This window comes from Microcoleus sp. POL10_C6, assembly GCF_036701585.1.
Lineage (GTDB): Bacteria > Cyanobacteriota > Cyanobacteriia > Cyanobacteriales > Microcoleaceae > Microcoleus.
Map to the genome: position 1 here is coordinate 1 of NZ_JAUBRB010000057.1, position 46,617 is coordinate 46,617.

The 46,617-nt window shown below is 46.3% G+C and carries 41 protein-coding genes, 1 tRNA gene and 1 pseudogene; 22 read left to right on the forward strand and 21 right to left on the reverse strand.

All coding sequences use genetic code 11. The annotated features are described in order from the left end of the window. Positions 1-49: 49 nt before the first annotated feature. A complete protein-coding gene (locus QUA34_RS24385; RefSeq protein ID WP_333389655.1) occupies positions 50-220 on the forward strand; it encodes a chemotaxis protein CheW in 171 nt (56 codons plus the stop codon). Positions 221-292: 72 nt separating this feature from the next. Here the strand turns inward: QUA34_RS24385 and QUA34_RS24390 are convergent, their stop codons facing one another. The 7 genes from QUA34_RS24390 to purC form a co-directional block, all read right to left on the reverse strand. After that, complete coding sequence (locus tag QUA34_RS24390; RefSeq protein WP_333326628.1) at positions 293-1,555, reverse strand: DNA cytosine methyltransferase; 1,263 nt, start codon at positions 1,553-1,555, stop codon at positions 293-295. A gap of 136 nt (positions 1,556-1,691) precedes the next feature. Then, entirely contained in the window at positions 1,692-2,864 is a 1,173-nt protein-coding gene (gene lpxB, locus QUA34_RS24395; RefSeq protein ID WP_333389656.1) for a lipid-A-disaccharide synthase, read from the reverse strand. Between the two features lie 193 nt (positions 2,865-3,057). After that, a complete protein-coding gene (gene lpxA / locus QUA34_RS24400) occupies positions 3,058-3,852 on the reverse strand; it encodes an acyl-ACP--UDP-N-acetylglucosamine O-acyltransferase (RefSeq protein WP_333326625.1) in 795 nt (264 codons plus the stop codon). A gap of 93 nt (positions 3,853-3,945) precedes the next feature. After that, the gene (fabZ, locus tag QUA34_RS24405) at positions 3,946-4,467 is read right to left on the reverse strand and encodes a 3-hydroxyacyl-ACP dehydratase FabZ (protein WP_333163518.1); all 522 of its coding nucleotides are present in this window, start codon (positions 4,465-4,467) and stop codon (positions 3,946-3,948) included. Between the two features lie 86 nt (positions 4,468-4,553). After that, on the reverse strand, positions 4,554-5,411 hold the full coding sequence (lpxC, locus tag QUA34_RS24410) for a UDP-3-O-acyl-N-acetylglucosamine deacetylase (protein ID WP_333082566.1): 858 nt from the start codon (positions 5,409-5,411) through the stop codon (positions 4,554-4,556). 189 nt (positions 5,412-5,600) lie between these two features. After that, positions 5,601-7,982: a BamA/TamA family outer membrane protein gene (locus QUA34_RS24415; protein ID WP_333389658.1), complete on the reverse strand. Its 2,382-nt coding sequence runs from the start codon at positions 7,980-7,982 to the stop codon at positions 5,601-5,603. A 185-nt stretch (positions 7,983-8,167) separates the two neighbouring features. Then, complete coding sequence (gene purC / locus QUA34_RS24420) at positions 8,168-8,896, reverse strand: phosphoribosylaminoimidazolesuccinocarboxamide synthase (protein ID WP_333326617.1); 729 nt, start codon at positions 8,894-8,896, stop codon at positions 8,168-8,170. A 399-nt stretch (positions 8,897-9,295) separates the two neighbouring features. Here purC and QUA34_RS24425 point away from each other — a divergent pair, with 399 nt between their 5' ends. The 5 genes from QUA34_RS24425 (at position 9,296) to QUA34_RS24445 (ending at position 16,480) form a co-directional block, all read left to right on the forward strand. Then, positions 9,296-9,727: a response regulator gene (locus QUA34_RS24425; protein WP_333326615.1), complete on the forward strand. Its 432-nt coding sequence runs from the start codon at positions 9,296-9,298 to the stop codon at positions 9,725-9,727. A 118-nt stretch (positions 9,728-9,845) separates the two neighbouring features. Further along, positions 9,846-13,262 carry a response regulator gene (locus tag QUA34_RS24430; protein WP_333389661.1) on the forward strand — a complete coding sequence of 1,139 codons (3,417 nt, stop codon included), beginning with the start codon at positions 9,846-9,848 and terminating at the stop codon, positions 13,260-13,262. Positions 13,263-13,473: 211 nt separating this feature from the next. After that, positions 13,474-15,789 (forward strand): DNA phosphorothioation-associated putative methyltransferase, encoded by a 2,316-nt coding sequence (locus QUA34_RS24435; RefSeq protein WP_333389663.1) that lies wholly within the window; start codon positions 13,474-13,476, stop codon positions 15,787-15,789. Between the two features lie 111 nt (positions 15,790-15,900). After that, on the forward strand, positions 15,901-16,197 hold the full coding sequence (locus QUA34_RS24440; protein WP_333326609.1) for a BrnT family toxin: 297 nt from the start codon (positions 15,901-15,903) through the stop codon (positions 16,195-16,197). After that, entirely contained in the window at positions 16,187-16,480 is a 294-nt protein-coding gene (locus QUA34_RS24445) for a hypothetical protein (RefSeq protein ID WP_333326607.1), read from the forward strand. Before QUA34_RS24440 ends, QUA34_RS24445 begins: the two co-directional genes overlap by 11 nt. A gap of 123 nt (positions 16,481-16,603) precedes the next feature. Here QUA34_RS24445 and QUA34_RS24450 read toward each other — a convergent pair whose 3' ends face one another. Continuing rightward, a complete protein-coding gene (locus tag QUA34_RS24450) occupies positions 16,604-17,776 on the reverse strand; it encodes a TRC40/GET3/ArsA family transport-energizing ATPase (protein ID WP_172188640.1) in 1,173 nt (390 codons plus the stop codon). 299 nt (positions 17,777-18,075) lie between these two features. Next, entirely contained in the window at positions 18,076-18,468 is a 393-nt protein-coding gene (locus QUA34_RS24455) for a DUF2358 domain-containing protein (protein WP_333326605.1), read from the reverse strand. A 137-nt stretch (positions 18,469-18,605) separates the two neighbouring features. Here QUA34_RS24455 and QUA34_RS24460 point away from each other — a divergent pair, with 137 nt between their 5' ends. Then, on the forward strand, positions 18,606-19,214 hold the full coding sequence (locus tag QUA34_RS24460; RefSeq protein ID WP_333326603.1) for a glutathione S-transferase N-terminal domain-containing protein: 609 nt from the start codon (positions 18,606-18,608) through the stop codon (positions 19,212-19,214). A 185-nt stretch (positions 19,215-19,399) separates the two neighbouring features. Here QUA34_RS24460 and QUA34_RS24465 read toward each other — a convergent pair whose 3' ends face one another. The 3 genes from QUA34_RS24465 to ahcY all read right to left on the reverse strand — a co-directional run bounded on the left by QUA34_RS24465 (position 19,400) and on the right by ahcY (position 23,056). Then, positions 19,400-20,824 carry an NADP-dependent isocitrate dehydrogenase gene (locus QUA34_RS24465; protein WP_333326601.1) on the reverse strand — a complete coding sequence of 475 codons (1,425 nt, stop codon included), beginning with the start codon at positions 20,822-20,824 and terminating at the stop codon, positions 19,400-19,402. A 176-nt stretch (positions 20,825-21,000) separates the two neighbouring features. Next, positions 21,001-21,603, reverse strand: coding sequence for a DedA family protein (locus tag QUA34_RS24470; protein ID WP_333326599.1), 603 nt, complete (start codon positions 21,601-21,603; stop codon positions 21,001-21,003). A gap of 175 nt (positions 21,604-21,778) precedes the next feature. Beyond that, complete coding sequence (ahcY, locus tag QUA34_RS24475; RefSeq protein ID WP_333082580.1) at positions 21,779-23,056, reverse strand: adenosylhomocysteinase; 1,278 nt, start codon at positions 23,054-23,056, stop codon at positions 21,779-21,781. Positions 23,057-23,329: 273 nt separating this feature from the next. Here ahcY and QUA34_RS24480 point away from each other — a divergent pair, with 273 nt between their 5' ends. Continuing rightward, positions 23,330-23,599: a mechanosensitive ion channel domain-containing protein gene (locus QUA34_RS24480; RefSeq protein ID WP_333326597.1), complete on the forward strand. Its 270-nt coding sequence runs from the start codon at positions 23,330-23,332 to the stop codon at positions 23,597-23,599. On the opposite strand, the gene QUA34_RS30270 is transcribed toward QUA34_RS24480, so the two are convergent. Both QUA34_RS30270 and QUA34_RS24490 read right to left on the reverse strand, forming a co-directional pair. Continuing rightward, positions 23,568-23,831 (reverse strand): transposase, encoded by a 264-nt coding sequence (locus QUA34_RS30270; protein ID WP_445242843.1) that lies wholly within the window; start codon positions 23,829-23,831, stop codon positions 23,568-23,570. The genes QUA34_RS24480 and QUA34_RS30270 overlap by 32 nt on opposite strands. Before the next feature lie 21 nt (positions 23,832-23,852). Next, positions 23,853-24,866 (reverse strand): annotated as a pseudogene (locus QUA34_RS24490) (transposase); the annotation flags it as partial. A gap of 271 nt (positions 24,867-25,137) precedes the next feature. On the opposite strand from QUA34_RS24490, the gene QUA34_RS24495 reads away from it, so the two are divergent. After that, on the forward strand, positions 25,138-25,425 hold the full coding sequence (locus tag QUA34_RS24495) for a hypothetical protein (RefSeq protein ID WP_333326595.1): 288 nt from the start codon (positions 25,138-25,140) through the stop codon (positions 25,423-25,425). A 227-nt stretch (positions 25,426-25,652) separates the two neighbouring features. Then, the gene (locus QUA34_RS24500; RefSeq protein ID WP_333326652.1) at positions 25,653-25,847 is read left to right on the forward strand and encodes a transposase; all 195 of its coding nucleotides are present in this window, start codon (positions 25,653-25,655) and stop codon (positions 25,845-25,847) included. A 251-nt stretch (positions 25,848-26,098) separates the two neighbouring features. Here the strand turns inward: QUA34_RS24500 and QUA34_RS24505 are convergent. The 5 genes from QUA34_RS24505 to QUA34_RS24525 form a co-directional block, all read right to left on the reverse strand. Then, positions 26,099-26,180: transfer RNA gene (locus tag QUA34_RS24505), tRNA-Leu, on the reverse strand. A gap of 223 nt (positions 26,181-26,403) precedes the next feature. Then, the gene (locus tag QUA34_RS24510) at positions 26,404-27,114 is read right to left on the reverse strand and encodes a peptidoglycan-binding protein (protein ID WP_333326593.1); all 711 of its coding nucleotides are present in this window, start codon (positions 27,112-27,114) and stop codon (positions 26,404-26,406) included. Between the two features lie 612 nt (positions 27,115-27,726). Next, a complete protein-coding gene (locus QUA34_RS24515) occupies positions 27,727-30,147 on the reverse strand; it encodes a sucrose synthase (RefSeq protein WP_333389667.1) in 2,421 nt (806 codons plus the stop codon). A 133-nt stretch (positions 30,148-30,280) separates the two neighbouring features. Further along, complete coding sequence (locus tag QUA34_RS24520) at positions 30,281-31,804, reverse strand: carboxypeptidase M32 (protein WP_333389669.1); 1,524 nt, start codon at positions 31,802-31,804, stop codon at positions 30,281-30,283. An 80-nt stretch (positions 31,805-31,884) separates the two neighbouring features. Further along, complete coding sequence (locus tag QUA34_RS24525) at positions 31,885-33,087, reverse strand: tetratricopeptide repeat protein (RefSeq protein ID WP_333326587.1); 1,203 nt, start codon at positions 33,085-33,087, stop codon at positions 31,885-31,887. A 460-nt stretch (positions 33,088-33,547) separates the two neighbouring features. On the opposite strand from QUA34_RS24525, the gene QUA34_RS24530 reads away from it, so the two are divergent. Continuing rightward, positions 33,548-34,816 carry a transposase gene (locus QUA34_RS24530; RefSeq protein ID WP_333326585.1) on the forward strand — a complete coding sequence of 423 codons (1,269 nt, stop codon included), beginning with the start codon at positions 33,548-33,550 and terminating at the stop codon, positions 34,814-34,816. 161 nt (positions 34,817-34,977) lie between these two features. Here the strand turns inward: QUA34_RS24530 and QUA34_RS24535 are convergent, their stop codons facing one another. Together QUA34_RS24535 and QUA34_RS30275 are read right to left on the reverse strand one after the other, a co-directional pair. Then, entirely contained in the window at positions 34,978-35,658 is a 681-nt protein-coding gene (locus QUA34_RS24535) for a Uma2 family endonuclease (RefSeq protein WP_333389672.1), read from the reverse strand. 255 nt (positions 35,659-35,913) lie between these two features. Beyond that, on the reverse strand, positions 35,914-36,012 hold the full coding sequence (locus tag QUA34_RS30275) for a TPR end-of-group domain-containing protein (protein ID WP_445242844.1): 99 nt from the start codon (positions 36,010-36,012) through the stop codon (positions 35,914-35,916). 100 nt (positions 36,013-36,112) lie between these two features. Here QUA34_RS30275 and QUA34_RS24540 point away from each other — a divergent pair, with 100 nt between their 5' ends. From QUA34_RS24540 to QUA34_RS24590, 11 genes are all read left to right on the forward strand, one after another. After that, positions 36,113-36,295 (forward strand): transposase, encoded by a 183-nt coding sequence (locus QUA34_RS24540; protein WP_445242845.1) that lies wholly within the window; start codon positions 36,113-36,115, stop codon positions 36,293-36,295. Between the two features lie 512 nt (positions 36,296-36,807). Further along, positions 36,808-37,362 carry a bidirectional hydrogenase complex protein HoxE gene (hoxE, locus tag QUA34_RS24545; protein ID WP_333326579.1) on the forward strand — a complete coding sequence of 185 codons (555 nt, stop codon included), beginning with the start codon at positions 36,808-36,810 and terminating at the stop codon, positions 37,360-37,362. A gap of 85 nt (positions 37,363-37,447) precedes the next feature. Continuing rightward, positions 37,448-39,076 (forward strand): NADH-quinone oxidoreductase subunit NuoF, encoded by a 1,629-nt coding sequence (gene nuoF, locus QUA34_RS24550; protein ID WP_333326577.1) that lies wholly within the window; start codon positions 37,448-37,450, stop codon positions 39,074-39,076. Between the two features lie 7 nt (positions 39,077-39,083). Next, positions 39,084-39,800, forward strand: coding sequence for a bidirectional hydrogenase complex protein HoxU (gene hoxU / locus QUA34_RS24555; protein WP_333326575.1), 717 nt, complete (start codon positions 39,084-39,086; stop codon positions 39,798-39,800). Further along, positions 39,788-40,336, forward strand: coding sequence for an oxidoreductase (locus tag QUA34_RS24560; protein WP_333326573.1), 549 nt, complete (start codon positions 39,788-39,790; stop codon positions 40,334-40,336). The genes hoxU and QUA34_RS24560 overlap by 13 nt, the downstream gene beginning before the upstream one ends. Positions 40,337-40,399: 63 nt before the next feature. Beyond that, complete coding sequence (locus QUA34_RS24565; RefSeq protein ID WP_333389675.1) at positions 40,400-41,836, forward strand: Ni/Fe hydrogenase subunit alpha; 1,437 nt, start codon at positions 40,400-40,402, stop codon at positions 41,834-41,836. A gap of 105 nt (positions 41,837-41,941) precedes the next feature. Beyond that, entirely contained in the window at positions 41,942-42,433 is a 492-nt protein-coding gene (locus QUA34_RS24570) for a hydrogenase maturation protease (RefSeq protein WP_333389677.1), read from the forward strand. Positions 42,434-42,523: 90 nt separating this feature from the next. After that, complete coding sequence (gene hypA / locus QUA34_RS24575) at positions 42,524-42,865, forward strand: hydrogenase maturation nickel metallochaperone HypA (RefSeq protein WP_333326566.1); 342 nt, start codon at positions 42,524-42,526, stop codon at positions 42,863-42,865. 1 nt (position 42,866) lies between these two features. Continuing rightward, on the forward strand, positions 42,867-43,763 hold the full coding sequence (gene hypB, locus QUA34_RS24580; RefSeq protein WP_333389678.1) for a hydrogenase nickel incorporation protein HypB: 897 nt from the start codon (positions 42,867-42,869) through the stop codon (positions 43,761-43,763). After that, entirely contained in the window at positions 43,757-46,228 is a 2,472-nt protein-coding gene (gene hypF, locus QUA34_RS24585) for a carbamoyltransferase HypF (RefSeq protein ID WP_333389680.1), read from the forward strand. The genes hypB and hypF overlap by 7 nt, the downstream gene beginning before the upstream one ends. After that, a complete protein-coding gene (locus QUA34_RS24590; RefSeq protein WP_333389682.1) occupies positions 46,206-46,451 on the forward strand; it encodes a HypC/HybG/HupF family hydrogenase formation chaperone in 246 nt (81 codons plus the stop codon). The genes hypF and QUA34_RS24590 overlap by 23 nt, the downstream gene beginning before the upstream one ends. Positions 46,452-46,617 lie beyond the last annotated feature (166 nt).

Sequence of the window (46,617 nt, forward strand, 5' to 3'; positions counted from 1 at the left end):
AACTTATATTTAACTCTGCTTGAATATATCGTGAGCTCCTGTTCTTAGTTTGCGATCGATTATTCAGCAAACCCTATGTATAGGACGCTACGCCTTGGATTGCAGGCCAGTAGTCGAAATAGTTGCCACTTTTACCTTGAAAAAACTTCACAGCGCCCCGGAATACATTCCCGGTTTGTTTAACTACCGGGGACATCTCGTGCGGGTAATCGAAGTGTGATCACTGATACAGGGGACGCTAAACCCGCGCTTAATTGGGGGTAGCCCTGGATATACGCTGTCAATCTAATTCTTAACTTTTTAGATAATATTGTTCTGCTTCCGACCAATTGAGTTTAAGCAACGAATCATCTCCCCATGTCAGTTTGAGACTGGGCTTAAACGCTGTCACCCCTAAAGCGCTAATAATTTGCGCTGCGACAGCTTTCGCCAATAGCGGTGGTACAGAATTTCCGACTTGGCGAAAACCGTGCCATTTGGTGACATGAAATCTAAACCAGTCAGGATAGGAATGCAGTCGCGCAGCTTCTCTGACTGTAATGCACCGAGGGGCGATCGGGTGAATCGGTCTCGGCGAAGTATAAGCCCCCCTCGCCCTGTCGGTTCCGGCCCTGAGTGTGTTGCAAACTCCGTCAGGGTGAAGCTTGTAAAAACGGCTGATCGGCTCTTTTTCGCCGTGTTTGGCCGCCTGAAACCTTTCTATACATTCCTGAGAATGTTTAGTTCGCAAACTACCAGAGAGGATTTGTCGATCGTACTCGCGATCGTAGGAATAATCATCATCCAAAGCATCAATTCCGCGCATTATACTCCCATAAGTGCTGCACTTTCCGTACTCCGCCATCACCCAATCTCGATGCAGCAACTCGCTGTACTTTTCCACTTCCGGCAAATCTCCAATCGCATCCCAAACTGTCGGGACAGCAGGCAAATTAATTTTTTTATAGCGTTTAGGAATTTTAATTTTCGGCAGTATAGTAGTTTGCTGAGGGTATTTGGGTAGCTCATAACCTTCTTTGCACCCCATCAAAAACAATCGTTTGCGAGCTTGCGGTACTCCATAGTTAACAGCGTTGAGAACTTGATATTTTTCTTCTACTTTATAGCCACATTTCAGAAAAGAGCTAATTAAAACATTCAGGAGTTCTTTGTGTTCTCCTGATGCAATTCCTGGCACATTTTCCATTACAAAGAACTTGGGTTTTAGCTCCAAAACTAAGCGCTGAAAGTGAAAAATTAGAGAATTTCGCGGGTCGTCCACATCGCGCTTGCCCATCATGGAGAATCCTTGACAGGGCGAACCGCTGATTACTACGTCTATCTCGCGCCGCCCGATCGCCGATTTTTTCCGAATTTCTGAACCCGTAAGCTGTGTGACATCTTTGCAAAGAATAGAACACAGCGGGAAATTAAACTCGTGTGTGGCGCAGTGAATAGGGTCGATTTCGACTGAGGCAAGTACATCAAACCCTGCTTGTTCAAAGCCCAGGGTCATGCCGCCCGCGCCTGCAAATAAATCAACAGCGATCGGTCGCTTTTTCCGATTGCTTGGCATAACATTTCAATAACAAAGTTGCTTTAATAGAAATTAAGGAAATCAACCGCGTTTCTGGTAATAAATCGTGGGTTTGTCCACGAGCCAGCCACAAAGGAACCGGGTTTCTACATAACCTTTCAATACCAAAATTGCTTTAAGAAGCTGTATTTAATTTAACATTTTTCATGATTTCTGCAGCGGCCCGATCGCACACGCCCACATCTCCGAGACTTTCGCGCATTTCCCGATAACCTGCCAAAGTTTGCTGGCGTCGATCGGCATTTTGCAGCAATTCCAGTGCGTGATTCACTATATTTTCCGCAGTCGCCTCGTCTTGCAGCAACTCCGGGACGATCGGCTTCATTTGCACCAAATTGGGCGGAGACATAAAAGGAATCGAAAATTTCAGGACGTGGCGAGCAATAATCGCCGTAATCGGACTGACGCGGTAGGCGACAACTTGCGGAACGTCGAGCAAAGCTAGCTCCAGATTAACAGTACCAGATTTAGCGATCGCCAGATCGGCAGCGGCTAATATTTCCAGAGTTTGATTTTCTAACAAAGTAGCCCGCAAACCGTAATTCTCAATCGCCTGTTCAATTTTGCTGCGGAAAGCTTTGTTAGCAAGCGGAATCCAAAAATGAACTTCCGGCAATTTAGCTTGAATAATTTGAGCTGCCTCAAATATAACCGGCATCAGGTACTTGAGCTCTTGGTGTCTGGAAGCGGGAATTAGGGCGATCGACACCTGTTCCGGCACAATTCCCAAAGTTTTGCGGGCAACTTCCCGGCTGGGCGCAGATTGCATTCTATCCACCAAAGGATGACCAACCCAACTCACTTGAGCTCCTTTTTTTTGATAATAACGAGCTTCCTCTGGGAAAATTGCCAAAAGTTGGTCGCAAATATTGACAATCAGATCAGTATTGCGAGGAGAAATCGACCAAACCCATTCTTGAGGTGCGATGTACCAAACCACCGGCAAATCAGGCAAACAGCGGCGGATGTAGCTGCCAATACCGAGATTTGGAGTCAAATAATCAATCAATACAACAGCATCGGGGCGGAAGTTTTTGAGATAATGTTTAGCTTTTTGCTGAACTTTGATTGTGGGCCAAATGTACGGCACTGATTCTATAAGGCCCATAGAACCAATGCCCAAAGTATCGCCTAAAATAGTAGCACCTGCTTCCGCCATACGAGGGCCGCCCAATCCGGTTATTTCTAACTCCAAACCAGCGGCGACAGCGTAACGTTTTAAGGCTGCAACTAACAAAGCTCCTTGCAAATCGCCCGAAACCTCACCAGTGCTGATAAAAATTTTCATAAAATCCTCGATATCATCAGTAAGGTGCCCCGGAGCAAAACTTTTTTAGCTGGGTTAAGGCTTGAAATTGACACACCCTACAGCTAACTGATCATAGGTTTGTAGTGAGGACTTCAGCCCTCTCTGACGCGAATTTTAGCTGCTAATAAGGACTAAAGTCCTTACTACAAACAATAGGTTTATTCTACCTCATTTACTTTTTGCCAGGAATCAAACCGCGCCGCCCTTTTGTTACAGACTGCTGCATAAATCTCTGCAGGTGCTGCAAGTGGGCATTTTCTGGCAACAAATCCAACTGTTCCAAAGCTTGATTGAGAGTGTAGCCAGAATGGTATAAAATACGAAAAGTTTTCTTCAAAACTAGCAAATCTTCTGGGGTAAAACCGGCGCGTTCGAGGCCTATTTTGTTGATTGCTCGCACTCTCGAAGGATTCCCCTCGACTAGCATATAAGGAGGTACGTCTCGATCGATCCTGCTCAAGCCGCCCACCATAGATAAGCGGCCGATGTGGACAAACTGGTGAACCCCCAAAACACCGCTCAAGCGGGCTTGAGACTCGATTTTAACGTGTCCGGCTAAGGCTACAGCATTGGCGATAATTACTCGATCGGCGATCGCGCAATTGTGTCCCACATGAACATAAGCCATCAATAGATTATGATTGCCAATAGTCGTGCTTTCTCCGGCTCCAGTAGCGCGGTTAATTGTCACGTATTCCCGAATGAGATTGTTGTCGCCAATTTTCACCCTAGTCAGAGAACCCTCGTATTTCAAATCTTGAGGTTCCAAACCAATCGCCGCACCGGGGAAAATTTGATTGCGAGCGCCTATTTCTGTTAGCCCGTCGATAATTGCATGAGCGCCAATCTTAGTCTCCGGCCCGATTTTCACTCTTTCCCCAATTACAGCATAAGCTCCCACTTCTACAGTCGGGTGAAGTTCAGCGCGGGGATGAATCACAGCAGTTGGGTGAATCAAAGTAAGCATTTTTCAGTTGTCAGTTGTCAGTTGGCTGTTGTCCGTTGTCTGTTGACTGTTCTTAGTTATAAATTACCAATTACCAGTTACCAATTCCCCAATTTAATCTACCATCGAAAACGTCAATTCCCCTTCACACACTTTTTGTCCGTCTACTTCAGCCAGAGCCTGCATTTTTGCGAAGCGACGGCGTTTTACCCACAGCAATTCTACAGTCATCAGCAACTGATCGCCCGGTACAACCTGACGACGGAACTTGACTTGATCAATTCCGGTAAACATCCACAATCCTTGCTTGATGTCGGGCAACTGAGCCAGAACAATACCGCCAACTTGAGCCATCGCTTCGACAATTAATACTCCAGGCATAATCGGCCGTCCGGGGAAATGCCCTTGAAAATGTGGTTCGTTGAAAGTCACATTTTTAATTCCTACAGCCTTCTCGGACGGCACGTAATCAACAATCTTGTCAACCAGTGCAAAAGGATAGCGATGAGGCAATAATTTCTGAACTTCTTCGAGAGTAAAAGTAGATTTAACCGCTGGAGAATCTTCACCGTTTTTGGTGGAGACGGATTCAGAATTAGCAGTATTGAGGGTGTTAACTTCAGTCAGCGTAGACATTTCTTGAAGAATTTTGAGTGTGGTATGGCAGAAGGCAGAAGTCAGAAGGAAGATGCAATCTTAACAGAAGATCACCTTGTTTTTTCCTAACTTTTATCTAGGGTAGCTAGAGCTTCCGATTTCAGGGCTTGGGCGAGTTGGACGTGCAGGTTGTGACTGGCTTTGTAAGCCAAGTAGTGAGCTTTTGGCCAAGTTCCGAGCAGACTGAGGTCGCCTGCTAGGTCTAGGATTTTATGGCGCACGGGTTCGTTGGCAAATCTCAAAGGCGGGTTGAGCCAGCCGGATCGATCGCAAACTAGGGCGTTCTCTAGGGTACCACCTTTGATCAAACCTGCTTGTCGCAATTGGTCAACTTGGCGAGCAAGTCCAAAAGTGCGGGCTGGGGCGATCGCCGTCGCAAAACTTTCTGCCTCTGGCGACCAACTGTACCATTGATTGCCGATCGCCTGTTCCTCAAAATCAATTCCGTAACTAAACCGAGTTTCGGCTGACGGTAAAGCCGCTGCAAAAGCATCCCCGTAGCGCACCCAAATTGGCTCACTAACGACAAAGGAGGAAGTGGGGTCTTGCTTCGATTCTTGAGGAACTAAGCCAGTATGGGCGATCGCCTCTACCCAAACCTGAGCCGAACCGTCCAGCAGAGGCACTTCCGGCCCATCAACCTCAATTCGAGCATTATCCGCTCCCATCCCCGCCAAAGCGGCTAATAGATGCTCTACAGTGCGAATGTGAGCATCGATACCTGCCAGTTCTGTTGAAAGTGCAGTCTGGCAAACCGCCTCAATTTTTGCAGGAATTATCGGAGCACCGGGCAAGTCAATTCTGACAAAATAGCGGCCTTCCTCAACCTCCGCAGGCAAAACTCGGACGCGAGTTTGTTCGCCGCTGTGCAAACCGATTCCCGACAGTTCAAATTCAGATTTTAAGGTACGTTGAATAGTCATTAGTTATGGGAATGGGGCATTGGGCATTGGGCATTGGGCATTGGGCATTAGTTAGTAGTCAGTAGTCAGTAGTTAGTAGTTAGTAGTCAACTGCCAATTGCCAACTGCCAACTGCCAACTGTCAACTGTCAACTGCCAACTGCCAACTGCCAACTGCCAACTGCCAACTGCCAACTGTCAACTGTCAACTTAGAATCGCTCACCAATTCCAAAGTGAATTTGATTGTCGCCCGTGTCGTTGATACCGTAATCGATGCGGATCGGCCCTAAAGGAGATTGAACCCGCACGCCGAGGCCGTAACCGTAACCGCTACCGGGCTTTTCGCGGATACCGGCCGGGTCGCCCGGCACATCTTTGCCCGTGCCCAAGTCAGTGCCAGCATCCAAAAATAGCGCTCCGCCGATAAACGAAATAATCGGGAAACGGTACTCAACGCTGGCTTCTAGGAAACTGCGGCCGGCTCCCATGTCGCCTTCGTCGTATCCGCGCACCGAGTTGGCGCCCCCCAAGGCAAAGGCTTCGTAGGGAGGCAAATCTCCGAATACGGTGCCGCCTCTAAAACTGAATGCCAGGGTTTGAGGGCCGGGGGTAAAGTTAGTGTACTTGACTGGTAGGTACAAGCTGTAGCTGGCCCGCAGGCGGTTTAACAGGATGCTGCCGGAACCTACAGGAATCGATTGTTCCATCCCAAACCGGAGCAGGGAACCGCTAGTGGGGCGGAGGGGGTCGTTGCGCCGATCGCGCACAACACCTGCTTGCAAAGTTGTCAAGTCATCCGAGCCCGAATCGCTAAAACTCAACAGGTTGCCGAGTTCGTCCTCGGACTCGCGCCTGCCTTTGCGATCGGTAATTGAGACTCGCTGGTACTGCAAGCCGACTGAAGCTGTCCACTCAGAATCCGCAAAAGGATTCCGATCCAGGGGACGGGTGAAATTGATACCGGCACCGGTGCGGACGACGCGGGGTCGATCGTCGTTGGGCAATCTAACTTCCCGTTCGCCACCGTCAAAAATCACGCTGATCGATCGTCTTCTAAACGCATTAATCGTATAAGAAGTCCGGTAAGGATCGCCCGCAATCCAGGGGTCGGTAAAACTCAGGTCAAACAGGGTTTGGCGTTCCCCGATTTGTACTTCAGCCCCCAATTTCTGGTTCCTACCTCTCAAGTTTTGCTGCTGGTAACTCAGCGTACCGAACAAACCCGTCGCGGAACTCAAACCCGCACCAGCCGCCAGAGAACCGGTATTTTTCTCAATGACGTTGACAATTACTCTTGCCTTGCGGGGGTCAGTCGTTCCCGGTTCCAAGGCAAGTCGCACGTCTTCAAAAATTCCCAAACCAAACACCCGTCTCAAATCCCTTTCCGCCTTAGTGCGGTTAAAGATGTCTCCGGGCTTGAGTTCTACTTCGCGGGTGATGACAAACTGACGGGTGTTGCCTCCGATCGGCTGACCCGTGGCATCTGTTGCCTCTCCCTCCTTGTTCAGGAAGCGGACATCAACGGATTCGATCTGGCCTTCTGCCACTACCAGGGTGACAGTGCCGTCGTCTGCTACTTGCGGGGCATCAGTGATTTGGCCCAAAACATAGCCGTTCTCTTGATACCACGCATTAATTTTTTTCACTCCCTCTTCAAAGCGGCGAAGGTTGAGAATTTTGCCGTATTGATCGCGGAAGCTTTCGTCAATTACGCTTTGGGGCAGCACTTGCTGACCGGTGATTGTCACTCCCCGCAGCACCGGATTTGGCTGCACAATAAAAGTTACCCGGACGCCCAACGGGGTGTCTTCCGGTACTGCCCGCACGTTTCTGAAAAAGCCTGTGGCAAAAATGGCGTTGATGTCTTGTTGCAGTTGGCTGCGGTTGGTCGTGCGTCCCGGTTGGGTGCTGATGACTCGGTAAATTTCGCTTTCCAGGTCGTCCGTCGCCCCGGTGACTGTCACTTCTGCAACTAGCACTTGCGGTTCTGCCGCCCCGGCGGGTGCGGGGGTTTGTCTCGGCTGCGGTGCTGGGCTAGGTGGCAATGGGGGAACGGTGTTAGCGGGCGGCCTGGTCGGGGCCGGTATTGTCGGAACTTGGGCGTTTTGAGCGATCGTCCCTGGTTCCTCTGGTTTCCCTAGCTCTGCTGCGATCCAGGCGGGCGTTACAGCCGATGCCTCGGGGGGGAGCGAACTGTCCTGTTGCGCGTCTGGCAGGGCGTTTTGGCTGCTAGAGGCGGGGGAGGGGTTGGATGCTAGCTCGGGTTTGAGTTGAACGATCAGAGGTGAAACCGGCGAAGGCGGTTCTGTGACTCGATCTGGGGGTTGGTCGTTGGGTTCTCCTCTGGCAGGGGCCTGAGCTATTTTTAGGGCTTCCCCTTTGCCGGTTTTAGCGGCTTTGCGGTTTTGAGGAGGGTTTTGGGTTAATTCTGGAATGGGGCGATCGGGTAATTCGATCGACGGGGCGGGCCGGGCGGCAGCCAAAGCTTCCTCTGCTGATTCAGAGTAGGATGTTTGGCCGGAAGCAGAATTTGATAACCCGAATGTTGCTGAGGCAGTAAAAACTGCCACCAATACAGCAGATAAACGCATTTTTGTTCACTTTTTTGGGCAATCCACACACCACATTAGTCATTAGTCATTAGTCATTAGTCATTAGTTATATAAGTCGGTGGAATTTCGCGCTGACCGCTAATTGATGACTGTTGACCGCTGATTGCTGACATCGAAAGCAGAAGGGTGACAAACTGTGCAATTCTAGCGCATTACCAAGGCCTCTAGACTTTCTGAGCGAGAACGCGTTGGAGAACTTGCTGGTAAGCGGTTTCTACCGATCCTAAGTCGCGGCGGAATCGGTCTTTGTCCATAACACGGGCGTCGGGGTCGGCTTCTGCGTTGTCCCAGAGGCGGCAGGTGTCGGGACTGATTTCGTCGGCGAGGATCAGATTTTGATGTTGGTCGATACCGAATTCTAGTTTGAAGTCTACCAGGGTGATGCCGCACTGGCTGAAAAATTCTTTGAGTATTTCGTTAATTTCGCGGGCGGCGATTTCTAGTTGGTCTATTTGTTCGGGGGTGGCTAGTTGCATTAGCAGCAGCCGGTCGCGGGTCAGCAGCGGGTCTCCCAAATCGTCGTTTTTGTAATAAAACTCCACCAGCGGCGGATGGACTATTGTGCCGAGAGCGAGTCCGGTTTGCTTGCACAGACTGCCGGCGGCAATGTTTCTGACTACGACTTCCAATGGCAAGATTTGGACGCGACAGACTCGCATTTCGTTGGGGGCCGGCGTGTCGATGAAGTGGGTGGGAATGCCTTTGGCTTCTAGCATCCGAAACAGGTGGGCGGATACGGCGCAGTTGATTTCGCCTTTGCCGACGATGCTGCCGCGTTTTTGGGCGTTAAAGGCTGTGGCGTCGTCTTTGAAGTGGGTCAGCAAAATTTCGTTGTCTTCGGTGGAGTAGAGGATTTTGGCTTTGCCTTCGTAGAGTTTGCGATCGGCTGACATGGCGATTAATAATAATGTAGATGAGTTTTAGATTTTACCGTAGCTCGATCGGGTGTTATTGGCGAGTTTTTGGATCTCCGCTGCACCGCTCATGCTCTGACCAAGAATTTCTTGATGGTACAAGCCCCCGGATTTATCCGTGGAATCAATCCCAAATCTCAAATCTCAAATCCTCAAGCCCCCGCATTTATCCGTCGGGTCCATCCCAAATCTCAAATCTCAAATCTAAAATCGAATGACGGGCAAGTACGCCTGCAGGTAGATACTGTCATCGACCCCGGCATAAATGATTCTTGACAAAGGACAATAGATATTAAACCTGCTGGGTTCGCGATCCGTGCTGAAAAAACCTCGCAAACGAGACGGGCGCTTAAAAAACATCTAGAAAATGGCTGATTTATGCAAGACAAAAAAATTCATATTCTCTTGGTAGAAGATGATGAGGTTGATGTGATGAACGTCCGGCGAGCTTTCAAAAAAAATAACATCGTCAACCCCCTCTACATTGCTGCCAATGGATTAGAAGCTCTAGCCATATTACGTGGAGAAGGAAAAATAGATCCTCCCATGCCTAAAGCGCGCCGGTTGATTTTGCTGGACTTGAATATGCCGAGAATGAGCGGGATCGAGTTTTTGCAACAATTGCGACTAGATGAATGTTTGAGGTCGATTCCGGTAATCGTCCTCACAACTTCTAATGAAGATAGAGATAAAGTAAAAGCTTATAATTTGAATGTAGCGGGCTATATTCTTAAACCTGTTACTTTTTCTAACTTTGTGGAAGTGATGGCTACCCTAAACAAATACTGGATGCTGAGCGAAATTCCCTAAAATAGGGAAATTTGAATATTTTTTTTCAAGGGGGATTTATGATTTTTCAGCGATGCAGTTGTTTGAATTCCTTTTTCTCGACAGCAGCTTTTTCGGAGTAATCCACAATTCGGTTTTTATGGACAAAATTCTCACAATTCTGATAGTTGATGACGATGCAGTAGATCGAATGGCGATCAAACGCTCGCTCAAGTCCGCTGGTGTTTCGGCAGAAGTTACTGAGGCAGAAGACTGCGCGGATGCCCTGGTCCAACTCTCGGTCAGCAAAAATTCTACGCAGGCTACCGCGAAACTCTCCCAACAAAATAAATCTCAACCTTTAAGCGAGCTTGAGGAGACAGAACAGGGGCTGCTATTAAATCAAATATTTGAGTGCAAATTTGACTGCGTATTCCTCGACTACGGATTGCCGGACGGAGACGGACTGAGTTTGGTAAAACATCTACGAGAAGCTGGACTGAAAGTTCCCTTAATTGTACTCACCGGTCAAGGCGACGAACAAATTGCTGTGGAATTGATGAAGGCAGGAGCTTCAGATTATATCGCTAAAAACAAGCTTTCTCCAGATAGTTTGTCACGCAGCTTATCCAATGCGATGCGCGTTTACCGTGCCGAATATCAGGCATTTCATACCAGTCAAAAGCTCAAGGAAAGTGAAGAACGATACAGGTTAGTTTTAGAGGGAGTGAACGACGGAATTTGGGATTGGGATTTAAGTAAAAATGAGGTTTATTGGAACGATCGCCTTTTGGAAATTATCGGTTTGTCGCGCAAGCAATTTGGCAGGACTATGGAAGCTCTATATAACCGCCTGCACCCCGATGACAAGGAGGGAATTGTCGCGGCGATCGCCGCTCACTTGGAACACGAAATAGACTACAATGTAGAATTTCGGCTGCTGCACTCGAACGGTGTTTACCGCTACTGCACTTCTCAGGGAAAAGCTCAGCGCAATTCCCAAGGAAAACCGCTGCGAATGGCCGGCATGATTAGCGATATTACTGAGCGGAAACAGGCGGAAGATGCTGTGGAAAGGGAACGGCAGCAACTGAGACAAATTATTACTTGCGTGCCTGTAGCAATGGCGATGTTCGATACACAAATGCGCTATATGGCTAACTCTAAAAAATGGGTTAGTCAATTTAATTTGGGCTTGCCGTCCCTGAATAATCTCAGCCATTACGAATTGTTTCCAGATACGCCGAATCGCTGGAAAGTAATGTACCAAGAAGTGCTCCAAGGCAAGGTAGTTTCTGTGAGCGAAGATGCTTGGGAACGAGCAGGCGGCTCTGTTATCTACCTGCGCTGGGCCGCTCACCCTTGGTACAATCCAGACGGTAAAGTAGGGGGAATTGTGATGGTTGCCGACAAGATTAATGAGTTGGTGGAAGCGCGGGAAACTGCCTTAGAAGCTAGTCGGGTGAAGTCGCAATTCTTGGCGAACATGAGTCACGAAATTCGCACTCCGATGAATGGGGTTTTGGCAATGGCTCAATTGATGCTGCGCGCTCCTCTGGAACAGAAACAGCGGGGCTGTGCTCAGACGATTTACCGCAGTGCTGAACATTTGCTAAATGTTATTAATGATATTCTCGATTTCTCTAAGATTGAAGCTGGAGAGATGCGGCTGGAAAAGGCTAATTTTGATTTGGATACTTGCGTTGAGTCGGTGATAGAAATCATAGCGCATTTGGCTGAAGAAAAAGGTCTTGAATTGAATATTTTAGTTGACAGTTCAGTGCCCAGAAAGTTGGTAGGCGACTCGGGCAGATTGAAGCAAGTTTTGCTGAATTTAACGGGTAATGCCATAAAGTTTACGGATCGCGGTCAAGTTTTAGTTCACGTAACGGTGAAACAAGGCAACCGACTGGCAGAGGGTAGACAAGGGGCAAGATTGCTATTTTCCGTCCGAGATACTGGCATTGGAATTTCGGCAGAAGGGCAAACAAAGTTGTTCCAATCTTTTTCTCAGGTAGACGATTCTCCTACTAGGCCTTACGGCGGGACGGGTTTGGGTTTGGCTATTTGTAAGCAGTTAGTGGAGATGATGGGAGGGGACATTGGAGTTCGCAGTTTGCTAGGCAGTGGTGCTACTTTTTGGTTTACTGTACCTTTGGAAAAACAGTTGCCAGTTGAGCCTCATGATCCCGAACTAGCGGGCAAGAAACTGTTAGTAGTCTCTGGAAGCGCTTTGAGAAGGGCAGCGGTGCGCTCGCTCGCTCAAAGTTGGGGTGCCCGCTGCGATGAGGCAGAAACTGCTGCTGAGGCTTGGAATTGGTTTCCAAATGCCCAGGGCGGGATTTCTCAGTATTCGGGAGAGGGGGGAAAAAGCTGGGATGTGGTGCTTGTGGACTTGCAAATGCCGGAGTTGGATGCGGAGGAATTTGCTAGGAAAGTGCGATCGACCTCGGCAGTTGGCTCGTTAATCGCCATGACTGCTTTGCGGGAACAGCCGAAGGCTGAATCGCTTTGCAGTCGAGGTTTTAACGGATATTTGATCGAGCCGGTGCGACCAAGCCGCCTGCTTGAGGCTTTGCAGGCGCCGGTGAAGGGAACGGGAGATTTTGGGAGAGTGGAGGGTGCTAATACTTACAAGTTGCCACCAGTTAATTCTCAATATGTTACTCCCAATTCGCTGTCATCGCTAAGGATTTTGGTGGCGGAAGACCACCCAATCAATCAACAAGTTCTTGTCGAACAGTTGGCAGTTTTAGGCTATCAAGCTGACTGCGTGGTCAACGGTCAAGAAGCGCTGGATTTGCTGGCAAAAAAAAGCTATGATTTAGTGCTGATGGACTGTCAAATGCCGGTACTTGATGGTTACAAAACGGCGCAAAAGTTGAGGCAAATTGAAGGAAGAGATCGGCATACTTTTGTGATGGCTTTAACGGCTCATGCTATGCCGGGGGAACGAGAAAAGTGTCTGGCAGCGGGGATGGATGATTATCTCAGTAAACCTGTAGATTTAGATGCTTTGGCGGCGGCTCTGAAAAAGTATGAAGCCCTAAATGTTCAGGGTGACAATAAGTATGGAGTTAAAAGTATAAATTCGGCAAATAAATCTCAATTAGCAACAAATTATACAGAAGTTATGGAAAAAGCGCAGGTTGTGGCTCTGCCGACACCAAGGGCGATCGCACATCAAACTTGGGAACATATAGACTACGACGGACTGTTCGACAAGAGCAGATTGGAGCAACTCGGACGAGTTAATATTAAATTGCCAGAGCGACTTTTGCAAGCTTTTGTGGCAGGCGCGCAAGCTGATGTAGCTGCTGCCAAAATAGCCGTAGAAGCTAAAGATTGGCAAGCTGTGGAATATCAAGCCCACCGTCTCAAAGGAACTTCTGCTAATGTGGGAGTTGCTCTGATGTCGGATTTGGCCGCACAATTGGAGCATCAAGCGCGAAGCTTTCAATCTGAATCACCAGATGTGGAATTGTTAAATATTGAGAGGGTGGAGAACATATTAGTAAGTTTGTTCAGTCATTTAGCCAGGGTTAAAAAATTTGTGGAAACACGAATGTTTGGTTAATATCTTACTCGATCATAGTTGCTCGTAGTCGGCAATTAAAATCGCCATTACAAAAACGAAGTTTCTCTCTAAGAGACTAAGAAATAGAGCGTTACGGTACGGAGTGTGCATCCTAACTAGAAAAAATCTAGGAAAATTTTGTTTCTTTCTTTAGTCACTCCGTGTTCTCTGCGTTCTCTGCGGTTAATTAAAAATAATAATTAATTTAGCTATGAATTACGATCCCAGTACAAACACTATTTTAAATAGCAATTCATTAAAAAATGATGAAAAAATGCTAACGCCTTTGAGGGTTTTTGCTCGGGAAGTTTTATTGTATGAAAACCAGGCTATCTCTGAGCAAGATTCTGTAAATGTTGTGCCGTACCCACAAGATGAAAACAATAATTTATGTGTTGACAATCTCCTAGCAAAAGTGGCTCGCTGCTGTCGCGAAAGCAAGGTGGGGAAAAAATTACCTACGGCTTTTTACGTTCACGTTTCGGCTTTGCAGACACTCAACCCTGTCATCGGAATCTACGAAAATTGTGCCAGACGCACTCTCGAAAATATTGATGAAGCAACTTTAGTGAAATTTTCACTCCATCAACCTAAAATATCTTATCTTTTTTACCCGGATTTCGATACAGATGCTCATCCTGCTTTGCAAACCAGCATCCAAATTAATCTAGCAACAGGGGAAGTGAAATATTTCGATTACAGCAACAGCGAAAATCCTCCTGTTTTGCACCGGAAGGAAACTTTTGTAGCTGCGGATTATCCCAATTACGAAAAGTTTGCGAGGCTGACTCGCTGCGAGGAAAAGTGGGGGCTGCTTGACAATACTAGCGTTATCGGCACTCGCGAGGGTTGGCTCAAATATTTGGGATATTGCGGTGTAGAAATCCAAGATCATACTGTTGTCGAGCGTTTGAAACAGGAGAATAGTGAGCTATCAATTCCTAAGATCGAGCGACACAAAGCTGCAATGGTACGCAGTTCGCTTTCTAAACCTCTGCGTCTGGTTTTAGAAGCTGATTTAGCGAGGGACGGCGCGACTTTTTTTGATTACGGTTGCGGTTTCGGTGGGGATGTTAAATATATTGCACAAGAGGGTTATGCTATTTCTGGTTGGGACCCATACTATCAGCCGGATACTCCGCGAATTTGTGCTGATATTGTGAATATTGGTTATGTGATTAATGTCATTGAATCTTTGGCGGAACGCCGAGAAGCGTTGCTGAATGCTTGGGAATTAACTAAGAATTTATTAGTTGTGGCGGCTCAGGTTTTGATTGATGATAGTGATCGAGGTCAAATTGCTTACGGGGATGGGGTGATTACTTCTCGGAATACTTTTCAGAAGTATTACGAACAAGAAGAGTTGAAGGTTTATATTGACCAAGTTTTGAATGTTGATGCGATTCCTGTGGCTTTGGGGATTTATTTTGTGTTTCGGGATGCTGCGGAGGGTGAAGGTTTTCGCGCTTCTCGGTTTCGATCGCACTTATCGACTCCCAGGGTGCGATCGCAAGTTAAGCGGTTTGAGGATTATGCGGAAATGTTGGCTCCTTTGATGGCTTTTGTGAGCGATCGAGGCCGGCTTCCTGTTAAAGGCGAACTAGCGGAAGAATCGGCGATTAAGGGGGAATTTCACAGTTTTAATCGCGCTTGGAGGGTGATTTTGCAAGCAACGGATGCGGATGATTGGGAGAGAATCGCCGACAAGCGCCGCCAGGATTTGCTGGTATATCTCGCTCTCAACGGTTTGGGCGAGCGGCCTTCGATGCGCCGACTCCCGGCTCAAATCCGCAACGACATCAAAGGTTTGTTTGACAATTATCAAAAAGCTTGCACTTTGGCTGATTTAATGCTATATAGTTTGGGAAAACCTGATATTGTGGCTGACTGTTGCGAAGATAGTGCGATCGGCTACAAACAGCCCGGTTCCCTTTCAGTTCACGTCTCTGCAGTAGAAGAACTAGACCCTTTGCTGCGTCTGTACGAAGGCTGCGCTAACCGCACAATTGGCAGGCTTGACGGCGCTACAATCATCAAATTTCACGCTCGCAAACCTCAAATTTCCTATTTATTTTATCCCGATTTTGACACTAACCCGCATCCAGCCCTTCACACTTCTATGCACATAGATTTGCGCGATCTTTCGGTCAGCTATCAAGACTTTTCTGATGTGTATAATCCGCCAATTTTAGTTAGAAAAGAAGCTTTTGTTACTGCTAGTTATCCCCATTACGACAAGTTTGCGAAACTAACCCGCCAAGAAGAAAAGTTAGGGATTCTAGATCGTGGCGTAGTTAAAAAGTATCGGGAATGGGTGAAGTGTTTGGAGGAAAACTGCGTTAAAATTAAGGATCATACGTTGTTTTGGCGAGCGAATGCTGACCCAGAAAGGTTGAAAATGCTGCAAAAAGCTGCGTCGGAACGTCAGCAGAAAAAGATTGAGTTGAATCCACGAAAGATTGAACAAACCGCAGAGGACGCAGAGGAGGGAAAAGAAGAGGGAGATGTTAGTGGCGAACCTAGTTGAAATTTGTTGGTGAGGCGTTTACAATTGAGGCTTTGGCAGTAGTTTGAAAACGATCGTTTTTTGTGAATAACGTATTGACATTGTAAATACATTTTACCTATACTAGGGAGCATGAATGTATACTTCGTGCTCAATGGCATTACCTTTGTATGGGACGAAGGAAAAGCGCGGATAAATCCCACGAATCATGATGGGGTTACTTTTCAACAAGCTACTGAATCCTTCTTTGACCCATTTCTAGTTGTCGTTGATGCCAGCCGCAATGAGGAAGCGCGTGATGCTGTGATTGGGCTAGATAGTCGGTGGAATCTACTGTATGTGGTTCACATTGAGCGTGAAGAAAATGTCATTCGGATTATTTCAGCACGTAAAGCAACTCGTCAGGAGAGGGCAGAGTATGAAGGTTGAAGCATTAAAGCAGCGATTAAACCGCAACCGTCCAATGACTAGCGTGACGATTCGTATGCCCGAAGATGTTGTGGAAGATTTAAAAAAAGTTGCACCATTGTTGGGTTTTTCGGGTTATCAGCCATTAATTCGTGCTTATATCGGTCAAGGTTTGCGCGTTGATTTAGAACGATTTGAGAGCGAGACAGTAACAGCATTAGTAGCAAGTTTGAAGCGTCGAGGTGTCAGCGATGCAGTGATTGATGAGGCATTAAAGGAAGTGGTTCATACTAAATCATGTTAATTGTATCTAGCCAGCAGTACAAAAAGGCGATCGATACCTGCACGCGAGGTCAAAAACCCGGTTTATGCCTCACTATCTCAAGGGTGAAACCGGGTTTTTTAGGTTGATAGTGCGTAAGTGTTGTTAAGCAAACTTAATCTTCAAATAATCATCCTCCATCTTCGCCCCCGAAGGTTGTAGCGCCGCTAAAGCTTGCGGCAACACCAAATTACGGCGATGATTCCCAATCCGAACATTCAACTCATCTCCCGTTTTGCTCAACTGGATCTGATCCTTAGCAATTCCCGGCAAATACAGTTCAAGACTATATTGATTGTTTTCCTGAACGATCTTAATCGTATTTTCTTTGTAATAAACTTGACTGGGGTCTTCGTCTTTGTAAAGCGTTTCTTTCAACCGTTCTAAAGCTGCCAAACCGCACATTTCTTCTGAATAAAGTGGCACCTCCTTAACTGGCAGCGGCATGAAATCTGAGTGAATTTCCTGACGGTACTGTTCCTGGCTTTCTTTCCAGCGTTTAAAAAATGGGTCAGTTACTTCTGCGGGAATAATCCGGTTAGCTACTACTAAATCTGTGGCTACATTGTACAAACTCAAATAGGCATGAGCGCGCAGAGATTCTTTAATTACCATTTTTTCGGGATTGGTAACTAACCTTACCGAAGTGACAGTATTGTCAGTTAAAACCTTTTCCAAAGCTTCGATTTGTTCGTAAAATTCGTAAGGTGCATCCATCACCTCTTTGTCCGGTAAAGAAAAACCCGCAATTGGTCTAAAAATAGGTTCAACTAAAGGTCTAAGGGCGGCTGATATGCCTTGCAGCGGCTTGTAAAATTTTCTCATGTACCAGCCGCCCACTTCCGGCAAACTTAGCAGTCTTAATGCTGTGCCAGTCGGAGCAGAATCGATAATTAAAACATCAAATTCGCCTTCGTCGTAATGCCGCTTCATCCGCACTAAACCGAAGATTTCATCCATTCCTGGCAAGATGGCTAATTCTTCAGCTTGCACCCCTTCGAGCCCCTGCGCTCGCAAGACTTGAGTAATGTAGCGCTTAACTGCTCCCCAATTGCCTTCTAATTCCCTGAGAGCGTCTAATTCTGCTCCCCACAAATTCGGTTTCACCAGCCGCGAATCGTGTCCGAGTTCCATGTCGAAGCTGTCGGCTAAGGAGTGAGCGGGATCTGTGCTCAGCACTAGGGTTTTGTATCCCAATTCGGCACATCGCAGCCCAGTAGCAGCGGCTACGGAGGTTTTGCCGACGCCGCCTTTTCCGGTCATTAATATTAAGCGCATTGATTGTTTAGCTCGCCTGAAAATTCTTTACTTCTTTATTGTAACGTTCTGTAACAGAGATTAATTTAGTGGGCGCTTAATTTTGGCGATCGCCCACCGCTGAACACAGCGCTTTTCCAGCAGTACACGAAATTGCTGCCATGTCAAGCTCAGTTAAAATTATTTATCTCCGATATCAATTGCAATAAATAAAAATCCATCAGCGTTCATCTGTATTTATCTGCTAACATCTGCGGTTAAAAAAGGGATCTCGCTCTTGAAACACCATTTTTTATTGCTAACCAACCTAAGAACAATTTTCAAACATTAGATTTTAGGGGAAATACAAGCTGTTTGAGCACATCCAACCGCGAACAGTTCCAGTAATCGATGTGAGAAACAATTAAACCGTCGCTGTTGATTTTGAGTTCGCTCCTACCGGCGATCGCCATTTTCGGTTTCCAAGGTAGCGGTGCGATCCAGCTCAGAGTCCAGCGAGTGTCTATAGTATCTCCCGACTGCGAAATCCCGTGCAAATCTAGATTTACATCCTGAAAAAAAGTCCCCATAAACCCGATCATTTTGCGGTAGCGATCGACTCCGGTAAATCGATTCACCGGATCTTCAAAATAAACATCTTTTGCATAGATGCTGTAAGTCTGATTATCGGGAAATCGTTGATAATCGTCTTTGAGAATTTCAATAATGTCCATTTCGAGCGATCGTTATTTTTATATTATTAGAATATAATTTTAACACAAGAAAGCGAAAATTCGCAATTCTCGTCCAAATTGTGATAATATATCGGGTTATTTCCTGCCTTGCCAACTTTCAACTTAACATCACAACTATGATTGACCTCTACACTTTTACCACACCGAACGGTCGCAAAGTCTCGATCATGCTCGAAGAAATAGGTTTACCCTACAACGTGCACGTCATCGACATCACAAAAAACGACCAATTTAGCCCAGAGTTCATCGCAATCAACCCCAACAGCAAAATTCCGGCGATAGTTGATCGAGATAACGGCATCACCGTCTTCGAGTCGGGCGCTATTCTAATCTATCTTGCTGAAAAAAGCGGTAAATTTCTGCCCACAGACAAACAAAAATACTTTCAAGTTATGCAGTGGCTGATGTTTCAAATGGCCAGCGTCGGCCCGATGTTTGGTCAGCTAAATCACTTCAAACGCTTTGCACCCGAACAAATTCCCTATGCGATTGGGCGCTACGAAAAAGAAACCTTGCGCCTCTACGGAGTATTAGACACTCAACTAGCAAAATATGAATATATCTGCGGCGACTATTCTATTGCCGACATTGCTACCTATCCCTGGGTTGCTATTTACGAATTTCAAGGATTAACCCTCGACAACCACCCCCACCTCAAACGTTGGGTAGAAACCTTGCAGAAACGTCCCGCAGTTGAGCGCGGAATGGCTGTTCCATCATTATAAACCCCCCATGTAAATTGTATTTTCGGGCGGGCTAGGAGCAACGGCCCACAAGCAAGTTGACTTTTGTGGAACTGGCTTCTAGCCCGTTCTTAATAAACAGCGGGCGGGCTAGGAGCAACGGCCTACAAAGCAAGTTTACTGGTTGTGGAACGGGCTTCTAGCCCGTTCAAAAAAAGCCCTCAAACTCAATCAGCGAAATGCTTAATAATCGCCTCAGCAAACTCCGAACACTTCAACTCAGGCACCGGCGGCTCCATCAACCTCGCCAAATCGTAAGTAACTTCACCATTAGAAATTGCCGCTCCCAAACCCTTCTTAATCAAGTCTGCTGCTTCCTGCCATCCCATGTATTCTAACATCATCACCCCGGACAAAATCAGGGAACCGGGATTGACTTTATCCAAACCAGCGTGTTTCGGTGCAGTGCCGTGAGTGGCCTCAAAAACTGCACATTCATCACCAATATTCGCACCAGGGCCCATACCCAATCCACCCACAATGGCGGCGGCCGCATCGGACAAATAATCCCCGTTTAGATTCATTGTCGCCAAAATCGAATACTCGGCCGGTCGGGTTTGAATTTGTTGGAAAATACTGTCAGCAATTCGGTCGTTGACCATGATTTTTTCTTTCCACTGGCCACTGCCGTGACTGTCCCAAATTGCAAACAGAACGTCGGCTACTTCTTGACGAATTTTGGCTTGTTTTTCTGGGGTCAAAGCATCGTATCCCGGATCTATTTGGCGAGCATTATCTTCTAAGCTAATGTCGGAATTTTTTTCTTTGTTGCCCAGAATCCAAGACTCTCTTTCAGTTACGCACTGTTGGCGAAATTCGGTGGTTGCTAATTCGTAACCCCAATCTCGGAAAGCTCCTTCAGTATATTTCATGATGTTGCCTTTGTGCACCAAAGTCACTTGCTGCTTATCTTTCGGCAACCGCAAAGCGTGGGTAATGGCACGCCGTACTAAACGCTGAGAACCTGTTTTGCTAATGGGTTTAATTCCGATGCCAGAATCGAGGCGAATTTGTTTTTTGCCATGTTCTGGTGTTGCTGGAATTAACTCATTATTGAGGAATTCAATCAATTTTTTGCCGATTTCGCTGCCTTTTGCCCATTCAATTCCGAGGTAAATATCTTCTGTATTTTCCCGGTAAATAATTACGTCTAGGAGCTCAGGAGTTTTGTGTAGCGATGGTGTTCCAGCATAATATTTGCAGGGTCGCACGCAGGCGTAAAGGTCAAAAATTTGCCGCAAAGCTACGTTTAGCGATCGAATGCCGCCCCCGATTGGGGTTGTCAGTGGCCCTTTGATGGCGACTCCGTATTCTTTGATGGCGTCTAAGGAATCCTGGGGCAGATATTGGTAAGTACCGTAGACATCGCAGGCTTCGTCGCCTACATAGATTTTAAACCAGTTGATTTTTCGATCGCCACCGTAAGCCTTTTCTACCGCAGCATCCATGACTTTCTGGGATGCAGGCCACAAGTCAACGCCGGTACCGTCGCCGCGAATGAAGGGAATAATCGGGTCATTGGGGACGATCGGCGAACCGTCTTTGAAAGTAATTTTAGAACCTGTTGTTGGGGCTACAATTTTTTCGTACATATCTTAACAGCGCGGATAGGAATGTTCCCTATTTTGCCACGATTGTCTGCCTAAACCTCAATCAATCCTAAATATTTGTATAAATTTTTGATAACTTGATTTTTAACCGCAGATAATAGCAGATAGACGCAGATAAACGCAGATGTTTTTGGGGATGTCTGCATTTATCTAGGATTTTATTCTTTTTGCATATTCTTCTTCACTATCCATAAAATACACCAGATGACTATAATCACCACAACTATTTTGGAAACCGGGCCGAGATAATCCTCTACAAGTGTATAATTTTCCCCGAGTTTATATCCGGCAAAAGTCAGAAAAGTTACCCATAAAAGAGTGCCGCCTGTTGAGTAGATTAAAAAAGGAATTAAAGGCATATTATTGATGCCAGCGGGCAGAGAAATTAGGGTACGAACTCCCGGTACGAGGCGACACAAAAACACGGCTTTGTTGCCGTGTCTGTTAAACCATCTATTTGCTTTGTCAATATCGGCGCCCGATACTGTGATCCACTTGCCGTATTTGTCGGCTAAATTCCTCAAGCGTTCTTCGCTCAATAATTTACCAGCATAGTACCAGGGAAGCGCCCCCAGAACTGTACCGATTACTCCTGCTGCGATCGCCGGTGAAAACTCCATTCTGTTCTGGAATACCGTAAATCCTGCCAGTGGCATAATCAATTCTGAGGGTATGGGGGGGAAAAGATTTTCTAAAAACATCAACAGCCCTATTCCGAGATAGCCCATCGACTGCATTGTGTTAGTTATCCATTCAACCATTTTGATTCACTAATTTGGTAAGAAGAAGTCAGTAGTCATTAGTCATTAGTCATTGTTCATCCCCTGGCTGTGCCTGGGAACACATATCTAGAGGCTCTGCCTCGACTCCCCTTGAGGGAGGCAGAGCCTCCTTGTATCCATTCCCAGGCCGAGCCCGGGAACGAGAATACTATGATTAAGTGCCCGAAGTCCAAGAGTTTGTGTACTCAATTTGTTCGGCAGTCAAAGTATCAATGTGAATACCCATTGCTTCCAATTTGAGACGGGCAATTTCTTTGTCAACTTCCACGGGAATTGAGTGAATACCAGGCTCTAGTTTGCCTTTGTTCGTAACTAGATATTCGCAGGCTAAAGCTTGGTTAGCAAAGCTCATATCCATCACGGCACTGGGGTGTCCTTCGGCTGCTGCCAAGTTGATCAAACGACCTTCGCCCAACACAATAACCGACTTGCCATTATTGAGGTGATATTCTTGAGTGAAAGACCGGACTGTTTTCACGTCGGTGCTTTTTGCACCGAGGGATTTGAGGTCAATTTCAATGTCGAAGTGACCGGAATTGCAAACAATTGCGCCGTCTTTCATTGTCTCGAAATGTTCGGCACGAATGACGTGTTTGTTGCCGGTAACAGTAATGAATATATCTCCGACTGTTGCTGCTTCGTCCATCGGCATGACGCGGAAACCGTCCATCACTGCTTCGATCGCCCGAATCGGATCGATTTCGGTGACAATTACGTTAGCACCCATACCACGGGCGCGCAGTGCCGTGCCTTTGCCGCACCAACCGTAACCTGCAACCACAATATTTTTACCGGCTAACAAAATATTGGTAGCGCGGATAATGCCGTCTAGGGTAGATTGACCGGTACCGTAGCGGTTGTCGAAGAAGTGCTTGGTGTCGGCGTCGTTGACGTTCATTGCGGGGAAAGTCAGCACGCCGTCTTTCAACATGGCCCGCAGGCGCACGATGCCGGTGGTAGTTTCTTCGGTAGTTCCGATCAAGTCGGAAATTTGGTTCGGGCGGTGTTGGATCAGTGCCGCTACCACGTCGCTGCCGTCGTCGATGATAATATTGGGGCGGTGGTCTAGGGCTGTGTAGACGTGACGTTCGTAGGTAGCCGCATCTTCTCCTTTGAGGGCGAAGACGGAAATGCCGTAGTCTTGAACTAAGCAAGCCGCTACGTCATCTTGAGTGCTCAAGGGGTTGCTGGCGATCAGTACGGCGTCGCCACCGCCGAGTTTGATGGCGATTGCCAAATGAGCGGTTTCTGTGGTTACGTGGCAGCAAGCAGCCAAGCGAATGCCAGCGAAAGGCTTTTCTTTAGCGAAGCGTTCTTGAATTTGCCGCAAAACGGGCATTTCCCGACCGGCCCACTCGATGCGTTGCTTTCCCAAGGGGGCGAGGGACAAGTCTTTGACTTCGTGTTTAATCTTGACGGATGTAGCAACCATGTATGTTATTTCTCAGAAATCATCAAACTTTGTTAGTTTTAGCAGATTAACCCATCGGGGGGCAAGTGCTGTGATTTTACTCGATCGGGGTCGGCGCTGCTAATCTTAAATTTTGATTGTGTTTTAATGATTAGCGAGCTAGTCGATGGAGTCACCCGCACAGTGAGAGTCAAACATTCTTGTCGGGCGATCGAGCTCAATCTTTTGTGTTAGCGTGGCATTCTTGAATTATTTGACACTCTCACTTGGGTGGCTGGCAGTTTGAGGGCCTGCGTGATTGCGTTCCCAGCTTGGCAGCCTGCAGATATCATCAGTTGGTTAGGACTTGGTTCAGTAGGGATTAGTTTCCCGTTCCCAGACATCTTCAAATACTTTTTAGCGGAAATATTGTTGCTGTGGCACGAACCGTTTCAATTGGGCGATCGGATAATTGTAGAAGGCTTTGAAGGTACTCTTGAAAAGATTTTGCGGCGTTCAACTGGCTCTCCTGAACTTATGGTTACAAGTTTATCTAATCAAAAAAGCAAGCTACGCGATTCCTAAAATTATTAAAATTAGAAAAACCATACCCTTGCCCCATTATCAACTTAATCCGATTGTTGATTCCTTCCATGACTCCACTTGTGGTGCGATCAAGACAGTAGTTGCAAATACCCTCAAAATAATTCTCAATTGTTGATGCAGATTCTCTAAAAAATACTTGTGCATGATTTGGAATTATGTCAATTTTATAGTGACTAATTAGGGCTTGCTGAATAATCCATTGCTTTCCCAATAACAGGAGCGATCGATATATTCAAGCTCGATTTAATATAAGTCTTTTATGTATTAATCCACTCCTATTAGAAGGGAAGATTATCATCGCTTCCAAAACAGGTGTTCTTTTTCCAAACAGACATAAAAACACACAAAAAAACCGGCGCCACAGGTAGAAAGATTCATTACCAAAAAAGTAATTGCAATAACGCTACCAGATGTATTATCAAGTTTAGCCATCACTCGATTCAGACCGAATCTTCGTTTACCTTGTCCGAATTTTCCCTCAATCGCGTTGCGAATTCTCTCATCCTCCAATGCTTGCCTCTTTTTTTCTTTACTCACATTTGCTGGAGGTCTTCCTAAAGGATGGCCACTGATTCTAATTCCTCTTTCTTTAGACCAAGCTCGGTTTTCTCGATTTCGATAAATTCGATCTGCATGAACTGACTCTGGATAATATCCTGTGATCCTATGATATGCTTCTAAAGAGTGCTTTTAAGTCCCCAGATTCGTTAAAGTTATCCCAGCTCATCCGGTCTAAGAATACATACCCTTCAAAGCAACTGGCTGATAGTTTGGCTCGCCTCTCTACGCTTTTTCCGGCTTTTCCTCTGACTATTGGGCGAATGTGGGGCTGACTTAAACTTACTATTATATCCTCAATACTCTGTTTATTGTTGTCAAATAACCATAGCTGTTGACGATAGACTTCCGTGAGGACTAGGAAGGTTTTATATTGCTTTTTATTCAAACTTTCTAGGGTCGCACCTGACTCGATTAGCTGTTCAATATGAGCGAGATTTCTTTTGATGTATTGGAGTTATTTCTTAAGGCTTCGTCTTATTTTATTGCGGGTTAATCGTCTTTTTTTCGCTACTGCTAAGTAGTTTTTTTTGGCAATATTACAGTAGGTTCTTGTTTTTTTATTGGTTTGATATTTGAGTTATTTATACAGGATACCTATAATTTTGTCGGTATGAAATCTGGTTCCGTTTAATAGTCCTAAGTCGGTAGGATAACTAATGTCGGCTGGGGCCGAGGGAGCATCTATAGCATTTCTTAGAAAGATGAGGTATAATATAACTGACTTAAACGGAGTGAAAAATATAGAACTTCAAAATGTTATACAGTTCTAATTAAATGGGGCGCTCTTCGAGCAGTAGTCGCTCGACCCGCAGTCACTAGAATGACAACTATCTCAAATTTTAGCAAGGATCACGCATTAGTAAAAATGAAAAGTTATTCTCTTGATTTTAGACAAAAAATTATGGATGTGTACCATAATGAACCGCTGTCACAAAGAGCAATAGCTAAGCGTTTTTGTGGAGCCTCAGAGTTTTGTCCAAAAATGGGTTAAACAGTATCGTGACACCCAAAACATTGCTCCTCGCACTGAGCGATGTGGAGTCAAATTAAAACTGAATGCAGAACAACTGCTAATTGTAGCGGAATTGATTGAAGCAAACAATGATGCAACTCTCGAAGAACTCCGTTATTTACTGTACCAAAAAATTGGTTTTACCATCAGCGTAGCAACGATGGGAAGAATGGCAAAACTCTTAAACATGACTTTGAAAAAAAACTCTTTTCCCGTCAGACAAAGGCACTGACAGGGTTCAGAACCTGCGATACGAGTTCTGGCAAAAAATTAGAGAAGTTTGTTTGAACGACTTAATATTCATTGATGAATGTGGAGTAAACTGGGCAATGGTTAGGTTATATGCTCGATCTCTAAAAGGTTCAAGAGCTCTCGTGATCACAACCGAATAAACGCCGAAGAAATGTCTCAATAATTGGAGCTATATCGGTCAAAGAAGTCCTAACATGAGTTAATTTAATAGGTACAACTGATGGAATTACATTTGAGGCTTTTATTATCAGAAAATTAGTGCCAAAGTTATGGAAAGGTGCTTGTGTAGTGCTGGATAATTGTACTATTCATACCGGAGAAGAAGTAGAAAAAGCCATTAAAGAGAAAGAGGCAAAATTAATATACCTGTCGCCCTATTCGCCCGATTTCTCACAAGCGTGAAAATTTATGGTCAAAACTTAAAAATATTCTCCGTTCTATCAAGACGCCTAATTATCAAGAGTTAGCAAAAGCCCGGACGGGGTGACAACAAGAGTCAAAACCACGATAGAATCAAGGACATAGCCTTCAAAGCCCTTGGCAAAAATGGCAGCTTGTAACACAACCTTCAATTCCGGGATGCCGTTCACAAGGCAGCAAAAACTCTGCTAAACCAAGGGTGGGGGTTTTTCGTTTGGGAATACAATCTGTTATGCGGATAAAAGGACTTGAACCTTCACTCCTCTCGGAACCAGAACCTAAATCTGGCGCGTCTGCCAATTCCGCCATATCCGCATTTTGACATTTTAATACTATAGCACACAACAGAGCGATCGGTCAATCGATTTTAGATTTTAGATTTTAGATTTTAGATAAAACACAGCGACCCACTGATAAATCCGCAGGCGGATGACCAAATTGCTCGATCGCCCAACATCGAGAAACCCGGTCATTTTGGCACACCGGGTTCAATCATGAGTTATCGCCACAGCAATTTTCCGTATGTTTTACTCCTCGCTTACTTTTGACCCAGCGCCTTCCAGGTTGTTTCGTCAACCATGCCGTCAACCGTCAAACCCTTAAATTTCTGAAAGTTCTTGACAGCCGTAGCAGTGCGAGCGCCAAAAATGCCGTCGATCGGGCCCGGATCGTAACCCTGCATTTCCAAACGCACCTGTAGCGTCTTCACCTTGGAACCGACAGTGCCTTTATTTAGAAGAGCTGGAGGATTGCCGGCAACAGCAGCATTGCTCAGAATTGGAGCATTGTTCTGCACAGTTTCAGGAGCAGGCGCCGGATCTGCTGCTAAAGCTGTCCAAGTTTCTTTGTCCACAATGCCGTCTGAGTTCAAACCCTTAGACTGCTGAAAGGCACGAACCGCCGATGTAGTGCGAGAGCCATAGGAACCGTCGATCGTCCCCACCTTGAAACTGTGCACCTGCAACCGTTGCTGTATGGCGGCAACTTCTGGCCCGTCAGCTCCCGCCGAGATAGTTTTTTCCTTTCTGACTGGCGCCTGCTCGCCCGCGTAAAAAGGCTTGTTAAACATATCTGCTTCGGACTTTCCATCGGGCGATGCTGACGCACCCGGATCGGCGGGAGCCGTAAAGTCTCTGCGGTACTGTTCCTGCACCAAGGGCTCGGAGTCAAAAGCAGCAATTGCCTTTCGGGTTAAGCCGGGAGCGAGCAGAGCGATCAAGCTGAAAATCGTAACAGTAGTCACACGCATAAATTTCATCCTGTTAGTAAGGTTTGACAAGGTTTCCCTGTTTTCAAGTTTCTAAATCTAATTGTATTACCCGGACAGCTTTCTGAGACATATAGCAAAAGCAAGAAGGAAGAATGCCCTTCTACTTCGCTATCGGGTAAGAAGAAGTTCGAGGGAAGGGGTAATAGACCGCATTGGTTTGAGCCATTCAGAAAGTTCTAAGCGTCTGGCGCGGTTGCTATATCTGCCCCGGTCTCTAGAATTTCAGCACTCGGGACACCAGCACTCACAACTTACCTGTTAGAAGTAGGGGCCGGTTCGCACTATTCCTAATAAACCCACTTGATTCCGAAATGTTTCGTTACCAAAGCTCATATTTTCGTATAAACCACGTCTTTTAGCCTCAGTCTTATGGTACAAAACCTGCCGTCATTCACAAATCTTTACAGGCGAATTTTCTACAGAGTTGATCTATGAAAAACGAAGTTTTTTCCTTCAATCTCCCCGTAATATCAATTTCGGTTGTATGGGAATTATTAAACCCCTCTTGACGCAGAGGATACAGAGAAAGGGAAGAGAGAGATGAATAATGGCGATACCAACGGATTTGAGATAAAAAGCAAAACTCGCGACTTATCGACTTGCGTGTTCTGCCAATAAAGCCTTTGCTCTTGGCTTGTAAATGAGATAAAACAGCGATTCTATGTAGCGGAGCATATCTTCGCGGTTTTCCTTGGACGAGTAGTTCCAGAAACCGTAAGTCCGCGCCAGCGTCAGCAGCTTGGTAGTGTGAATTTTCCAGGTATACGTGCTGTAAACTCGGTCAATTCCTCGCGTTGAAATTTCATACCAATAGTTGGGATTGTGTTCGCATTTCGATAAAAAATCGAGAATTCTTTGGGCAGTCTCCTGGTGGTTGGTCGGGTTGATATAAAACCCATTTACGCCATCTTGAATGATTTCCAGCGGGCCGCCAAACTGCGTCCCGAAAGTAGGAATACCGGTAATCATTGCTTCGAGAATAGTCAATCCGAAAGCTTCAAATAATGCTGGCTGAACAAATATACCTTGGGTGTCGGCGATTACCCGGTAGATTTCGCCAGACAGGCTTTTGGAAAGCCTCACTCCCAACCAGCGAATTTTACCGTGAAGGTTGTATTGGTCGATAATTGCGTAGAGCTTTTTAATTTCTTCTGCTTCTTCGTAATCGTCGGTTTCTTCGACCCGTAGTTTGCCAGCTACTAGAATTAAGTTGCATTTTTCTTGCAATTCCTGGCTTTTTCCGAACAATTCTGCTAAGCCTGTCAGGTTTTTAATGCGATCGAGCCGGGCCATCGAAAATAAAGGGCGCTTGTGCGGATCGTCGAGTTTTCCAAAGACTTGTTCGGGGTCTTCTAGAGTAAACAGCATTTCGTTGAGCCGATCGCGATCGCCTTGCACCCGGTCTTCTATCCGCGTGTAAGGAAAGTACACACTTTCGTTAACTCCCGGCGGCACGACGTTGAATTTAGGGCTGAACAGTTCAATCCCGTTCACAACGTGGTACAAATCCGGCATGGTAAAACGCTTGTAAGATTCGTACTGACCAACACTATCGGGTTGGCCCACAATCTCTTGATAGGTGCTGCTGACAATACAATTAGCTGCATTCATGGCAATTATATCGGCCGTAAATTGCAGCGAAAAATGGTATTTTTCCTCGGATTCTTGCCAGTAAAGATTGCTGAGCAAATATTTAGATTTTTCTAGCGCATGGGCAATATTGCACTGAGTAACTTTGAGTTTTCTAGATAGCAAAAACGCTACCAAGTTGCCGTCTGAATAGTTGCCGACAATTAAATCTGGCTTGCCCTGAAACTCAGCCCACAGTTCTTTTTCTGCATCGATCGCGTAAGTTTCCAAATAAGGCCAAATCTCGAACCTCGAAATCCAATTTTGAGTCAGTTTGGGATTGAACTCCCGGAAGGGAACCCGCAAAATCCAAGCATTTTCTGTGCCGTGAACTTTTTCTAAACGTTTGTTGCAGCGCGTGCCGTCGCTGTTAGGAATTAACCGGGTGAGAATAATTACTTTAGGTTTGACGCCTAAACTATCGAGGCCGGCAAGATGAATATCTTCTTGCAGTTGTTTCTCTAAACTCTTGGCTTGATCGAGGACATAAACTACCTGACCTCCCGTATCCGGTCGCCCCAAAACTCCTTCTTGGCCGAACCAGCCGTGAGGAGAAACTAGGACGATGTTGAAAATCATCGGGATGCGAGAAATAAATGCTTCTAGGGTTTGCGGATCGGGGGCATCAATTAATTCGTCAAGAAGTCCTAGGGTTTCATGCACGCGGGCGGCGGTATTTCCCCAACCTGCCTCGAAACCCATCATTTGCAAAACCCGTCGAAATCTCTCGTAGGATTCTTCTTCAGAAAGTTCGCTAACAAAGGTGAGGGCTTTTTTGACTTGTTTTGAAAGTTGTTCTTGGGATTTTATGTGATCGTTAATTAGTAATTGTACGCCGTTGTAGCGGTGAATCCGCAAGAAATTAAATAGAGTTTCCTGCCACTGTCTGGCGTCTTGAAATAGTTTGCTGGACAGGTATCGGTTGAGGAATTGCACTCCTTTGCCGATGTTTTTGGGGTCGCGAATTGTGGGGGAATAATCGTAAAAAGGCCCGAAATCTAGTTCGAGAATGTCGCCTTCGTGGGGGTGAAAGTGGTTGACGAACCGATCGCGCACATCGAGCAAGTCTTGCACTGTCATCTGCTCAACAGTCAAGTCGTCTGCAACTCGCACTATTTCCATTGTAGCAATTTTTGGTCGCAGCAGGACGCAAAGGCTGCCATCTTCGAGGATAATTTCCTGAAGGTAGTAAATTAATTTGCTTAAATGAGAAGATTGATGGAACTCTTCAGGCTTTTCGTATTTGGTGCAGTAGGCGGCAAAAGCGTTAACTATGTCGTTTCGCAGTAAATATTTGTTTCCCAAAGCGTGCAAATCGCTCACAAACTGACGCAAGTCGGTTTTTTCGTCGCTGGCGATAACAGCCTGAAAGAGTTCCGACATACATACTCCCTTATTTAGAATTTTTGATTTTCATTGTAAAACTGGGCGATACTTTGTGAGTATCGCCCTTTATTTTTAGGGGGCTACTTTTTTTAATGCCATTTTAAAATCTGCAAAGTGAAGTTGCTATCCCTCAAATGACATAAAATTCCCCGTATTTGTGGCGAATGTAGCGGATAAAGGGATCGATAGTTAAAGGTGAACCTGTAACGCGATCGATCAATTCGACAGCGGTGTATTTGCGGCCGTGCTGGTAGATGTTTTGTTTTAGCCAGTTGTGGAGTACGGTAAAATTGCCCCGTTCTATTTCTACCGGAATTTCAGGATTGATTTTTACTGCTGTTTCGTAGAATTGGGCGCTCATCAAGTTGCCGAGGGTGTAACCTTGGAACATTCCGCCGATCGTACCAACATACCAGTGAACATCTTGCATCGCGCCTTCGCTATCGGTGGCGGGGACAACGCCGAGGTCGGTTTTATAGCGTTCGTTCCAGGCTTCGGGGAGGTCTCGCACTGCTAGTTTTCCCTCTACCATTGCCAATTCTAGGTCAAAGCGGATGGCGACGTGGAGGTTGTAGGTTACTTCGTCGGCGTCGGTGCGGATGAGCGATCGTGAGACTTTGTTAATTGCCCGGTAAAATGCGTCAGTGGATACGTGTCCCAACTGTCGCAAAAATACGCCTTGGAGTTGCGGATAGAAACATTCCCAAAAACCGCGGCTGCGCCCCACCAAATTTTCCCAAAGTCGCGATTGACTTTCGTGGACGCCGGAGGAAATGCCGCCTGCCAGAAGCGTGCCTTCAAATTCCGGGGAATTTCCGAGTTCGTAGAGGGCGTGCCCGGCTTCGTGGATGCTGCTGAAGAGTGCTTGATCCAAGTGGTCTTCATAGACGCGGGTGGTAATTCGTACGTCGTCTATGGAGAAGTTGGTCATGAACGGGTGCAGGGTGGTGTCTTGCCGTCCCCGTTGGAAGTCGTACCCCATGCGTTCTACGACTTTACGGGTGAATTCTAGTTGCTGGGATTCTGGGAAGTCTTGGTGCAAGCAGGAGTCGTCGGCGGGAGGTTGCGAGGTGATGGCTTCGACTATCGGCACTAATTCTTCACGCAGTTTGGCGAAAAGCGGGCGCAGCAGAGATACTTTCATGCCGTAGTCGCTACGATCGATCAAAGGATCGGCAATGTGTTCGTAGCCGGGGAAAAAGTCGGCGTATTGCCTGCTTAATTCTAGGGTTTTTTCTAGATACGGCTCGACCGCTGCGAAATTGTTGGCTGCCCTGGCTGCGGCCCAAGCTTCGTAGCTGTCGGCTTGGTGGCGGCAGAGTGCGGACATGAAGGTTGCGGGGACTCTGGATGCGCGATCGTAGTCTCTGCGGGCTATGCGGATCAGGCTGGCTGCGGTGGAGTCGTAGGGGAGGGTTTGTTCGTAGAAACGCAAGTCTTCTAGGAGTTCACCTATTTTGGGGTCGGTAAATTTTTCGTGGGATATTTGTTTGAGAGTAGCCAACTGGCGGCCTCTGGCATTTGCACCTTTGGCGGGCATATAAGTTGATTGATCCCAATGCAGCAGCGACGAGGCTGATTCGATATCGTTAACTTCTCTGAGGTGGGCTGCCAGTTGAGCGAATTTTGCTTGAGTTTTGTCTAGGGTTTGCATGATTGGGGGTTTATGGTGCTGTTTTGCCTACAAAGGTTGCAGTGCGGCATCCGTCTCCATCAATCATTGCTACCCTGAAATCAAGCTAAAAACCGCACTTCTTCCCGTATTGTACGCAATTTAGAGTCATTTTTGCACAATTTCCGGTATTTATGCGGATTGAGTTCGATCGCCTTGGACAAGTTTTCGATCGCCAGCCGGATGCTTGTAGCTACAAGTTCGGGGCTGTTTGTGAGTTCGCCTGTTTGTTTTTCCAGGGCGTACACGCAAGCTTTTTGATAGTACAGGTTGGGATCGTCGGGTGTGAGTGCGATGATTTTATCGTAGGAGGCGATCGCTTCGGTAAATCGTTGAATTTTTTTGAGGGCGACGGCGCGGTTGTACCAGGCTTCGGTGTTGTCTGGCTGCAACTCTAGGGTTTTGTCCCAAGAGGCTATTGCTTCTTCCAAGCGTTGTAAGTTTGCGAAGGCTAAGCCGCGGTTATAAAAGGTTTCGCTGTCGTTTGGGTTGAGTGCGAGGGCTTTGTCCCAGGATGCGATCGCTGATTCAAATTGTCCCATTTGGGCGATCGCCTTGCCGCGTTTGTTCCAGGCTTCGGCGGAATTCGGCCGCAGTTGCAGGGTTTTGTCGTAGGAGGCGACGGCTTCCGGGTAGAGTTTTTCATCGGCTAGGGCTAAACCGCGGTTGTACCAAGCTTGATGCAAATTTGGTTTGAGTTCGATCGCTTTGTCGTAGGAGGCGATCGCGGCTGTATTTTCGTCGGATTTTCTCAGGGCAAATGCTTTGTTGTACCAAGCTTCGCAGTAGTCTGGTTTGATTGCTATAGCTTTCTCGTAGGATGCGATCGCTTCTGATAATTTCTCTAAGCTGACGAGGGTGTTGCCGCGGTTCGTCCAAGCTTCGGGGTAGCTGGGGTTGAGTTCGATCGCCTTTTCGTAGGATGCGATCGCTTCTGAGAGTCTATTGAGCTTCCGCAAAACGTTGGCGCGGTTATACCACGCTTCGGGATTGTTTGGTTTGATTTGTAGGGATTTGTTGTAGGCTGCGATCGCTTCTTCTAGCTGGCCCATTTTTTTGAGGGCTACGCCTTGGTTGTACCAGGCTTCATAAAATTTTGGTTCAAGTTCGATCGCTTCTTCCCAAGATTCGATCGCTGCTTGGAATCGTCCCATTGCTTCTAGGGCGTTGCCGCGATCGTAAAATGTTTGAGCCTTTTGGGTGTTGACTGCTATGGATTTTTCCCCTGAGTCGATCGGCTTTTCTATGCTGGCTAATTTTTGCAAGGGGTTTCACCTCTTTATTTTCTGTCTAATTGATTCTTTTCTTTTTTATATGCGATCTTTTTCGCCTGTGAGTGCTTTCGATCGATATTATTTGGTTATTTAGGGCAATTTTACAGGAATTTGGGGACTTTTTCAATTTTTTTCATTATAATTCTAGAGCTTGGATTTGTAGGTATTGTAAAACTTCATTGAGTTTATAACAATACTTCGGACAGTTTTTTAACGGCCCTGTAAGCCGAGGGCGAGGAAGCCCTGCCATTTTTTACGCATTTTCTGAAACTTAGCGCTGAACTTAAACCTTGCAAAAATAGTCCAGCATATAGCCAGCAATGGTTTCGGACACTCAACTATATCTAAAACTGTCCGAAGTATTGTATAAGCAATTATAAACAATAATGGTATTCTATTGTTGTGAGTGTTGAACAAGGAATACGCATAGCCCAAAAAACGCAAGTCTCAAATGCAACTAACAGAGAGGCACATCATTAAATCAACGTCACACCGTTTCGCCCAAATAGACGAACTAGCTTTCAAGTCCAAAAACCTCTACAATGCCGCCAATTACGTCATTCGTCAAAGCTTTATTTATGGATGGGGTTATGTCAGTTATAACGAAATGAACCGATTGATGAAGTCTCATGAAGCATACAAGGCTTTGCCTGCTAAAGTAAGTCAGCAAATCTTGATGGTGCTAGACAAGAATTGGAAAGCGTTTTTTGAAGCCGTTAAAGCTTACAAAGCTGACTCTTCAAGATTCACGGGTAGCCCAAAATTGCCAAAGTACAAAGATAAGACTAAAGGGCGAAACATTCTCGTCTACACGATTCAAGCAATTAGCAGTAAACAGTTGAAGAAAGGAATCATTCAACTTTCGGGTACTGAACTTTTAATCAAAACCAAAGTCGCTCCCGATAAGATTTGCCAAGTTAGGCTGGTTCCGAAATGTGATTCCTATGTAATTGAGGTAATTTATGATGAACCGGAGTCCACCCTTGGCAACGCTAATTCTGTAGCTAGTATTGATTTAGGACTGGATAATTTAGTGGCGTTAACTTCAAATCAACCGGGATTTATCCCTTTGTTGATTAACGGGCGACCATTGAAATCGATCAACCAGTTCTACAACAAGCGGAAAGCACGATTGCAATCCCAGTTAAAAGGAAGTCGAAAAACTTCGCCTCGCATTCAGCGCTTAACCCGCTGTCGCCACCAAAAAGTTGATAATTATTTGCATCATGCTAGCCGTCTAATTATTAACCTTTTGCTCACCAAGCAGATTGGGACGCTAGTAATTGGCAAGAACGCGCAGTGGAAAACAGAAATTGATCTAGGGAAGCAAACCAACCAAAACTTTGTTAGTATTCCTCACTCTCGATTAATTGAAATGTTGGAGTACAAAGCTCGGTTGGCGGGAATCAATGTAATTGTGCAGGAAGAATCCTACACATCTCGCTCCAGTTTTTTAGGTTTAGACCCAATTCCTGTTTATGGAAAAACCGAAAAAGAGCCTGTGTTTACTGGTAAGCGAATTAAGCGGGGTTTGTACAAAACATCGGTTGGTCAGCTAATTAATTCCGATGTGAATGCAGCGTACAATATCCTCAGAAAAGCAATCCCAAATGCCTTCAGCGATGGGATAGGGAGCTGCGTAGTTCAGCCGAGGCGGGTTAATCCGCTCAAAGTAAAAGTGAAGGGGGAGGGACTTGAAGCCTCCCATGCCTATAAATGACTATACTTTTACCAGCTATAGATTAATACTATTTTTTTATATGACTGCGTAGAAAAGATGAAAGGGCGATCGGGCTGACAGGATTACCTTAAAACCACAAACAACCGCGATCGCCAGAAACCCGATTTCTCAAACAAACCAGGTTTCTTAGCATTTATTCGTTAAATGCTATCTGGATCGATGTTCAATTCGCGCAGTTTAGCAGCTAAACGTTGAGCTCTTTGGTCTGCTTGTTGGGCCCTTTGAAATTCTTGTTGTAGGCGCTGACGATCTAATAACCTCTCTTCTTCTAATTCCGCATAGGAAAGAAACTTTTCTCCATTAGGCCGATAAATTTCTAACCCATCTTCTCCCAACTCAAATCGCACACCTAATCTCGGACTAATCCATCCCTCCATCGGGTCAATAACTTCTAAATTGCCCTCAAATCTTTGCCAACCTTCCAACTCATTTCTTTGTGGATCGTAAAGGTAATACTCCTCAACTCCATGACGCTGGTAAAATGAAAGTTTTTTATTCATTTTAGTGTTGCTGTCGTTATGGGAGCGAATCTCAAAGACGACTTGAGGGCCAATATTATCCTCTCGATATTGTATGTAGGAAAGGCGATCGCCCTTTGGCCTGCCAAATATCACCATTGTATCAGGTGCTTGAGAAATCTCAGGTCTGCCCTCAACGGGATACCACAGTAAATCGGCGGCTACAAAAACGTTTGGGTCCTCTTTAAACAGCGATTCGCAACCTTCTTTGATTTTGACAATTAATTCATATTGAATTGTGCTGTCTGCCATTGGTTGACCGTCGCTGGAAGGATAAATGATTTCTTCGGTTGTGACTTGCATAGTGTTTGTCTCCGAGAAGTATCTAATTCAGGACTTACGCATGAGTGGCCAGAAACCGGGTTTTTTACGAAAAGACGCGTTACAGCTCGCAGATTCGGCAAAAACCCGGTTTCTTTCGTCTGAGCCTGTAAGTCGTTTAAGTTTAATTGTACTATTTTTGAAAGTGCTTGTAAGCTTTATAGAATCCAGATTTAGCCAGGAAATTTGGACTCTGTTTATCTATCTTTGAATCAGGGCTTGAAACCGAGTATGCGATCAAATGCTGTCAAAAGCCGAGTCCGTTTTTGCCATTTCTCGGTATTTCTCAGGATTCAGATTGATGGCTTGCTGCAAATTCTGAATCGCTTGCTCAATTTGGTTTTTCGGTACTTACCGCTGCTCAAATTTTAATGGGATGTGCAGAAAAAGTGTGAAAAAATAAATTATGAAATTGTTAAATCATGCAGAAGTATTTTTGAGATTTGCATCAATAATTAAAACTCATTTTGAGGGGATTTGCAACTACTTTCGGAATTGCACAACAAGTGGAGTTATGTCAGGAATCAACAATCGAATTAAGTTGATAATGCAGCAAGGATATGGCTTGTCTAATTTTAATAATTTTAAAAATCGCGTATTAGCTTGCTTCTCTCATTAGATAAACTTATAACCATAAGTTCAGGAGAGCCGAGAGTTCAATTGGAGGATGCCATAAGGGAGGACGCATAAGGTTTCTTTCTTCTTCCTGATTGTGAGAATTTAACAGGCTTCTCAATTCACTTATCATTTCCAGTCTGTTTTGTCAAGACCGCATACTGAACCGATGCTCTAGCCCTAGCTGGCGATTCCCCTGGATGCCCGTTATCACCAATCTGTGGAAGATTCTCCAGCGGAGCGTCTCTACGACTGGAAAGAAAAAGCGGGCTATTATAGCGGATTTGGCATGAAGTGCTCCCCTGGGCAAAGTCATGACAAGTTGTGAAGAAATTTATGTGATTTCTCACTTCATGACTTGTCACATCATAAGATAGGTTTAGAAGGCTAAAAGTTTGTAGCAAAGAAAGTTAAGCAATACAAATGTTGCAAAAGTAGCAAGCCTCTAAGGAGCTTAAATTTTAATTAGGGATTATTACAAAAGGTTGAAGTTGCTGTAATTGAGGGTTAATTAATATGCCTTACCCACCTCTTCAAGACCAACCCCGTTCGACCGTTGCTGGCGTTGCATCCCCTGCGAAATCTCCTTCTGCCAAGAGTCATGCCAGTGGCGATCGCCGCTTTAAAGCATTGGATATGACCATGAAGCGGAATCAGTACAAACCAGATGCCTTAATTGAAGTGCTGCATAAGGCACAGGAAGCCTTTGGCTATCTGGAAGAAGATGTCCTGATCTACATCGCTAAGGGACTCAAACTGCCGTTGAGTCGAGTATACGGAGTTGCAACGTTCTATCACCTGTTTTCTCTCAAACCCAGTGGTGCTCACACCTGCGTCGTTTGCTTGGGAACAGCGTGCTACGTCAAAGGTAGCAATAAAGTAATGGAAACATTGGAAAAAGAACTGGGGATCGAAAGGGGCAAGACAACTCCAGATGGCAACGTTTCACTAATAGCAGCTCGCTGTTTGGGAGCATGTGGTATTGCTCCAGCCGTTGTTTTCGATGGCACTGTGGCAGGTAAACAGGAGCCGGAAACCGTACTGGCTCGTATTCGCACCTGGGAAGCCTGACCTAAAGCCCCCATATCCTAGCCTCTTGGAATTGAAAGAATAACCTAACCCAGATAAGCCGTAACGGAGAGGAGATAGGTTCAGTATGAATTTAACAGAATTATTGGAAATTGCTGAGCAGGAGCGATCGCACCAAAAGAGCATTCGTATCAACTGCTGTACATCGACGGGATGCCGTGCTGCCAATTCTTTGGGTGTGCAAGCCAATCTGCAAACCGCAGTGAAAGAGCACGGATTGAGCGATCGCGTTGAAGTCATTGGTGTAGGTTGCATGGGGTTCTGCGGACGAGGCCCCCTAGTAGAAATTGAACCCAATAACACGCTCTACGAAGAAGTTAAGCCCGAAGAAGCCGCCAGCATCATTGATGCTCTCAATGGCGGGACAGCCAAACCCATCCAAGGCGATACCCAGCATCCTTTTTTTGCTCGACAAATGCGGATTGTGCGGGAACATAGCGGCAAAATCGATCCAGAACGGATTGAGGAATATATAGCCGTTGGTGGTTATCAATCGTTGTACAAAGCCATCTATGACATGACCCCTGCCCAAGTTGTAGAGGAAATCAGTAAGAGTGGCTTGCGGGGACGGGGTGGCGGTGGCTATCCCACAGGGCTCAAGTGGGCAACGGTGGCCAAAGTATCGGGAGATCAGAAATACGTCATCTGCAATGGTGACGAAGGCGACCCCGGTGCATTCATGGATCGCAGCGTTTTGGAGAGCGATCCCCATTTAGTCTTAGAAGGCATGGCGATCGCCGGTTATGCCGTTGGCGCCAATCATGGATATCTCTACGTTCGAGCGGAATATCCCCTCGCCATTGAACGCCTGCAAAAGGCAATTCAACAAGCCAAGAAGTACAATCTCCTCGGCACACAAATTTTTGACTCTCCCTTCGATTTCAAAGTTGATATTCGGATTGGTGCCGGAGCATTTGTCTGCGGTGAAGAAACAGCTTTAATCCAATCGATCGAGGGCGGACGAGGTAGCCCACGTCCTCGCCCCCCTTACCCAGCTCAAAAAGGCTTGTGGGGATGTCCAACCTTGATCAATAACGTGGAAAGTTTTGCCAATATTTCTCCCATCATTCGTCAGGGATCGGCTTGGTATGCCAGTATCGGCACTGAAAAAAGTAAAGGAACCAAGATTTTTGCCCTGACTGGGAAGATTCGTAACAACGGATTGATTGAAGTCCCGATGGGAATCACTCTGCGAGAAATTGTGGAAGAAATGGGAGGCGGGATTCCCGATGGAGTAGTAAAGACGGTACAAACAGGCGGCCCCTCCGGTGGTTGTATTCCTGCCTCGTTACTGGATACCCCAGTTGACTATGATTCGCTCATGGCTGTCGGTTCCATGATGGGATCGGGCGGGATGGTTGTGATGGATCAAGACACCAGCATGGTGGAAGTTGCTCGGTTTTACATGGAATTCTGCCGGGATGAATCGTGTGGTAAATGCATTCCTTGCCGTGCGGGAACGGTTCAGCTTTATGAGCTGTTGAATAAGATCGCGAACCGCCAGGCGACGCAGAAAGACTTGGATCAGCTAGAAGCCCTCTGCTACATGGTTAAGGAGATGAGCCTGTGTGGGTTGGGTCAAACGGCTCCAAATCCTGTACTCAGCACGTTGAAATACTTCAAACAAGAGTATTTGGATTTGCTGCAATCTCCAGTCGAACACAACGGCAAAGTCACCGTTTCGCAATCTTCGTGAGGTGTGTATGTCTGTCAAAACGCTCAAAATTGATGGGATTGATGTAGCGATCGAAGAGGGCGCAAGCATCCTGCAAGCGGCAAGAGAGGCTGGAGTTGCCCTTCCTACACTATGTCACCTTGATGGTGTCACAGATATCGGAGCTTGCCGTCTGTGCATGGTAGAAATTGCAGGAACACCGAAGCTGTTGCCTGCGTGCGTCACTCAGGTAGCTGAGGGGATGGAGGTTTCTACCAACACGCCCAAGCTGCAAGACTACCGTCGCATGGTTGTTGAGTTGCTATTTGCCGAGGGCAATCATGTCTGCTCCTTTTGTGTAGCGAATGGTAATTGCGAGTTGCAGGATGTTGCCATTGAAGTGGGAATGGATCATTCTCGCTTCTCGTATCGTTTCCCCGATCGCAAAGTCGATAATTCCCATCCGCTATTTAGTATCGACCACAATCGTTGCATCCTCTGTACTCGTTGCGTGCGCGTCTGCGATGAGATTGAGGGAGCCCATGTGTGGGATGTCGCACAACGGGGCGAGAATTGTTACATCGTATCTGGATTGAATCAGCCTTGGGGCGCAGTGGATGCCTGTACCTCCTGCGGGAAGTGTGTCGATGCCTGTCCCACTGGATCGATTTTCCGTAAAGGCGACACGACTGGCGAGAAAGAACGCGATCGCAACAAGCTGGAATTTTTGGTGAGGGCACGGGAGAAAAAAGAATGGACAAGATAAGATTTGCCACCGTTTGGTTAGCAGGCTGTTCCGGTTGCCACATGTCGTTTTTGGATTTAGACGAGTGGTTGATTGAACTCGCTCAGCAGGTGGATGTAGTTTATAGTCCCGTTGGATCGGATCTCAAGGACTATCCCGAAAATGTTGAGGTTTGTCTGGTGGAGGGAGGCGTTGCCAACGAAGCCAATCTGGAACTGATCCACCAAGTCAGACAACGCACCAAAATCCTAATTTCCTTTGGGGATTGTGCCGTCACGGCAAACATTCCTGGTATGCGAAATATGTTGGGGGGCACTGAATCCGTCCTCAAACGCGCTTATATCGAATTGGCAGATACGGGGCGGCAACTGCCTCACGAGCCAGGAATTGTACCGGAATTGCTCGATCGCGTCTTGCCCGTGCATCAGGTTGTTCCAGTTGATATCTATATGCCAGGATGTCCGCCATCGGCTGAGCGCATTCGAGCAACCCTTGAACCTCTGCTCAAAGGGGAAAAACCCCGCATGGAAGGGCGAGACATGATTAAGTTTGGGTAATGGTTGATGGTTAGGTGCAAATGAAAACGGACTACTGACAGCCCACTAGAAGAGAGAGGTGCTATGAAGACTGTTGTCATCGATCCTGTTACACGCATTGAGGGACACGCTAAAATCTCAATTTTTCTGGATGAGGCGGGTGAAGTCTCAGATGCTCGGTTTCATGTCGTGGAATATCGGGGATTTGAAAAGTTTTGTGAAGGCAGACCTTTCACAGACATGGCAGGCATTACTGCTCGGATTTGCGGCATTTGTCCGGTGAGTCACTTGCTAGCATCCTCGAAGACTGGGGACAAAATTCTGGCAGTTAAAATTCCGATTGCTGCAGAGAAACTGCGACGATTGATGAACCTGGCACAGATTACTCAATCTCATGCCCTTTCATTCTTTCATCTCAGTAGTCCCGATTTCTTGTTGGGCTGGGATAGCGATCCCGCCAAACGGAATGTGTTTGGTTTGATTGAAGCCAATCCCGATCTGGCAAGAGCTGGAATCCGGCTACGGCAATTTGGACAAAATATCATCGAACTGTTGGGCGCACGCAAGATTCACTCGGCTTGGACTGTGCCGGGAGGGGTGCGATCGCCTCTTTCGGAAGAAAGCAGACAGTGGATTTGCGATCGCTTACCGGAATCATTGGCAACTATCAATCTGGCTTTGGGGCTATTCAAAGGCATGATTGATGGTCAACTCAAAGATGAAGTGAACATCTTTGGTGAATTCCCTTCGTTATTCATGGGACTTGTCGGCAAGGATGGTGAATGGGAACACTACGGTGGGCATCTCCGCTTTACTGATAGTCAAGGCAATATTATTGCTGACAACCTCAGCGAAGATAACTATCAGGAATTCTTAGGCGAAGCCGTTGAGAAATGGTCGTACCTGAAATTTCCGTACTACCAGCCCTTAGGCTATCCCGATGGCATCTATCGAGTTGGTCCACTGGCTCGACTCAATGTGTGTAATTACATCGGTACAGAAGCCGCCGATCGGGAGTTAAATGAGTTTCGCGATCGCTCTGGTGGGGTTGCCACGTCTTCATTCCTTTACCACTATGCTCGATTGATTGAAATCCTGGCCTGTTTGGAGAAAATCCAAGCCCTCATGGACGATCCAGATATTCTATCCAATCGAATTCGCGCTCATGGTGGGGTGAATCAACTCGAAGCGATCGGAGTTAGCGAAGCACCACGCGGTACTTTGTTCCATCATTACAAAGTTGATGAAAATGGTTTGATTGAAAAGGTCAATCTGATCATTGCGACTGGACAAAACAACCTAGCAATGAACAAAACTGTTGCTCAAATCGCCAAACAATATATTCATGGCAATAGCAACGGCAATGAAATTCCCGAAGGCTTGCTCAATCGTGTTGAAGCAGGAATTCGCTGCTTCGATCCTTGTTTATCTTGCTCCACCCATGCGGCGGGACAAATGCCTTTACACGTTCAACTGGTTGCACCCGATGGAACGATATTGAACGAGATTTCTAGAGACTGAAGACGAGATTCCCGACTTCTCTAAAAGAAGTCGGGAATCTGAACTGCTGACCTCTCACAGTCTGCCCTAGTTTAATTTCTCCGCCATAACCAAAGGAGGTCGTCTTTGAATATTACTGGTAACAAAAAAAGTAGCTATCTCATCATTGGTTATGGCAACACGATTCGGGGTGACGATGGAGCAGGTTATCAGATTGCCGAAGCCGTCGCTCAGTGGAATTTTAATCATGTGCGATCGCTTGCTGTACATCAGCTTACACCAGACTTAGCTGAAGCGATAGCCCAGGCTAAAACCGTCATTTTTGTCGATGCGGTTGCCACCTTATCAGAGGTCAAGATCGAACAACTTACACCGAATTCGGCCACCAGCTTTACGGGACACTATGCCGATCCGCGATCGATGCTGGCTTTAACCTGTGCCCTGTATAAAGCTATTCCTACTGCTTACCAAATTTTGATTCCAGCCGTTAACTTTTCCTTTGGAGAAACCCTTTCTCCCGTTACACGAAAGAACGTTGACTTGGCTTTAGTAAAGATTAAACAACTGGTTTCTCAACAGAGCAGCAGAAGGATTACTACTTATGATAAAACCCTTTGAAAACTGAGTTTTAACCAACTCAAAAGGAGATTATCATGAAAACTATTTGATACTGCCCCTTTTCCTTTTCCCCTTCACTTCCTAATTGATATGCACGAAGTTGGCATCATGCAAAACACACTAGATATTGCTCTGGAGTACGCGAAACGTGAGGGTGCAGCTCAAATTGACCGCATGACACTACGTATTGGTCAATTGTCGGGAGTGGAGCCAGAAGCTTTAGCCTTTGCCTTTGATGTTGTGACACAGGGAACCATTGCTGAACACGCCCAACTCAGCATTGATTCCATTCCAGCCATTTGCTATTGCCCAAATTGCCAACGTGAATTTCAACCTTATGATTGGATTTACGAGTGTCCTGAGTGCCATCAATTCTGCACTGAAATCCGTCAGGGTAGAGAACTCGAACTTACTTCGCTGGAGGTTTCTTAATATGTGTCAAGATTGTGGTTGCAGCCAGGTTGGAGCAGTTGCGATTGATGGGGTTACTCATCACGAAGATTCCCATCTGCACGAACATTCTCATTCTCACGATCGCGGACATGAGCATCAACATCCTCACCCGGATTTCACCGGTAATGGACAAGGACACCATCACGATCCGCAGGAGCGATCGCACATTTCACACACCATTGCTATTCATGAATCCCTGTTGTCGAAAAACGATCGCTTAGCAGAGCGCAATCGGGGATATTTTCAGGCAAAAGGGGTGCTGGCACTCAACATTCTGTCCTCGCCCGGTTCGGGGAAGACAGCACTGATTGAGCGAATGGTGCAGGATTTGAACAGTCGCGTATTAACATCCCTGCAACACCCCTTACAAATTGGTGTGATTGTGGGTGATTTAGAAACAGACAATGATGCTCAACGCTTACGCCGTGCTGGTGCCCCCGCCGTGCAAATTACCACCGGGAATGCGTGCCATCTAGAAGCAGATATGGTGTCACGGGCAATGCAGAAGCTCGATCTGGATGCTTTAGATATGTTGATTATTGAAAATGTGGGTAACTTAGTCTGTCCGGCTAGCTATGACTTAGGCGAAGCGATGCGAGTTGTGTTGCTATCCGTGACGGAAGGTGAGGATAAGCCTTTAAAGTATCCCACCATGTTCAAAACGGCAAATGTAGTTCTGATTAACAAAATCGACATTGCAGAAGCCGTGGGGTTCGAGAGAGAATCGGCTATTGCTAACATTCAGCGCGTCGCACCCCAAGCAACCCTCTTTGAAGTTTCTGCTCGAACTGGACAGGGAATGGAAGCCTGGTATAGCTACCTGGGAACTGCCAATTCAATAGTCTGTGCAAGTCATCAGGAGAAGCGGCTATGGTGAGCACAGTATCAGAGTTTATAAAAAACTCAACCAAACGTCGGCTGCGCTTGGCTGTAGAAGGCATCGTGCAGGGAGTCGGCTTTCGCCCATTCGTTTACGGCTTAGCAAAAGACGTGGGGGTTGTGGGCTGGGTGAAAAATACCGATCGCGGAGTCTCGATCGATATTGAGGGTACTATCGAACAGCTTCAGGTTTTCCAGAAACGACTGGATCAAGACAAACCGCCCCATGCCTTTTTACAGCACATAGAAGCTCAGTGGATGAGCCTTGCAGGATACACCGAGTTTGACATTTATCCATCAGATGCGGCTCATTCCTCAATCGCCACTCCTAAATCGGCACTGATTCTGCCCGATCTCGCAACCTGTCCAGCCTGTCTGCACGAAATTTACGCTCCTGCCAACCGTCGCTATCACTATCCCTTCACCAACTGTACGCACTGCGGCCCTCGATTCAGCATCTTGCGATCGCTCCCCTACGATCGCCCTAACACCACGATGCAGCGATTTCAAATGTGTCCGGAGTGCCGTGCAGAGTACGAGAACCCTCTGGATCGACGCTTTCACGCTCAACCAAACGCTTGCCCGACTTGTGGGCCCCATTTAGAACTTTGCGATCGTCAAGGTAAGACGTTAGCAAGCCATGATGAGGCACTGCTGCAAACGGCAAATGCTATTCGTCAGGGTAAAATTCTGGCAATTAAGGGATTAGGCGGATTTCATCTGGTTGTGGATGCCAGCAATGAGACTGCCGTGAGAACGCTCCGCGATCGCAAACGGCGACCTGATAAGCCCCTTGCGTTAATGTATCCTTCGTTAGAGCTAATCCGCGAACACTGTCAGGTTTCTGAAGAGGAAGAAAAATTACTGTGTTCTTCCGAAGCACCGATTGTTCTTCTTCAATCTAAAATCCAAAATCTCAAATCTACAATTGCTGCCTCGGTTGCTCCCGACAATCCCTATTTAGGGGTGATGCTACCGTATACACCGTTGCATCATCTCTTACTGTCGGAACTCGGTTTTCCGATTGTCGCGACGAGTGGAAATCTTTCTAGCGAACCGATTTGTACGGATGAATTGGATGCGCTGAACCGATTACAGGATATTGCCGATTTGTTCTTAGTTCACGATCGCCCGATCGCACGTCCTGTTGACGATTCCATCGTGCGGGTGGTTTGCGATCGACCAATCGTTCTGCGTCGTGCCAGAGGCTATGCTCCCTTTCCAATTACACCGCCATCGAAATCAACCTCTCATAATTCATCCGTCATCCTCGCTGTTGGCGCTCATCAAAAAAATACCGTTGCGCTGTATCTCAATCATCAAATTTTGATGAGCCAGCATCTCGGCGATCTCGATAATTTATCAACAATCGATCGCTTTCAAGAAGCGATTCACCATCTACTTAATATCTATGAGGTTCAGCCCACTGCGATCGCTTGTGATGCTCATCCAGACTACTACTCGACTCAATTTGCCAATGCTTTAATTGAAGTGAATGCAGAGAGCAAGCAGGCAACTGAACAGAAACGCTTTCCTTCTGCCGTCTGCCATCTGCCCTCTGCCTTTCGTACTTCTACAGCCGTAATTCCAGTGCAGCATCACTATGCTCATGTCCTATCTTGCATGGTGGACAATCAACTGGAACCCCCCGTGTTGGGAATTGCCTGGGATGGAACGGGTTATGGCTTAGACGGCACGATTTGGGGGGGCGAGTTTCTCAACATCCTAGCAAACGGATTTGAACGAACGGCTCATCTGCGATCGTTCCCATTACCTGGAGGGGAACAGGCAGTCAAAGAACCTCGACGATGCGCGTTGGGATTGCTCTACGAATGCTTTGGAAATCGGGCGTTTGAGATGTCGGAGTTAGCCCCTCTTCAATCCTTCTCAAAGCAAGAACTTAAAGTCTTGCAGACCATGTTGCAACGAGGGTTGAATACTCCAAAAACGTCGAGTGCCGGACGCTTGTTTGATGCGATCGCTGCCTTGTTGGGGTTGTGTCAACAAGCCAGTTTTGAAGGGCAAGCCGCGATGCAAATCGAGTTCGCGACTAATAGTTTCAAGACGGATGAAGCTTATCCGTATGAGTTGCTGTGTCCTGTACACTCTTCTATGATTCTCGATTATTCACCGATGCTCAATGCCATTCTCGATGACATTCACGGGCAGATTTCTCAAGAAATCGTTGCCGCAAAGTTTCACAACACGTTAATCGAGGGAATGGTGGCGATCGCTAACCGAGTCGGTGTTGAACAAATTGTGTTAACGGGCGGTTGTTTTCAAAGTCGTTATTTACTAGAACGTGCGATCGCTCGACTCAATACCGAGGGTTTCTCAGTTTATTGGCATCACCGAATTCCAAGTAATGATGGAGGCATTGCGGCTGGACAAATTATGGCGGCATTACGAGCTTTGCAAAATCAATCAGGAGGGCGTGAAAATGTGTCTTGCCGTACCCGGTAAAGTAATCGGTATTGAGGAAAATTCAGAGCGCAATGGAAACTCCTCGCTCTGGCGCACAGGTAAAGTCAGCTTTGGCGGCATTATCAAAGAAGTTAGCCTCGCCTATGTACCAGACGTAAAAATTGGTGAGTACGTCATTGTGCATGTGGGTTTTGCCCTCAGTATTGTTGACTCTGAAGAAGCAGAACAAACTTTAACTTATTTGAATCAGTTTCAATTTTAACCATCGCCAGTTAACATACAGTCAATAAAACAATAATATTGTTGTTTTATTGACTGTATGTGAATAAATTATTTGTTCATCATATATAATTAGGGCTTGCTGAATATATCGAGCGCATATTACGTGGGCTGGGTTAAGAGAGCGTGCGATCGAGAGTAAAGTGCAA

What these genes read in the sequence shown, in the direction of transcription:
- QUA34_RS24455 (WP_333326605.1), bottom strand. Translation starts at nt 18,468, where the DNA reads ATGGACATTATTGAAATTCTCAAAGACGATTATCAACGATTTCCCGAT.
- QUA34_RS24530 (WP_333326585.1), top strand. Translation starts at nt 33,548, where the DNA reads ATGCAACTAACAGAGAGGCACATCATTAAATCAACGTCACACCGTTTC.
- QUA34_RS24470 (WP_333326599.1), bottom strand. Translation starts at nt 21,603, where the DNA reads ATGGTTGAATGGATAACTAACACAATGCAGTCGATGGGCTATCTCGGA.
- QUA34_RS24430 (WP_333389661.1), top strand. Translation starts at nt 9,846, where the DNA reads ATGGACAAAATTCTCACAATTCTGATAGTTGATGACGATGCAGTAGAT.
- QUA34_RS24450 (WP_172188640.1), bottom strand. Translation starts at nt 17,776, where the DNA reads ATGCGCTTAATATTAATGACCGGAAAAGGCGGCGTCGGCAAAACCTCC.
- hoxU (WP_333326575.1), top strand. Translation starts at nt 39,084, where the DNA reads ATGTCTGTCAAAACGCTCAAAATTGATGGGATTGATGTAGCGATCGAA.
- nuoF (WP_333326577.1), top strand. Translation starts at nt 37,448, where the DNA reads ATGAATTTAACAGAATTATTGGAAATTGCTGAGCAGGAGCGATCGCAC.
- QUA34_RS24520 (WP_333389669.1), bottom strand. Translation starts at nt 31,804, where the DNA reads ATGCAAACCCTAGACAAAACTCAAGCAAAATTCGCTCAACTGGCAGCC.
- QUA34_RS24415 (WP_333389658.1), bottom strand. Translation starts at nt 7,982, where the DNA reads ATGCGTTTATCTGCTGTATTGGTGGCAGTTTTTACTGCCTCAGCAACA.
- ahcY (WP_333082580.1), bottom strand. Translation starts at nt 23,056, where the DNA reads ATGGTTGCTACATCCGTCAAGATTAAACACGAAGTCAAAGACTTGTCC.
- fabZ (WP_333163518.1), bottom strand. Translation starts at nt 4,467, where the DNA reads ATGTCTACGCTGACTGAAGTTAACACCCTCAATACTGCTAATTCTGAA.
- lpxA (WP_333326625.1), bottom strand. Translation starts at nt 3,852, where the DNA reads ATGCTTACTTTGATTCACCCAACTGCTGTGATTCATCCCCGCGCTGAA.
- QUA34_RS24565 (WP_333389675.1), top strand. Translation starts at nt 40,400, where the DNA reads ATGAAGACTGTTGTCATCGATCCTGTTACACGCATTGAGGGACACGCT.
- QUA34_RS24535 (WP_333389672.1), bottom strand. Translation starts at nt 35,658, where the DNA reads ATGCAAGTCACAACCGAAGAAATCATTTATCCTTCCAGCGACGGTCAA.
- QUA34_RS24425 (WP_333326615.1), top strand. Translation starts at nt 9,296, where the DNA reads ATGCAAGACAAAAAAATTCATATTCTCTTGGTAGAAGATGATGAGGTT.
- QUA34_RS24460 (WP_333326603.1), top strand. Translation starts at nt 18,606, where the DNA reads ATGATTGACCTCTACACTTTTACCACACCGAACGGTCGCAAAGTCTCG.
- hypB (WP_333389678.1), top strand. Translation starts at nt 42,867, where the DNA reads ATGTGTCAAGATTGTGGTTGCAGCCAGGTTGGAGCAGTTGCGATTGAT.
- QUA34_RS24590 (WP_333389682.1), top strand. Translation starts at nt 46,206, where the DNA reads ATGTGTCTTGCCGTACCCGGTAAAGTAATCGGTATTGAGGAAAATTCA.
- QUA34_RS24440 (WP_333326609.1), top strand. Translation starts at nt 15,901, where the DNA reads ATGAATGTATACTTCGTGCTCAATGGCATTACCTTTGTATGGGACGAA.
- lpxC (WP_333082566.1), bottom strand. Translation starts at nt 5,411, where the DNA reads ATGACTATTCAACGTACCTTAAAATCTGAATTTGAACTGTCGGGAATC.
- QUA34_RS24515 (WP_333389667.1), bottom strand. Translation starts at nt 30,147, where the DNA reads ATGTCGGAACTCTTTCAGGCTGTTATCGCCAGCGACGAAAAAACCGAC.
- QUA34_RS24445 (WP_333326607.1), top strand. Translation starts at nt 16,187, where the DNA reads ATGAAGGTTGAAGCATTAAAGCAGCGATTAAACCGCAACCGTCCAATG.
- QUA34_RS24510 (WP_333326593.1), bottom strand. Translation starts at nt 27,114, where the DNA reads ATGCGTGTGACTACTGTTACGATTTTCAGCTTGATCGCTCTGCTCGCT.
- purC (WP_333326617.1), bottom strand. Translation starts at nt 8,896, where the DNA reads ATGTCAGCCGATCGCAAACTCTACGAAGGCAAAGCCAAAATCCTCTAC.
- hoxE (WP_333326579.1), top strand. Translation starts at nt 36,808, where the DNA reads ATGCCTTACCCACCTCTTCAAGACCAACCCCGTTCGACCGTTGCTGGC.
- QUA34_RS24465 (WP_333326601.1), bottom strand. Translation starts at nt 20,824, where the DNA reads ATGTACGAAAAAATTGTAGCCCCAACAACAGGTTCTAAAATTACTTTC.
- lpxB (WP_333389656.1), bottom strand. Translation starts at nt 2,864, where the DNA reads ATGAAAATTTTTATCAGCACTGGTGAGGTTTCGGGCGATTTGCAAGGA.
- QUA34_RS24435 (WP_333389663.1), top strand. Translation starts at nt 13,474, where the DNA reads ATGAATTACGATCCCAGTACAAACACTATTTTAAATAGCAATTCATTA.
- hypF (WP_333389680.1), top strand. Translation starts at nt 43,757, where the DNA reads ATGGTGAGCACAGTATCAGAGTTTATAAAAAACTCAACCAAACGTCGG.
- QUA34_RS24560 (WP_333326573.1), top strand. Translation starts at nt 39,788, where the DNA reads ATGGACAAGATAAGATTTGCCACCGTTTGGTTAGCAGGCTGTTCCGGT.
- QUA34_RS24390 (WP_333326628.1), bottom strand. Translation starts at nt 1,555, where the DNA reads ATGCCAAGCAATCGGAAAAAGCGACCGATCGCTGTTGATTTATTTGCA.
- hypA (WP_333326566.1), top strand. Translation starts at nt 42,524, where the DNA reads ATGCACGAAGTTGGCATCATGCAAAACACACTAGATATTGCTCTGGAG.